The following is a 56,057-nucleotide window of genomic DNA, read 5'->3' on the forward strand; positions in this document are numbered from 1 at the left end:
GCTGCCTCGGCGGCCGGCCCCGCTCGCCAGGAGGCCGCCGCCGTGCTCGCCCGGTTCAGCTGACCGACCGCCCCGGCTGACCGCCCGGACGGGCGTCGCCTGGTCGCCGCACGGCGGCCCGGGCGACGCCCGTGGGCGCGCCTAGAATCTCCGCATGGCCCGCCGCGCTGACCCCGCCCCCTCCCCCGCCCCGGCGGAGGGGCGTCGTCGAGGGCTGTTCCGCCGCAAGCCGCGCACCGGCCCCGGGCGCATCGCGCAGATGCGCGAGGTCTACCGGATGACCGCCCGCGTCGACCCGTCCGTCAAGTGGTGGATGATCGGCGCCCTCGTCATCCCGTTCGCGGTCTTCGAGGTCATCGGCCTCCTCACGGGCCACCCGATCTACTTCGGCATCATCGGCGTGCTCTTCGCCGTGCTCGCCGCGCTGTTCGTGCTGGCGCGCCGCGCCGAGTCGGCCGCGTACAAGAGTCTGGAGGGCCAGCCCGGCGCTGCCGGTGCCGCTCTGCGCACGCTGCGCCGCGGCTGGCTGGTGGAGGAGGAGCCGGTCGCCATCGACCCGCGCACCCGAGACGTGGTCTTCCGCGTGGTCGGCCGCCCCGGCGTCATCCTCGTCTCCGACGGTCCCGCGCCCCGCGTGAACCGCCTCCTCGAGGACGAGAAGCGCCGCACGGCCCGCGTCCTGCGCGACGTGCCGCTGCACACCCTCCAGTGCGGGCGCGGCGAGGGCCAGACCCCGCTGCCCAAGCTGCCGAAGAAGGTGCAGCGCCTGGAGCGCAAGCTCACCAAGCAGGAGGTCGCCGAGGTCACCAAGCGCCTGAAGGCGCTCGGTGGGGTCCGCCCGCCCATCCCCAAGGGCATCGACCCGTTCCGCGCCCGGCCCGACCGGCGCGCGGTGAGGGGCCGCTGAGCACCGCGTCGGGGCAGCGCGTCCGCGCGCTCGTCGTCGACGTCGACGGCGTGCTGCGGCGCTGGGACCCCGCGGAGTGGGCCGGCGCCGAGGCGCGCGCCGGCGTCCCCCGGGGGTCGCTGTACCGCGCTGCCTTCGACAGGCCGGCGCTGCGCGCGGTCGTCACGGGGCGGACCACGGACGAGCAGTGGCGCGAGGGCACGGCCGAGCGCATCGCGCATGCCCACGGGGTGGGCCTGGACGCCGCGCGCGACGTCGTCGCCAGCTGGTCGGCCTCCGCGGGTGAGGTCGACCGCGGCGTGCTCGAGCTCATCCGCGAGCAGCGCCGCACGCGCCGCGTGGTGCTGCTGAGCAACGCCACCGACAGGCTCGACGCGGACCTCGCCCGCCTCGGCGTGGAGGACGAGGTGGACGGCGTCTACGCGACCTGGCGGATCGGCGTCGCCAAGCCCGACCCGGCGGTGTACCAGCACGTCGCGGACGACCTGGGCCTGCCGACCTCCGCGTGCGCCTTCGTCGACGACTCCCCCAAGCACGTGGAGGGGGCGCGGGCCGCCGGCATGGTGGCGCACCTGTTCACCGGCGCCGACGACCTGCGCGTCTTCCTCGCCTCGCTGGGCTAGGGCGTGCGGCGGCCCTCGTGGGCCGCGAGCAGCGTGAGCGCGGCGAGGGTCACCGCGTCGACCACCCTGCCGTCGCCGACCATCGCGTCGAGCTCCTCGCGCGACACCCACCGGGTGACGAGGTCGGCCTCGGTCTCCTCGAGCCGCTGCTCCCCCGCGGTGAGGTCCTCGGCGAGCCACGCGTGGCCGCGCTGGGAGGCCATGCCCGCGGCGAGGTCGAAGCTGCCGAGCGGTGTGAGCCGCTGCGCGCGCAGGCCCGTCTCCTCGGCCAGCTCGGCGCGGGCGAGGTCCTCCAGGGACCCGGTGGCGCCGGAGGGCCAGGTGCCCTGCGGGAACTCCCAGCGGCGGGCGCGCACGGGGTAGCGGTACTGCTGCACCAGCCACCAGCCGTGCCCGGGCCCGTCAGCGGGCGTGGTGCGGGGCAGCACGATGCAGAAGTCGGGCTTGTCGACCACGCCGTAGACCCCCGTGGTCCCGTCCTCGCGGCGCACCAGGTCCTCCCGGACGCTGATCCAGGGGTTGGCGTAGACGACGCGGGTCTCGACCTGCTCCACGACGACGACGCTAGCGGCGACCTGCCGGCCGGCCGCTGCCGCGCAGCAGCACCGTGCCGGCGAGCTTGTCGTGCAGCTGGCGGCCGTCACCGCCCGGCAGGAAGGCGGGCAGCACCAGCGCGACGAGCACGGCGCGCAGCAGGGCGGCGAGCGGCGGCGGGGGCGTCGTCGTCGTGACGAGCCGGTGGACCCGCAGGCCCAGCAGGGCGTGCCCGAAGCTGCCCCCCAGCGTGGCCACCAGGACCACCTGCTCGACCACGAAGAGCAGCAGGGTGGCGCCGGGGTGGTAGTCGAAGAAGGCGTAGGAGACCAGCGAGCAGGCCAGCCAGTCCACGACGATCGCGGCGACGCGCCGGCCGGGGGTGGCCAGGGAGCCGGGACCGGCCGGGGGCAGCCCGAGGCCCTGACCGGGCCAGGCGTCCGCGGGTGCCGTCACGGGCCCAGGCTACGGGCGGTCCCGGTGATCGGCGCCGGGCGGCTCCCCCGTAACCTGCCCGAAATGCCGGCGTCACAAGCCGGAGACGCGTGCTCCCTAGCGTGCGACGACGGCAGACGCACCAGCTGTGCCAGCGCGACCCCCCGAGGAGGGTGGATGTTCAAGGACGCGAACGAGGTCACCAGGTACATCACCGACAACGACGTCAAGTTCGTCGACGTCCGTTTCTGCGACCTGCCCGGCGTGATGCAGCACTTCAACGTGCCCGCCGCCACGGTCGACGAGGACTTCTTCACCGAGGGCCAGATGTTCGACGGATCCTCGATCCGCGGCTTCCAGGCCATCAACGAGTCGGACATGAAGCTGGTGCCGGACCTCGACACCGCCTACGTCGACCCGTTCCGCGTCGAGAAGACGCTGAACATCAACATGCACATCGTCGACCCCATCACGGGCGAGCCGTACAGCCGCGACCCGCGCCAGATCGCGGCGAAGGCCGAGGCCTACCTCAAGAGCACGGGCATCGCCGACACGGCGTTCTTCGCGCCGGAGGCCGAGTTCTACATCTTCGACGACGTGCGCTTCAAGACCTCCCAGCAGGAGGCCTACTACCACATCGACTCCATCGAGGCCGCGTGGAACACCGGTCGCGTGGAGGAGGGCGGCAACCGCGGGTACAAGACGCCCTACAAGGGCGGCTACTTCCCGGTGCCCCCGACGGACCACTACTCCGACCTGCGCGACCAGATGAGCCTGGCGCTCGACGCGCAGGGCCTCGGCGTGGAGCGCGCCCACCACGAGGTGGGCACCGCCGGCCAGACCGAGATCAACTACCGGTTCGACACGCTCGCCAAGTCGGCCGACAAGATCATGCTGTTCAAGTACATCATCAAGAACGTGGCCTGGCAGGCGGGCAAGACCGTCACCTTCATGCCCAAGCCGCTCTTCGGTGACAACGGCTCGGGCATGCACGTCCACCAGTCGCTGTGGAAGGACGGCTCGCCGCTCTTCTACGACGAGTCCGGCTACGGCGGCCTGTCCGACACCGCCCGCTGGTACATCGGCGGCCTGCTCCACCACGCGCCGTCGCTGCTCGCCTTCACCAACCCGACGGTGAACAGCTACCACCGCCTGGTCCCGGGCTACGAGGCCCCCGTGAACCTCGTCTACTCGGCGCGCAACCGCTCCGCCTGCGTGCGCATCCCGATCACGGGCTCCAACCCCAAGGCCAAGCGCATCGAGTTCCGCGTGCCGGACCCGTCGTGCAACCCGTACCTGGCGTTCTCCGCGATGCTGCTCGCCGGCATCAACGGCATCCAGAACCGGATCGAGCCGCCGGACCCGGTGGACAAGGACCTGTACGAGCTGCCGCCCGAGGAGCACGACGCCATCGCGCAGGTGCCGGGCTCGCTCGGCGCCGTCCTCGACGCGCTCGAGGAGGACCACACGTACCTGACCGACTCGGGGGTCTTCACCGAGGACCTCATCGAGACCTGGATCGAGTACAAGCGGAAGAACGAGATCGACCCGATCCGCTTCCGCCCGCACCCGCACGAGTTCGAGATGTACTACGACATCTGATCTGCGCGAGCGCGTGACCGCGGTGTCCTGACCGCGGGTTCGAGCCCGCACCGCCCGCCCTCGACGGGGAAGGCGGTGCGGGCTCGCCGCGTCCTCACCGGTGGGCCTCGGCCGTCCCGGGCGCCGGCCCCTCAGCCCACGCGGAAGACCGGCCACCCGATCTCCGTGCGCCACGCGGCCGGGTCGCTCGCCTCGCGCGGGCCCACCAGGTAGACCTCCCGCACCGGCCCGGCCACCGCCATCGCGTTCCGCACCACCCAGGCGCCGAGCTCCCCGTAGGTGACCTCGACGCCGTCGTGCTCCCCGGCGTGCGTGGTCACCGCCAGCTCGGCGGCGGGGAGGGTCACGGCGTGCACCCGCCCCGTGCGCGGCGGGGCGTCCGTGGGCAGGTAGAGCAGCACCCGTCCCCGCCCCTGCTCGAACAGGGCGCCGTCGTAGCTCCCCCCGGGCGGACCGGTGGCCGCGCCGCCGACGGCCGCCTCCAGCTCGGCCAGTGCCCCGGCGTACCAGGCGCCGACGTCACCGTGGCCGACCACGGCCTCCACCGCAGCGACGGTGCGAGCGGGCTCGGCCCGCAGCTGCACGGAGATCGGGGCCGGGTCGGGCTGCAGCAGGCGCCGCAGCGACACCACCGCGGCCCGGGTGCGGTCGAGCTGGTCCTCCAGGCGCTGCAGGTGGTCGGCGACCAGGGACGCGCGCACGCCGGGGTCCGGGGTCTGCACGATCCGCTGCACCTCGCCCAGGGGGACGTCGAGCTCGCGCAGCCGGTGGATGACCTGCGCGGTGGGGATCTGCTCGACCGCGTAGTAGCGGTACCCGGTGGTCCCGTCGACCACGGCAGGGTCCAGCAGGCCCGCCTCGTGGTAGCGGCGCAGCGTCCTCACGCTCAGCTGCGTCATCCGCGAGAACTCCCCGATGGTCAGCACCCGGCCAGCCTGGACCCTCTCCCGGGGAGAGGGTCCAGCGCTTGACCCTCCCGCGCCGCGAGGCCGCACGGTCGGTCCATGACGCACACCAGCGACCCCAGGGCCGACCAGCTCCCCGCCGCCGTCAGCGGCTTCCTCTCCGCCAGCACCGTGCACGACGCCGACGCGGCCGCGGCGTTCCTGGCCGACGACGTCGTCGTCGTCGACCAGGGCGAGTCCTTCCGCGGGCTGCAGGAGGTCCACGCCTTCGTGCGCGACGCCGGCGCCGAGTTCGACTACAGGACCGAGCAGGTCGGGGCCCATCGAGTGGACGACGAGCACTGGGTGGTGGTGCTGCGCCTGGAGGGCGGCTTCCCCGGAGGCGTCGCCGAGCTCGACTACCGCTTCTCGGTGCGCGACGCCCGCGTCAGCGAGCTCGTCATCGCGAACCACCTCGCCTGATGGCCGAGCGGCAGCCCGTGGACCGCGACCGCCTCGACGGTCGCCGGGCGCTGGTGACGGGCGGGACCAGGGGCACCGGGAGGGCCGTGGCCGACAGGCTGCGGGAGATGGGGGCCGACGTCTGGGTCACCGCCCGGACGGTGCCCGAGGGGTACCAGCACCCCGACCGCTTCATCGGCGCGGACACCTCCACGCTCGAGGGGACGGACGCCGTGGCCTCGCGGCTCGCCGAGGTCGCAGGCCCCCTCGACGTGCTCGTCCACGTCGTCGGCGGGTCGACGACGCCGCCCGGCGGGTACGCGGCCGTCTCCGACGAGCAGTGGCTCGCCGAGCTGGGCCTCAACCTCCTCGGCGCGGTGCGGCTCGACCGCGCCCTCCTGCCGGCGGTGGTCGCGTCGGGACGGGGCGTGGTGGTGCACGTGACGTCCATCCAGCGCCAGCTGCCGCTGCACGAGGCGACCCTGGCGTACGCCGCCGCCAAGGCCGCGCTGCGCACGTACAGCAAGGGCCTGGCCAACGAGCTCGCCCCGCACGGCGTGCGGGTCAACGCGGTCAGCCCGGGCGGCATCCAGACGGAGGGCTACCAGGTGTTCGCTGACCGGATCGCGGCGGGCAGCGGCCTCACCCGCGCCGAGGCCGAGCAGAGCATCCTCGACTCCCTCGGAGGGGTGCCGCTGGGCCGGTTCGCCACAACGCAGGAGGTCGCCGACCTGGTCGGCTTCCTCGTCTCCGACCGCGCGACGGCCGTCGTCGGCGCCGAGTACGTCATCGACGGCGGCACGGTGCCGACCGTCTGAGTGACGGCGACCACCCGCACCGCCCGGCCCGGGAAGGGCCGGGCGGTGCCCGCCGGTTGCGCTCAGAGGCAGGAGGAGGCCCTGGGTGGACCAGCGGGACGTGGACGTGGTGGTGATCGGTGCGGGGCAGGCGGGTCTGTCCGCAGCCCACCACCTGCAGCGGCGAGGGCGCTCCTTCGTCGTCCTGGACGCCGAGGACGGACCCGGCGGCGCGTGGCGCCACCGGTGGCCCTCCCTGCTCATGGCCACCGTCAACGGCATCTTCGACCTGCCCGGCCTCCCCCAGGACCCGCCCGACCCGGCCGAGCCGAGCCGCGTGGCGGTCCCGCGGTACTTCGCCGAGTACGAGCGGCTCACGGGACTGGCCGTCCGGCGCCCGGTCACCGTGACCTCGGTGGAGGCCGTCGACGAGGACCCCGCCGGCCGCCTCCTCGTGCGGACCACCGCCGGCGGCTGGAGCGCCCGCGCCGTCATCAACGCCACCGGCACCTGGAACAACCCGGTCCTGCCCACCTACCCGGGGCGGGCCACCTTCGCCGGCAGGCAGCTGCACGCCCGTGAGTACGGGAGCGCGGAGGAGTTCGCCGGCCAGCGGGTGGCGGTGGTCGGTGGCGGCATCACCGCCGTGCAGCTGCTGGAGGAGGTCTCTCGGGTGGCGACCACGCACTGGTACACCCGGCGGGAGCCGGTCTTCCGCGATGGTGGCTTCGACCCCCAGGTGGAGGGCCGGGAGATCATCGCCCGGGTCACCGCGGACGTCGAGGCCGGACGCCCCACCGGCAGCGTGGTGTCCTATACCGGCCTGTTCTGGACCCCGTACGCCGTCGCCGCCCGCGACCGCGGCGCACTGCAGCGGCGCCCGATGTTCAGCGAGGTGCGCCCCGAGGGGGTCGTCGAGGCGGACGGCACGCTGACGCCCCTGGACGCCGTGCTGTGGGCGACCGGCTTCAAGCCCTCCCTGGGACACCTGGAGCCGATGGGACTGCGGGACCCGGGCGGCGGGATGCGGATGGCCGGGACCCAGGTCGCTCGGGAGCCGCGGGTGCACCTGGTCGGTTTCGGCCCGTCGCAGTCCACCGTCGGCGCCAACCGCGCCGGGCGCGCCGCCGTGGTCGGGGTCAGCCGGCTGCTCGCAGCCGCCTGACCCGCGGCGAGGGCCTCGTGGGCTCGGCCAGCGAGCGACGGCTGCCACCAGCAGACGACCTTGACGCCGCAGACCCAAAACCCTACCGTCTGGTAACTGGTCCGCGGGGTCCGTCGTCGTCGACGGGTGCAGCCCGCCGACGGAAGGAGCCCCGTGAGCACGCCCGCCATCTCCGTGCAGCTGTACACCGTGAAGGACGCCCTCGACGCCGACCTGGAGGGCACCGCCGCCCGCCTGGCCGGGCTCGGCCTCGACACCGTGGAGGCCTTCGACTTCGTGCGCCGCCCCGCCGAGCTCAAGGCTGCGTTCGACGCCCACGGCCTGTACGCCCGCACCGGTCACGCCTTCCTCCTCAGCGAGGAGATCACCAGCCCGGACGGGACCGTCGGGAAGCTCCCGTCCCTCGAGGAGACCCTGCAGGCCGCGAAGACCCTCGGCGTGGAGGTGGTCATCGACCCGTTCACCACCGCCGACCGGTGGCAGACCCGTGAGTCGGTGGCCGCCATGGCAGCGCGCCTCAACAGCGCCGCCGAGGCCGCCGAGGCGCTGGGCCTGCGGGTGGGCTACCACAACCACGACCACGAGCTGCGGGCGCAGATCGACGGCCGGCCCGCCCTGGAGGTGTTCGCCGACCTGCTCGACCCGCGCGTGCTGCTGGAGGTGGACCTCTACTGGGCCACCGCCGCCGGCGTCGACGCCACCGCGCTGCTGGGCCGCCTCGGGAGGCGCGTCGTCGCCGTCCACGCCAAGGACGGGCCGATGCGGGAGGGCATCTCCACCGCCGACCTCCCCCGCGACCAGGTGCCCGCCGGCCAGGGCGACGTGCCGCTCGACGCCGCCCTGCGGGCCGCGAGCGCCGCGCGGTTCGCCGTCATCGAGTTCGACCACTACGAGGGCGACCTCTTCGAGGGCATCGCCGCGAGCCGCGCCTGGCTGGCCCAGACCCTCCAGGGGGTCTCCGCATGAGCCGCACCGGACGCGTCGGCGTCGGCCTCATCGGCGCCGGGATGATCTCCCAGCAGTACCTCACCCACCTGACGCGCTTCCCCGACGTCGAAGTGCTGTTCGTCTCCGACATCGACACAGCCCGGGCCGCGGCGCAGGCCGCGGCGTTCGGCGTGCCCCGCTCGGGCACCGCGGCGGAGCTGCTGGCCGACGACGACGTCGAGATCGTCCTCAACCTCACGCTGCCCGCCACGCACGTGGAGGTCTCCACCGCGGTGCTGCGCGCGGGCAAGCACGTGTGGACCGAGAAGCCCGTCGGGCTGACCCGCGAGTCCGCCGAGGGCCTGGTGGCGCTGGCCCGCGAGTCCGGGCTGCTGCTCGGCGTGGCCCCGGACACGGTGCTCGGCACGGGGTGGCAGGCGGCCAAGCGCGCCATCGAGGCCGGCGTCATCGGCACGCCGCTCACGGCGACGACCACGATGCAGTACCAGGGTCCGGACGTCTTCCACCCCAACGCGTCCTTCCTGTTCGCGCACGGCGCCGGACCGCTGTTCGACATGGGCCCGTACTACGTGACCGCCCTGGTCCACCTCCTCGGCCCGGTGGCGCAGGTGGCGGCGATGGGCACGCGGGCGCAGGAGACCCGTCGCCTCCAGGTGGGACCCGATGCCGGACGGCAGTTCCCCGTGGAGGTGCCGACGCACCTGTCGGTGCTGGCGTCGTTCGAGCAGGGCGGCCAGGCCCAGTCGCTGCTGAGCTTCGACACCCCGCTGCTGCGGCAGGGCGTCTTCGAGGTCACCGGCACCGAGGGGACGATGGTGCTGCCCGACCCGAACACCTTCGGCGGCGGTCACGCCGTGCGCGTGGCCCGGCCCTTCGCCCCGGCCGACTTCACCGGTGGTGGCCGGCCCGAGCAGGTCTGGGAGACCGTCCACGAGGCCGAGCCGGAAGCCGGTCGCGGGCTCGGGGTCCTGACGATGGCCCGCGCGATCCGCTCCGGCGGGGTGCACGTGGCCACCGGCGAGGTGGGCCTGCACGTGCTGGACGTCATGCTCGCCTCGCTGGAGTCCGCGCAGACCGGTCGCTTCGTCGAGGTGGGGTCCACGGTCGACGCCGTCCCCTCGCTCCCGGAGGACTTCGACCCCTTCGCCGCCACCGTGGAGGTCCCGGCGCCCGTCGCCTGACGAGCGAGCGCCGCACGAGCTCCGCGCCGTCGGCACCTGGGCCGCTGGGGGGTCCAGGAGCCGGCGGCGCGGCTCACCCCTGCTGACCGAGGCCGGCGACGAGGCTGACGGCCACGGCGACGACGACGGTCCCGAACAGGTACGAGAGCAGGCCGTGGCCCAGCGCCGCCTTCCGGATGGAGGGGTCGGTGATCCGCACGTCCGGCACCGAGTAGCCCATCCCCACGGCGAAGGCGACGTAGGCGAAGTCGCTGTAGGCCGGCGCCTGCTCCTGGCTGAAGTCGATCCCCCGTCGCCGCCGGAGTAGTACCAGCGCGCGTACTTGAAGGCGAACACGGTGTTCACCAGCCCCCAGGACAAGACCACCACCAGCACGCTGAGGACCACGGTGGCGACCCCCGCGGCGTCCCGCGAGCTCGATCGCAGGAGGCCCTCGACGACGGCGCCGAGGCTGACCACCGTCGCCCACAGGACGGCCGCGTCGGTGGACCGCGTCCGTCCCTCCTCCTCGGCCAGCCGCTTGGTGCCCCGCGCGTCGCGCGGCCAGCTGGCCCGCCACGCCACCAGCGGGAGCGCCGCGGCGGCGACGCTCCACCCCAGGAGGAAGGCGAGGCCGGGCTCGCCGACGAGCGCGCTCGCCGCGCCCACGAGCACGCCCAGCCCGAGGCAGGTCAGCAGGCGGCGCCACGACAGGAGCGCCTTCCGCTGGCCGGCCTCGTCGTCCCCGACGTCGTCCCCGGCTGCGGTGCCGTCCACTGCTCGCACGTCAGCTCCTCACCCGAAGGGCCGCCACCGTGCTGGAGCTCGACGCCCCCATCGAAGCGCGGCGGGGCTGCTCGGGACATCGGCAGTCCTGCCGATGCGCCAGCCGCTGCCGCGGGCGTTCGCTGGGAGCAGCGCGACGCCGAAGCGGTGACGTCGCTGCGGCTGGAGAGGAGACGAGCATGAAGGCAGTCGTCTACGAGGGCCCGCGCCAGGTGAGCGTCAAGGAGGTGCCCGACGCCCGCATCGAGCGGCCGACGGACGTGCTGGTGCGCATCACGACGACCAACATCTGCGGCTCCGACCTGCACATGTACGAGGGGCGCACGGACTTCGAGACCGGCCGGTGGTTCGGCCACGAGAACATGGGCGAGGTGGTCGAGGTCGGCGCCGGCGTCGACAAGGTGCGGGTCGGCGACCGCGTGGTGCTGCCCTTCAACGTCGCCTGCGGCCACTGCAAGAACTGCGAGCACGGCCTGACCAACTACTGCCTCACGGCGCAGCCGGAGCCGAGCATGGCCGGGGCCGCCTACGGCTTCGCCGACATGGGCCCCTGGGCCGGGGGCCAGGCCGAGCTGCTGCGCGTGCCCTGGGGCGACTTCAACTGCCTGCGGCTCGGGGAGGACGCCGACGAGAAGGCCACCGACTACGTGATGCTCGCCGACATCTGGCCGACCGGGTACCACGCCACCGAGCTGGCCGGCGTCTCCCCCGGTGACCAGACGGTCATCTACGGCGCCGGTCCGGTCGGGCTCATGGCGGCGCTGTCCGCCACCGTCCGCGGCGCCAGCAAGGTGATGGTGGTCGACCGGCACCCGGACCGGCTGCGGCTGGCCGAGTCGATCGGTGCCATCGCCATCGACGACTCGAAGGTCGACCCGGTGCAGGCGGTCCTGGACCAGACGATGGGGCTGGGCGCCGACAACGGCTGCGAGTGCGTGGGCTACCAGGCGCACGACCCCTCCGGCGAGGAGCACCCGAACGACACCATGAACAAGCTGGTCGCGTCGGTGCGGTTCACCGGCAAGATCGGATCGATCGGCGTCTTCGTCCCGCAGGACCCGGGCGCGAAGGACGAGCTGGCCAAGAAGGGGCAGATCGCGTTCGACTACGGCAGCTTCTGGTTCCGGGGCCAGCACATCGGCAGCGGCCAGGCGCCGGTCAAGAAGTACAACCGCCAGCTGCGCGACCTCATCGCCGCGGGCAAGGCGTCGCCGTCGTTCATCGTCAGCCACGAGCTGCCGCTGGACCGCGCTCCCGAGGCGTACCAGCACTTCGACGCCCGCGACGACGGCTGGACCAAGGTCGTCCTCAAGCCGGCGGGGGCCTGACGTGGCGGGGCGGGTCAGCAGCGTCCTGCACTCCGTGCGGTCGGCGCGGTCCGCCGTCCAGCGGCCGAACGGCGGCGGAGGCGGACGGTCCCGAGGGCTGTCCGGGTGGATGGCCGTGACGGTGCTCCGCCCGCCGGGCGGGGTGGACACCGACCGGCTCCCCGCACCGCTGGCCGAGCTCGGCGACCGGATCGAGGTCCGCATCCAGCCGGCGAGCCAGGACAGGGGCACGGAGCTCGCGGCGCGCCTGCAGGGCGCGTCGCGCGGCAGCCGCCTGGACCGCCTCGGTGGGAAGGACGCCGAGGCGGACCTGCGCCAGGCGCTGCGGGAGTCCAAGCAGCTGCTGGAGGTGGGTGAGGTGCTCGCGGTCGACCCCACCCCCCACGGGCAGCGCAAGAGCACGCCCGGGGGGTCGCTCATCGAGAGGTGGACGACGGCGGCACCGCGAGGGGGTGTGCGGTGAAGGCGCTCACGTGGCGGGGCGTCAACGACGTGGCGGTCGAGGACGTCGCCGAGCCGACCATCCTCAACGACCACGACGCCATCATCGAGGTGACCCTGTCCGCCACCTGCGGCTCGGACCTGCACCTGCTGGGCGGGTACATCCCGGCGATGCGCTCCGGTGACGTGCTGGGGCACGAGTTCATGGGCACGGTCGTCGAGGTCGGGCCCGGGGTCCGCGACCGCCGGGTCGGTGAGCGCGTGGTGGTGGTCTCGTTCACCAGCTGCGGGCGCTGCTGGTACTGCCAGCAGGGGCTGTTCTCGCTGTGCGACAACGGCAACCCGAACCCGGGCATCACCGAGGCGCTGTGGGGGCAGGCGATCGGAGGCTGCTACGGCTATTCGCACGCGATGGGCGGCTACGCCGGCAGCCACGCCCGCTACATCCGGGTGCCCTACGCCGACCAGGGCACCTTCGTCATCCCCGACGGCGTCTCCGACGAGCGGGCGCTCTTCGCCTCCGACGCCGCACCGACCGGCTGGACCGGGGCGGACCAGGCCGGCGTGAAGGCCGGGGACACCGTCGCGGTCTGGGGTGCCGGTGGCGTGGGGCAGATGGCGGCGCGAGCGGCGATGCTCATGGGGGCCGAGCGGGTCGTCGTCGTCGACAGGTTCACCAACCGGCTCGAGCAGGCGCGCACGCACGTCGGCGCGGAGACCCTGGACTACTCCCAGGTCGACGTGCCGGCGGCGCTGCGCGAGATGACCGGCGGGCGCGGGCCCGACGTCTGCATCGAGGCGGTGGGCATGGAGGCGCACGCGAAGGGCGTGGTGCACCTGGTCGACCAGGTGAAGCAGCAGCTGCGGCTGCAGACCGACAGGCCCGGAGCGGTGCGCGAGGCGATCTACGCCTGCCGCAAGGGCGGGACGGTGTTCACCCTCGGCGTGTTCGGCGGGTTCGTCGACTCCTTCCCGCTGGGTGCGGTGATGGACAAGGCCCTGACCCTGCGCGGCGCGCAGCAGCACGGTCACCGCTACATCCCCGCGATCCTCGAGCACATGAGCAGGGACGAGGTGAAGACCGAGCACCTGGCCACCCACGTGATGCCCCTGGAGGAGGGCCCGAAGGGGTACCGGATGTTCAAGGAGAAGGAGGACGGCTGCGTGCGGTCGGTCTTCCGCCTCGACGGGTGAGTCACCGGTGAGCCGGCGGTGGGCGTCCTGCGGACTGGCAGGACGCCCACCGCAGCGGTAGGAACGTCGTGGGAGGCGCCGGCCGGTCCAGGACGGGCGGAGGTCCGGCGCTGCAGCCCCGCTGCCCGGAGGAGCCTCGTGCTCGAGACGGCAACCCTGGAACTGACGGAGGCTGCAGCCACCACCGGGACGCTGCGGCAGAGGGCGCAGACCGTGCTCGACGTGGTGGTGCGCCACGTGCCGTGCGACGCCGCGTGGCTCGCGGGCGTGGACCCCGTCCGCGGCGGTTACGCGTCCCTGGCGAGCACGCACCTCGACCGCAGCACCGTCGCCTACCTCAGCGGGCCGAGGATGGCCCGCGACATCGAGCTCACCCGGACCGACCCTTCCAGGCCCCCGCTGAGCCCGTCGGACCTGCCCTGCTCGGCCTCGGAGCTGTCGACGTGGGCGGAGTGCCTCGTCCCCGGGGACTTCCACGAGGCGCTGGCCGTGGCGCTGGTCGACCGGCAGGACCGCCACGTCGGCTTCCTGGCCCTCCTGTCCAGCTCGCGCCGGCCACCCGCGGCCGCCACCCGCCGCGCCCTCCAGCAGCTCGTGCCGTGGGTCGCCCGGGGCGTCGACCCGCTGCGCCACGTCGCAGCAGCGGCCGACCTGCTCGACGGCGCCACCGCCGGAGCCGTGCTGTACCGACGGGGTCACCACGGCGAGCTGCCGGGCCTGGACGGCGACGACCTCCTGGCCCCGGGGTCACCGCTGACGGCGGTCGCCCGGTCCTCCTTGGAGGCGGGCCGTCCCTTCTCGACCTTCCTGTGGCCGCGCGGAAGTCGTCACGCGCCGGACGGGCACGCCAGGGCGACCGTCCTCGCCGGGCGCCAGGACCAGGCCAGCCCCGTCCTCGGCGCCGTGGTGCTGTCAGCGGCCGACGACTGCCGCGGGCTCACCCCCAGGGAGCTGGAGGTCCTCGGACTGCTGGTGGAGGGGTGCTCCAACGCAGAGATCGCCCGGACGCTGGTGCTGGCACTGCGGACCGTCGCCGCCCACCTCGAGCACGTCCTGACCAAGCTCGAGGCGCCGACGCGCACCCTGGCCGCCGTGAGGGCGGACCGGGAGGGCCTGTACGTGCCGATGACGTGCGGCGGCCCGCTCGCGCGGTGACCGGGCGAGCGGGCCGTTCGGGCTACGCCTTCCGCGAGAGGGCCACCGCGGCGATGATGATGGCCCCGCGGACCACCTGCTGCTGGGCGACGTCGAGCCCGGCCAGGATCAGGCCGTTGTTGACCAGGCCCATGAAGAGCGAGCCGAACAGCGTCCCGATGATCGCTCCCCGGCCGCCGAACAGGCTGGTGCCTCCGAGGATGACCGCCGCGATGACGGTGAGCTCGTCGCCCTGGCCCCACTGGAACCTCCCGGACGCCAGGCGGCCGGCGTAGAGCATGCCCGCCAGCGAGGCGACCACGCCGGAGGTGAGCAGCACGAGGAACTTGATGCGCGCGGTGCGGATGCCGGTGTAGGCGGCCGCGGTGGGGTTGCCGCCGGTGGCGAGCACCTGCCGGCCGTACCGGGTTCGGTTCATGACCACCCAGCCGACCGCCACGGCCAGCGCCGTCCAGACGAGCAGGCCGGGGACGGGGCCGAAGTTCCCGCCGCCGAAGACCAGGACGTAGGTGTCGTCGGTGATGGGCTGCGGCGCGGAGCCGGTGATCCACTGGGCCAGGCCGGCGGCCAGCCCCAGCATGCCGAGGGTCACGAGGAACGACGGGATCCTCAGCAGCGCGACCAGGCCGCCGTTGACGGCGCCGATGACGGCGCCGGCCGCGAGGCCCGCCAGGACTCCCGGCACCAGCCCGTGGCTGGTGATGGTCATCGCGGTGACGACCGACGACAGACCCGCCACGGAACCGACGCTCAGGTCGATCTCCGCGTTCGCGATGACGAAGGTCATCGCGACCGCCATGACCGAGATGGTGGCCGTCTGGCGGACGATGTTGACGAGGTTGCCGCCGGACAGGAACCCGCTGTCGCCCAGCGTCGTCGCGAAGAGCACGAAGACGAGCACGAACGCGAGGTAGATGATGTTGCTGCGCCAGTCCAGGCGCGCGGTGACCCTGGTGAGGGGGCTGGTCGGCGTCGTCGCCGCGGCGGTGCTCATGCTGCTTCTCCCTGGATGATGAGCTGGAGCTGCTCTTCGCTGCGCACCTCGTGGCGCTCGAGCACCCGGTGGGTCCGGCCCCCGCGCAGGACCACGATCCGGTCGGCCACGGCCAGGAGCTCGGGCAGCTCGGAGGAGATGAAGACGACGCCGCCGCCGCGGGTGGCGAAGTCGCGGACGAGCTCGAGGATCTCGGTCTTGGTGCCGATGTCGACGCCGGCGGTGGGCTCGTCCATGACGAGGACCCGCGGCTCGGTGCTCATCCACTTGGCGACGACGACCTTCTGCTGGTTGCCCCCGGAGAGGAGCTTCACCGGTGCGAAGGGGTCCGCCGCCTTGATGGAGTACCGCCCGACGAGCTGCTCGGTCAGCTCCCGCGTCCGGGCGGGGCTGACGAAGGGCCCTGCGGAGACCCTGTCGAGCACGGGCAGCACGAGGTTGTCGGAGACCGAGTGCTCCAGCACCAGGCCCTGCTCGCGCCGGTCCTCGGGGACGAGTGCGACCCCCGCCCGCTGGGCCGCGGCGGAGCTCCTGAAGGCGACCGGCTCGCCGGCGAGGCAGAGCTCACCGCCGGTCGGGGCGTCGATGCCGCTGACCACGCGGGCGAACTCGGTGCGCCCGCTGCCCATGAGGCCCGCCAGCCCGACGACCTCGCCCGCCCGCACCGTGACGCTCACGGACTCGAGCACGTCGGCGCTGGCGATGCCGGTGGCCTCGAGCAGCACGGGGGCGTCCGGGTCTCGCGGGCGCTCCCGGTAGACGAGGTCGCCGGCGAGCCGGCGCCCGATGATCGCCTCGACGATGTCGGCCGGGGTGAGGACGTCGACGCGGTCGCTGAGGGAGACGCTGCCGTCCCGCAGGACGGTGATGCGGTCGGCGATGCGCCGGATCTCGTCCATCCGGTGGGAGATGTAGACGACGGCGATGCCGCGCGCCGTCAGCCGCTCGACGAGCCCGAAGAGGTTCTCCAGCTCGTGCTTGGCCAGGCTCGCGGTGGGCTCGTCCATGACGAGCACCCGCGCGTCCTTGGCCAGGGCCTTGGCGATCTCCACGAGCTGCCAGTACGCCGTGCTCAGTCGGCCGACCTCCCGGCGCGGGTCGAGGTCCACGCCGAGGTCGGCGAAGATCCGGCGCGCCTCCGCCTCGGCGGCCCGGTCGTCCACGAGGCCCAGCCGGCCTCGCCGCTCCCTGCCCAGGGAGATGTTCTGCGCGACGCTCATGGACGGGACCAGGCTGAACTCCTGGAAGACCATGCCGATGCCGGCCCGCTCGGCGTCGGCGGTGGAGCGGATGGTCACCGGCTCGCCGCCGACCTCGATGGTCCCCGCGGTGATGGGGTGCACCCCCTGGAGCACCTTCATGAGCGTGGACTTGCCCGCGCCGTTCTCCCCGGCGAGGGCGTGCACCTCCCCCGCGTGGACGTCGAGGTCGACGGACCTCAGCACCTTCACCGGGCCGAAGTCCTTGACCACGCCCCGCATGCGGACGGCGGGCACCCGCCCGTCGGGCTCGCTCACCGGCCCTCTCGCTCGACCTGGTCGACCGCCGTCCACGCCCCGGTCCGCCCCGAGGCGAGGATCGCCTCGTCGACCAGCGCGGTCTGGTAGCCGTCGGCGAAGTCGGGACGCACCGAGCCGCCCTCGGCGATGGCCTTGAAGATCTCGTACGCCTCGATGATCTTCGTCTCGGAGTAGCCGATCCCGAGCGCCGGGATGGGCCACAGCGACTCCCCGTACGGGGTGCCCGGACCGGTGTAGACGGTGCGGAAGCCGCGGCGGTCGGCGGGGTCGGCCTTGAACGCGACCTGCAGCTCGTCGCGGCGTTCGTAGTTGAAGAAGATCGTGCCCTCGGTGCCGTGGATCTCGAAGGTGATGTAGTTGTTGCGCCCCCAGGCGTTCCGCGTGGCCTCGATGGACCCGACGGCCCCGTCGCAGAACCGCAGCATGGTGATCGACTCGTCGTCGACGTCGACGGCGCCGCGGGGCCCGTCCGAGCCGCGCGAGGCGCCGAGGGAGTCGAAGCCGCTGCTCTGCAGCGGCCGGTCGTGGATGAACCGCGACACCAGCGAGCTGACCTCGTCGACCTCCCCCACCAGGTAGCGCGCGAGGTCGACCACGTGCGAGCCGATGTCCCCCACGGCGCCGGACCCGGCGATCGCCTTCTGGAAGCGCCAGCTCAGCGGGGAGTCGAGGTCGGCGCTCCAGTCCTGCAGGTAGGTCCCCCGGAAGTTGAGGACCTCCCCGATCGCCCCCTCCTCGACGTACTTCTTCGCCAGCGCGACGGCGGGGGTGCGGCGGTAGTTGAAGGCGACGGCGTGGACCACGCCGGCCTTCTGCACCGCCTCGAGCATCCGCTGCGCGTCTGCGGCGGTGGGGGCCAGGGGCTTCTCGCAGATGACGTGCTTGCCGGCCTCGGCGGCGGCGATCGCGATGTCGGCGTGCAGGTGGTTGGGCGTGGCGATGTCGACGACGTCGACGGAGGGGTCCGCGACGACGTCCTGCCAGGAGGTCGCGTGGCGCTCCCACCCGTAGCGGTCCGCGGCGGTGCGGGCGAGGTCCTCGCTGACGTCGACGATGACCTTGCGCACGGGGCGGGCCGGGGCGGGCCAGAAGTACATGGGCATGGCGGCGTAGGCGAGCGAGTGCGCCTTGCCCATGAAGCCGCCGCCGATGAGGGCGATGTTGAGGTCTCTCACGGTGGTCCTCCGGTGGTGCTGGTGCTGGGTCGGGTGGTCGGGGGGCCGTCAGCCCTCGAAGGCGTCCGTGACGGCGGCGGGCGGGTCGGCGCTGTAGACCTGCTTCCAGGCGTCGAGGACGTTCTCGTGGTCGACGGGCAGGGAGCTCAGCGCCACGTACGGCGGCACCTGCTCGCCGAGGGCGCTGAGCGCCGCGAGGTCCACCTCGGCGACGCCCTGGCTGTAGGGCAGCTGCGCCCCCAGGCCGACGACCATCTCCCCCTTGGCCAGAGCGATGGCGACGTTGGTGCCGAGGTCCTCGGTGGCGATCTTGATGTCGGTGCGGCCCGTCTCTCGGGCGGCGGCCATGACGCCCTCGGCGGGGACGTCCCACACGGCCCAGATGCCGTCGAGGTCGGCGTTCTTGGTGAGCATGGCGTTGGCGACGCCCTGCGCGTCACCGGCGAAGTCGGGGCCGGCGATCCCCTGCTCCTGCACGACCTCGATGTCGGGGAACTCGTCCTCGATCGTCGTCGTGAAGCCCTCGTAGCGCTGCTGGGTGACGAAGAAGTCGGCCTCGTGGTGGATCACGCCGATCTTCCCCTTGCCGCCGAGGGAGCGGGCGAACAGGTAGGCGGAGGTGACGCCGTTGCCGTAGTTGTCGGCCGAGACCATGGAGACGTAGTCCTGCCCGGCGGTGAAGCCGTCCGGGACGTTGTCCATGAAGACGAGGCGCACGCCCTGCTCCGCCGCCTTGCGGTACGCACCGGCCGTCGCCACCGGGTCCGTGGGGATCGACACGATGATGTCCGGGTCCTGCGCGAGGACGGTCTCGATGTCGGAGACCTGCTTGGCCGGGTCGAAGTTCGCGTCCGTGGTGGCGATGACCCGGATCCCCAGGCGCTCGAACTCGGCGTTGAGGCCGGCGATCTGGGCGTTGGCCCAGTCGTTGCCGCCGTAGTGCATGACGATCGCCGCGGTCAGACCCATCGCGGCGACCTCGGCGGCCTGGGCGTCGGTGACCGTGGCGGCCTCCACCGGAGAGGGGTCCTCGCCGTTCGGGCCCTTGCTGAGCACCTGGCCGGTGATCTCCTGCAGGGCGGCGTCGATCTCCTGGCTGACCGCGGGGTCCACCTCCTGGGCGGCCGAGCTGGTGGCGGCGGTGCAGCCGGACAGCACCAGGCAGAGGGCGGCGGCTGGCGCCGCCAGCAACCGGAGGTGGAGGGGCGTGCGGGAGGGCAGGCCGGTGGGCATGGTCGGACTCCTCGTCGAGTGCTGACTGGGTGGGCGGGTGGACGGCGGGGTGGTGCTGGTTCAGGCGGGGAGGTCGAGCAGCTCGACGAGGTGCTCGTAGCTGGTGCGCGCGGCGTCGAGGGGGTCGCCGGGGGTCGAGTCGAGCTCGACGACGAGCCAGCTGTCGTACTCCGCCTCGCGGATCGCGCGGACGATGTCGCGGAGGTCGAGGTCGCCGAGACCGAGCGGCAGGAAGGTCTGCGTGGCCAGGTCGACGTCCTTGAGGTGCACGTGCTGGAGCCGCTCCGGGTAGCGCCGGATGAGCTCGGCCGGGTCACCGCCGCCGGCGGCCAGGTGCGCGGTGTCGGGGCAGAAGCCGATGCGGGTGCGCTCCATGAGCCGGTCGAGCTCGTCGGGGGACTCGACGATGGTGCCCAGGTGCGGGTGGTAGCTGGCGTCGAGGCCGTGGTCGGCGGCGAGGTCGGTGACCCGGTCCAGCGCGGCGGCGAGCCGGTCGTGGTCCTCCTCCTGGACGCCGGCGGCGCGGCGGGCACCACCGCCGACCACGAGGCGCCCGGCGCCGAAGCGCGCCGCCAGCTCGCAGGCGGCGCGCACCTTGGCCATCTCGTCGGGCAGCACGTCGGCGTAGATGAAGTTCGCGCCGGTGTAGACGCTGACCAGCTCCACGCCCGCCGTCTCCATCGCCCGCAGGAACGGCTCGGGCCGGTCGGCGAGGGCAGCGAGGTTGCCGTCGAAGACCTCGACGCCCGCGTACCCCGCGGCGCCGATGTCGCGCACGGCGTCCAGGACCGAGCCGTTCGACAGGTAGTGGAGGTCCTTGGCGCTGGTGACGCCGGAGGGGTGTCCGACGACACCGCCCCAGGTGATCGTGTGGTGACCGAGCCGCATGGCTCCTCCGTCAGGGCAGGGGTGTGGGCAGGGGTGTGGGCAGGGGCGTGGGCGCGGTCGACCTGCGTCGGACCGCGGAGCGGGTGGGATCGGGGCTCGAGGTCAGCCGGCGCGGTGCGCGGCGGGCGCGGGCTGGAGCAGCACGTCGATCTCCTTCGATCGATCAGGAGGTGACGGTCGAGCCCGTTCCTGGAGCACCGCCACCAGGGCGTCCCCCCAGGGGGGAGGGGGGACGCCGCGGCGTGCCATGAGTGTGAACGTTCGCCCTACCGAGAGTCAAGCGAGAGGCGAACGTTCGCCTGAGGCCGTCGCCGTGGCCCCGTGCGCCTAGGCGCGCGGCGCCGCCGTCGAGCTGCGCACCACCAGCGCCGGAGCCACCGGGCGCGTGTCGACGGGCTCCCCCTCCATGAGCGACAGGAGGATCTCCATGCACCGCCGCCCCACGGTCGAGAACGACTGCCTCACCGTGGTCAGCGGGGGGAAGACCTGCGGCGCGAACTCGTTGTCGTCGAACCCCACCACCGACAGGTCCCGAGGCACGGACACCCCGGCCTCGTGCACCGCCCGCAGGAGACCGAGCGCCATGAGGTCGGAGGCGACGAAGACGGCGCTGGGCAGCCCGGTGGACAGCATCTGACGACCGATCTCGTACCCGCTCTCCCCCGACCAGTCCCCGAACCACACCCGCCCCGGGGTGAGGCGGTGCGCCTCGAGCTCGGCGCGCCAGCCCGCCAGCCGCACCTGGCCGTCGAGCCACTCCTGGCTGCCCGCCACGTGCGCGACGTCCACGTGCCCGGCCTCCACCAGGTGGCGGACGGCCAGGCGCGCCCCGAGCTGCTGGTCCTCGAAGAAGACGGTGAGCCCCGGCTGGCTCGCCCGGCCCGGCGCGAGCATGACCACGGGGAGGTCGGCCGGCACCTCCTGCGCCACCTGGGCCATGGGCACCCGGGGTGCGATGACGACGACGCCCTCCACGCCCCGCTCGGCGAAGTCCCGGAAGGTGTCGGCGACCAGCTCGGGGTCAGGCCGGTCCATGGTCGCCACCAGGGCGGTGTAGCCCGCGCTGCGAGCCGCCGACTCCACGGCGGTCAGGGTGCTGACAGGCCCGTACCGCGGGGAGGCGTCCGCGATGACGCCGATCGTGCGCGAGCGGCTGGTCTTCAACGCCCTCGCCGCGTCGTTGCGGCGGTACCCCAGCTCCGCGATGACCTCCAGCACCCGTCGGCGCGTGTCGGAGGACACCCTGGGGCCGTCGTTGATGACGCGGGAGACCGTCTGGTAGGAGACGCCGGCCGCGCGTGCGACGTCCTTCAGCGACGGCGGCCTGGTCTCTGGCACGGCAGGTCCTCCGGGGGACGCGAGGGCGGAGGGCCGACGGTAGTGCTGACCCGCACCCGGGGTGCACCGGCCCGGCGCGAGCCCTCGCACAGGACGGGTGCAGCGCTCAGCGTCACCGGACGCTCACGCGCCACCACCGGCTCCCCGCACCGGCCCAGCCGGGCCACCGGGTGACCGGCGACGGCCCGCGATCACGGGGAGCGCTGAGTAGCGTGCCGGGGTGCCCGAACGTCCCACGGCACCGCGACGAGCTCCGGTGGTCGCCGCCCTGGCGGTGCTGCTGACCCTCCTCGCGACGGTCCTGGTGCCCGGCAAAAGCGAAGCAGCGGGGCCCACCGCGACGGTGACGGCCGCCCCCGCCGCGGCGTCCCCGACCGCGTCGCCGTCCGCGTCGCCGTCCGAGTCGCCGTCCGCGTCGCCGTCCGAGCAGGGGTCCGGGGAGGCACCCGCGACCACCGCGAGCGCAGAGGCCGCCGAGGACCAGCAGGAAGCCGTGACCGGCGAGGACGCGCGGGTGCGCACGTCGCCGACGCCCGTGGACCGGGACCGGGCGCGGGCGGTGGAGCCGGTCCTCGCGCGCTCACCGCTGACCGCCCCCGACTGAGCCCGGTCACCGCCGTCGTCCTGCGCCTCCCGCGCCCACCGCTCCGACCCAGGTGGCGGTGGCGCCCCCGCTCCACCTTCCCCGACCACGCACCGCGGTGATCGAGCCCAGGTCCCGTGCGCTGCTCCGCCCTCCGCCGCGAGCAGCCGTTGACCCGACCTGACCCGTCCCGACCCCCGAGGTGTTCCATGACCACCAGCTCCACCACCCCCACCCGCCGTTCCACCGCCACCGGCCGCGTGCTCGTCGTCCGGCGCCTGACCGAGGCCGACCTGCCGCTCACCGCCGCGCTCCAGGCCGCCGCTCCCCCGTCCAGCGCGCTCGACGTGCCCGCTGCCCTCGGCGCGGGCTTCCTGCGCCGCTGGCAGCTGGCCCAGCTCACCTCCCCGCACGCCGTGGCCCTCGTGGCGGAGCAGGTCGACGACGACGCGGGGCGCGGCGCCGACGGCCGTCGCACCAGTGGTGTGCTGCTCGCGGTGCTGGACCGCCGGGCCCACCGCGAGCACCTGCTGCACCAGCACGGCCCCCGGATCGCCAGCGCCCTGTCGAGCGCGCCGCTGCGGGCGCCCGGCGCCCTGGCGTCCTGGGCCAGGCTGCGCGGTGGTCCGCTGGCGCAGGCGGTGACGCTGCTGCCGACCCGCGGCGGAGCCGCGGCAGGCGCCCGGCGGCTCGAGGCCGGTGCTGTCCGGGTGCCACCGGTGGCGGAGCTCGACGCCCTGGTGGTCGACCCGGCGCTGCGCCGCACGGGCGTCGGGCGGCAGCTCCTCGCCGCCCTCGCGGCGCGCGCGGCGGACGCCGGGCTCGACCGCGTCGAGGCGCGCGTGCCGTGGGGCACGGGCGCGGAGGGCTTCTTCGCGGCGTGCGGGTGGGCGGCGTCCACGACGCGTCCGAGCCCGCGAGGCGGCTTCGAGACCAGGTTCCACCTGGACCTCTGAGCGCCGCCGCCGGCGCGCGGGAAACCGGTGGCGCCCCGCGGGGCGGGGCCGAGACCCTCGGGCGTGGCCCCGCCCCCTCTGCTCGCAGAGCTCGCCTGGCGCGCACCCGTCACGGACGCGGAGCTCGTCGCGCTCACGCTGGCCTACGGGGGCCGGGCCCCACCGGGTTGGTGGGGCCGGCGGCGCCCGCACTCCCTGGGCTGGGTGACGGCGCGCGACGAGGGCGGTGAGCTGGTCGGGTTCGTCAACGTGGCCTGGGACGGCGCCGACCACGCCTTCCTGATCGACACCAAGACACACCCCCGGTTCCAGCGCCGGGGGCTCGGCACCGCCGTGGTGCGCCGGGCCGCCCAGGAGGCGCGAGCCGCCGGCTGCGAGTGGCTGTTCGTGGACTTCGAGCCGCACCTGGCGGCCTTCTACCTCGACGCATGCGGGTTCAGGACCACGGCCGCCGGCCTGGTGCACCTGCCGACCCTCGACGCCGACGCCGTCCGCGCCCTAGGGTGATCGACAGAGCCCCAACTGTAGTCAGGACCCCGGCTGCGGCCCCCCGCACCCGAACCCTGGTGGAGTGGTCTCGCAGCACGTGCCGCGAGTGGGCCGATGCACCCCGTCGGCCTCGCCATGCCTGGAGACACCTGCGATGAACGCTCCTGACAGCTCCCTGCCCTCCCAGCCCTCTGCGCCGCGCCGCAGCCGCGGTGGCGCCGCCCTCGTCACGGCGCTCGTGGTCGACTCCCTCGGCAACGGCCTGTTCCTGCCGCTGTCGCTGGTCTTCTTCCTGCAGCTCACCGACGTCCCGCTCGCCCTGCTGGGGCTGCTGCTCACGCTGGCGAACGCCGTCACGCTGCCGGCGCCCGTGTGGGTCGGCACGCTCGTCGACAGGTTCGGTGCGCGTCCCCTGGTGGTGGCTGCACAGCTCCTGCAGGCGGTGGGCTTCGCGGCGTACGCCCTCGTCCACGGGCCCGTGGGGGTCTTCGCCGCCTCGGCGCTCGTCGCGGTGGGCGTGCGCGTCTTCTGGTCGTCGGTCTTCACCGCCATCGCCGAGCACGCCGAGGCTGACGAGGCAGCCCGGCCCGGACAGGCGTGGTCCAAGGACACCTGGTTCTCGGTGGCCAACGGCGCCCGCACGGCGGGGCTGGCGATCGGCGGCCTGGCCACTGGGGTCGTCATCGCGGACGGGCGCGACGGCACGTACGTGGCGGTCGCCTACGCCTCGGCGGTCTGCTTCGGCGTCGCCGCCCTGCTCATCGCCGTCGTCGTCCCCAGCCGCCACCGCACCCGGCCGGAGGACACCGCCGGCCAGCCGGCAGCGGCCGAGGACGAGCCGACCGGCTACCGGGCGCTGCTGCGCGACAGGCCGTTCGCCGTGCTCACCGCGCTCAACACCGTGTACGCGCTGACCAGCATGATGCTGGGACTGGCCCTGCCGACCGTCGTGCTCACCGTGCTGGAGGCGCCGGCGTGGCTGACCGCGGCCGTGCTGGCCGGCAACGCCGCCCTCATCGCCGTGCTGTCGGCGCCCGTGGGCCTGCGCACGCCGCGGTACCGCAGGACGCGCGTGCTCGCCGTGGCGGCGGGGCTGTGGACGGCCTGGGCCGCGGGGATGGCGCTGCTGGCGCCGGGACGGTTGGGGGTCGTCGTCGTCGTGGTGGTCTCGGTGACGCTGCTCTTCACCGCGGCCGAGCTGCTCCACGCCCCCGCCTCGACCGCCCTGGCCGCCGCGGCCGCTCCCGACGGCGCGCGCGGTCGCTACCTGGCGGTCTTCCAGTACTCCTTCACCGCGGCGTCGATCGTCGCTCCTGCCTTCTTCACCACGCTGGCGTCGGTGACCAGCGCCCTGCCGTGGCTGGCGCTGGCCGCGCTGAACGCGGTGAGCGTCGTGGTGCTGCTGCGGCTGGAGCAGCGGCTGCCAGCGGCAGCGCTGCGCGAGGGGCCGGCGGTCGGGCCGGCCTGACTGGTGAGAGGTCGACCTCGCGGTCTCCGCGGTAGGTTCATCGGCTGCCCAGACCCCGGAGGAACCCGTGGACGACGTCCAGCACCGCCGCGACCGCGCCGACGCGCTGCAGGCCGAGGCCGGCGAGGTGGTCGACGAGCTCGACCTCGACGCCCTGCTGAGCACCGCGGGCCAGCCGCACCGCGTGGGCAGTTCGCGCCTGGGGCTCATGGTGTGGCGCGACGTGGACATCACCGTGGTGTGCGAGCGCCTCGACGTCGTCGTCGTGAGCGGTCTGGCCGGGCAGCTGCTGCAGCGCGGGGACGTGCGCGAGGTGACCGTGCGCTCGGAGGTGGGGCGGCTCAACACCGACCCCGCCACCTACCCGGACGGCGTGTACCTGCAGGTCCGGTACGCCCCTGCCCACCGCGAGGAGTGGAAGCTGGACGTCTGGTTCGTCGACGAGCCGGACCGCCAGCCCGACCTGCGCCACGTCACCACGCTGCCGGCGCTGCTCGACGAGCCGGCCCGTGACGCCGTGCTCGCGGTGAAGGAGCACTGGGCTGCTCGGCCGGAGTACGGCTCCGCGGTCACCAGCGCTGACGTCTACCGCGCGGTGCTGGAGGACGGCGTCCGCGACGTCGCCGACTTCGACACGTGGCTCGCCGAGCGGGCCGCTCGACGTCGGTGATCCAGTGCCTCCCGACGTGGTCCTCACGGCAGGAGGGCGGCCAGCTCGGCCCACCACTCCAGGCGGGCCGGGCGCCCGTCGTAGCTGGCGCGCCGGTTGGCTCCCGAGGCGCTCGGAAGCACGAACACCCGGCTGCCCGCCACGGTCCACGGCGCCTCCCCCAGGCCCGGTGGGCGGTGGCCCTCGAAGCGGGCGTACGAGGCGGCCGCGGCCTTGCCGTGGAAGGCCACCCACGTCGGCGCGCACCGCTCCACCGCGCTGCGGAACCGCTCCAGGTCGTGCGGCGCGGGCCGCCCGCCCGCGCGCGACGGGTCCCGCAAGAGGTCGGTGAGCCCGACCCCCGCGCTCGGCAGGTCGGCGTCCTCCTCGGGCGCGAACCTGCGCGCGGTGATGCCGGACTCGTGCAGCAGGCGCCAGAAGTCGTCCCCGGGACCGGCGTGGTGGTGCCCGCGGGCCGCGGCGCACGCGGTCACGGCCGGCCCCACGAGCACGACGCGCAGGCCCGGTGCCAGGTGCTCGGCCAGTGCTGCTCCGCTCACCCGGCCATCGTGCGTCAGCCCAGGGGCGGCGTGCGCGGCGGAGCGACCCGCCGCGACCCCGTCGCCTCGAAGGCGGCGGCCAGGCGCAGCAGACGGGTGTCGTCGTAGGCCCGACCGGCCAGCGTCAGCCCCACGGGCATCCCGGTGTCCTCCACGACGCCCATCGGCACGGTCACGGTGGGGATGCCCAGGTGCCGGATCGCGAGGTTGCCGTTGGCCACCCAGACGCCGTTGCGCCAGGCCGCCTCCTGGGCGGCCTCGTCGACGTCCGCCGTGGCCGGGCCGACGTCGGCCACGGCGGGGAAGACGACGGCGGCCAGGCCGAGGGCGTCCATCCAGTCCTCGAGGTCGGCCTTCCGCGTCGCCTCCAGCCCGCGCATCCCCTCGGCGATCCCGGGGACGTCCGCGTAGGAGGCGCCCGGGTGGTCGCGGACCCACTGCGGGTAGGTGGGCAGGTCGTCGTCGAAGCCGGTGTACCGGTCCGGCAGGGCGCCCTCGGGATGGGGGAAGATCCGCGCGCCGTCGACGTCGACCAGGGTGTCCAGCGCCGGGTCGCCGTTGGCGTCCAAGAAGTCCTCGAAGGCCCAGGCGGCCAGGTCCGTCACCTCGCGGCGCAGGAAGCCGGCGGGCACCAGGCCGCGGGTGGCGATGGTGGGGGCGCCCGCGCGGTCGCCCTCGTAGTTCGTCACCGCGGGGAAGTCGACCTCGACCACCTCGGTGCCCGCCGCCTCGAGGTCGGCGCGGGCGGCCTCCCACAGGGCGATGACGCTGGCGCGGGTCTCGATCCGCTGGCCGGTGGGGCCGCCGATGCCGGTGCCCGTGCCCGCGTCCGGGTCGGCGTTCACGTACATCCGCGGCACGCCCACGCGCAGGCCGCCCAGCACCTCTCTGGCGGTGGCGTCGTCGTCGACGGCGAGGGCCGGGTAGGACTCCGGGCGCACCGCTGACGCCGCGGGGAGCTGGACCCAGGGCTGGCTGCGCCACAGGTCACCGCGGGTCTGCGGGTCGTCGGCGACGACGACGTCGAGCACCTCCAGCAGGTCCGCCACGGAGCGGGTGTGGGGCACGACGACGTCCATGGTCGGCACCAGCGGCCAGTTGCCCCGCGTGGAGATGACGCCGCGGGAGGGCGTGTAGGCGACCAGCCCGTTGTTGCTGGCGGGGCCGCGGCCGCTGGACCAGGTCTCCTCCCCCAGGCCGAAGGCGGCGAAGCTGGCGGCGGTCGCCGTCCCCGAGCCGTTGGACGAGCCGGACGCGAACGGCGCGGTGAGCCAGTCGGCGCTGTAGGGGCTCTCGGCGCGGCCGTAGACGCCGCGCTGCATGCCGCCGTTGGCCATCGGCGGCATGTTGGTCAGGCCGAGGCAGATGGCGCCCGCGGCGCGCAGGCGCTCGATGGTGAAGGCGTCGCGCTGGGCGACGAGGTCGGCGAAGGCGGGGCTGCCCGCCGCTGCCGTCAGGCCGCGCACGAGGTAGCTGTCCTTGGCGGTGTAGGGGATGCCGTCGAGGGGGCCCCGCACCTCGCCCCTGGCCCGGCGCTCGTCGGAGGCCCGCGCCTCCTCGTGCGCGGCCGGGTTGAGGACGACGACGGCGTTCAGGGCCGTCGCGGTGCCCGGCGCGTCGTAGGCGGCGATGCGGGCGAGGTGCGCCTCCACCAGCGACACCGCGGTGGCGCGCCCGTCGGCCAGGGCGGCGCGCAGGTCGGCGATGGACGCCTCGACCACGTCGACGTCCTGACCGTGCGTCTGGGGGGCCATGCGCGTCACCTCTCCGCGGGGGCTGACTAACCGACAGGCTTTCGGTTACTGTCCACGCATCGTGGGGCAAGGACGGCACCGTCCGCAAGGGCCCCGGCCGAGAGGCAGGAGCAGCTGTGCCGACGACGAAGACAGCGACGACGACGATGCCCGCCGAGTGGGAGCGGCACGCCCGCACCTGGATGGCCTTCCCGCCGCCCAACGCCACCTTCGGCGAGGTGGGAGGCGCCGACCTGCACCGCGCGCGGGTCGCCTGGAGCCGGGTGGCGAACACCGTGGTGGCCTTCGAGCCGGTGCGCATGCTCGTGCGGCCCGACGACGTCGGCGCCGCCCGCGAGCTGCTCGACCCGCGGGTGCAGCTGGACGAGGTGGGCCTCGACGACTCCTGGCTGCGCGACTCCGGGCCGACCTTCGTGCGGGGAGCCTCCGGGGTCGAGGCGGTGGACTGGACCTTCAACGGCTGGGGCGCGCAGAGCTGGGCCGCGTGGGAGCAGGACGCGCAGGTCGCGCGCCACGTGGCGGGGCTGGCCGGGGTCCCGGTGGCGTCGTCGTCGCTGGTGACCGAGGGCGGCGGCTTCCACGTCGACGGCGAGGGCACCGTGCTGCTCACCGACACCGTGCAGCTGGACCCGGACCGCAACCCCGGCTGGACCCGGGAGCAGGTGGAGGCCGAGGTGCACGGCCACCTGGGCACGTCGAAGGCCATCTGGCTGCCGCGCGGGCTCACCGCCGACTACGGGGAGTTCGGCACCCGCGGGCACGTCGACATCGTCGCCGCGTTCACCGCGCCGGGTGAGGTGCTCGTGCACACCCAGCCCGACCCCGGCCACCCCGACCACGAGGTCTCCGCGGAGGTGCTCGAGCTGCTGCGCACCGCGACCGACGCCCGCGGGCGCCGCCTGCGGGTCACCGAGCTGCTCGCCCCGAGGACCACCGAGGTGGACGGCGAGCTGGTCGACTTCTCCTACGTCAACCACTACGTGGCCAACGGCGCCGTGGTGCTGTGCTCCTTCGCCGACGAGCGCGACGAGGCCGCGGCGGCCGTGCTGGCCGCCGCCCACCCCGGCCGGGAGGTGGTGCTGGTCGACGCGCGGGACGTCTTCGCGTTCGGCGGCGGCATCCACTGCACCACCCAGCAGCAGCCGGCCTGAGGCGCGCCAGGTGGCCCGCCCGACCTCGCCGCTGCTCTCCCGCGGCGGGATCCTCACCGCCGCGCTCGACCTCGTGGACGCCGACGGCGACTTCACCATGCCGCGCCTCGCCCGCGCGCTCGGCGTGAGCACGTCCTCGCTGTACCACCACGTGCCGGGCGGGCGCTCCGACGTCGTCGAGGGTCTGCGGGGGCTGGTGTGCGACGGGCGGATGCCCACCGAGCGCACCGACGGCGAGGGCTGGCGCGCGTTCGCCGACCGCTGGGCTCGGGGCTACCGCGGAGCGATGGCCGCGCACCCGCACGTCGTCCCCCTGCTCACCGCGCAGACCGTCAGCGACCCCGGGGTGCTGGCCAGCTACGAGGCCCTGGTCGACGTGCTCGCGCAGGACGGCTTCGACGACGCGGCCGCGCTGCACGTGGTGGCCGTGCTCGACTGCTTCGTGCTCGGCTCCGCCCTCGACGCCGGGGCACCCGCGCAGGTGTGGGACGACGACGCCGAGCGCCGCCCGCGCCTGTCCCGCGCCGTCAGCGCCGCGCGGTCGCAGCCCGGGGACCGCTCGGGCGCGACGTTCGAGCTGGGCCTGACCAGCCTGCTGACCGGCCTGGAGGCGGTGCGCGAGCGCGCCGGCGGCTGAGCTCTGCACCGGGCCCTGCGCGGTGCCGGGCCGAGGCGCACCGTCAGGCTGCGGAGGCCGGACAGGCCGCGTGGGCGTGGCCCTCGTCGTCGGGGGTGAGCAGGTCGTGGTCCCGCAGCACGCGCACCAGGCGGCTGCTGCTGCCACCGCGGGAGCAGGCCTCGGCGAAGCCGTCGGCGCCGAGCTCGTCGGTGTACTCGACGTCGAGCACCACCGGGTACTGGTCGGTGTAGGCGGTGCACTCGTCGTAGACCTCGCAGGACTCGGCCACGGCGAAGTCGTACCCCGCCGCCCGCAGCCGACCTGCGAGCTCGGCGGTGTTCTTCTGCGCGACCGCCAGCCCCGCGCCGTGGGCGACCCGGGCGTACTCGACGGCGAGTGCGGCGTTGTCGTCAGCCGTCAGGTGGCCCTGCGAGCGGGTCCAGCTGTCGAGGTTGTCCACCTCCACCGCGTCGAACCCGGACGCGGCGCACCCGCGGATCCACGGGCCCACCACGTCGAGCAGCGCTGACCGCTTCGCCGCGGTGGAGGTGTCGAGGAGCAGCTCGTCGGGCCAGCCCGGGTCGGCCAGCGGCCCGTCGTCGGTCTGCACCACGAGGTCCGGGTGAGCGGCGGCGAACGCCCCCGACTCCGCCGGCTGGGTCTGGAACCCGTTGACGTAGCAGATGTCGTAGCCCAGGCCCGCGGGCTGCGCGGTCCTGTCGCGCGCCACCACGGTCACGCCCGCAGCCGGCTCGTAGGCACCACCCAGCTGGTAGTCGAACGCCGCGCCGGTCGGCGGCGGTGACCAGGTGTGCGGGGCCGGCTCGGGCCCGCCGGCCGAGCACCCCGCCAGCACCAGCGCGACGACGCCGGCGCAGGCGGCGGCACCGGCAGCGGCACGGCTGACGAGCACCCGGCCACGCTAGCGAGCGGTGGCTGGGATGCTGCCGGCATGGCCGTCCACCACGCCGCGACGATCGTCCCGACCAAGGCCGAGCTGCTGGCCGCGTGGGTGCCCACGCAGTCCTGGGCCGCCGGCGCCGACACCTCCGAGCTCACCAGGCTCGGCTCGTACCGGTTCGACGACCCCGACGGCGAGGTCGGCGTGGAGACCCACGTGCTGGCCACCGCCGACGGGCAGGTGCTCCACGTGCCGCTGACCTACCGCGGAGCACCGCACGACGGCGCGGAGTCCTCGCTCGTCACGACGATGACCCACACCACCCTCGGTGACCGCTGGGTCTACGACGCCCGCCACGACCCGGTCTACGCCGCCGTGCTGGCCGCGGCCGTCGCCACCGGCGGCCGCGAGGCGGACCTGTTCCTCGCCACCGCGGACGGCCTGGAACCGCAGCCCGCCTCCGCGCGCGTGCGCGGCAGCGGCTCGGCACCCACCGCGCCGACCGCCTCCTGGGCCGGCCCGCGGGTCGCCGTCGAGGGCACCACGTCGCGGATCGAGGGCGACGGCGCTGCGCTCGTCGTGCTCCACGTGCTGAGCACGACGACGACCGCGGGCGCCGCGGCGGACGACCCCGTGCTCACCGGGACCTGGCCCGGACAGGACGAGCCCGTGCTGCTCGCGGTGCTCGAGACCGTCGCGGTGGGCTGACCCTCACCCCTTCGGCTGGCGCGGCGAGGAGCTCGTCTGCGGGAGGCTGCAGGCGGGACGAGCCATCCCGGGTGGTGCCCGCTCGCGACGTGCTGAGGACGCTCCGGCGTCACGCCGCGGCGGGCACCGCCGCCCTCAGTGCCCAGTCAGACCGGCCAGACCGCTCAGACCGGGCGCACCTCGGCGAGGCGCCGGCGGGAGTGGTCGTCGTCCCAGCAGACGGCCGCCTCCCAGGCCGCGGACGCCTGCGCGGCCACGTCGTAGGCGGCCGGTCCGAGGTCGGCGGCGTCGTGCGGCAGCGCCAGGTCCAGCTCGGGGATGTCCACCCGGGACTCGTCCCAGTCGATGAGCCCGACCCCGCCCGCGGTGAGGCGGACGTTGCCCGGGTTGAGGTCCCCGTGGACGACGCAGCTCGGCCGACCGGCCAGACGCGCCCACGCGGCGCGGCAGCGCGCGACGCCCTCGGGCGGCATCGCGGTGAGGTCGACCCTGGTGCCCCGCTCCTCGTGCAGCAGGTCGGTGGAGGCGCGCCAGCCGGGGCGCTGCGGCCAGCCGCTCGTGGCCCCGTGGACCTGCCGCACGGCGGCTGCCACGCGGCGCCAGTCGGCCTCCGTCTGCGGCGGCTCGCCGTCGACGCGCGCCATCACCACCAGCCCGCGGGTGAACAGCCTCCCGTCGCTGGTGGGCAGCGGCACGGGGACGACGACGCCCAGGGGCCGGAGCTGGCGGTCGAGGTGCTGCACCAGTGCGGTCTCCCACGCCAGGTCGGCGTCGGACCGGGTGCCCAGGCGGGCCACCGCCGGGCGGCCCCCCACGCGCACGCTCCTGACCTGGTTGGCCGCTCCCCCGGTCAGCGGGTCGAGCAGCTCGACGTCGTCGCCCCAGTCCGCCAGCGCCTCCCACCCCACGCCCGGCATCCTGCACCGCCACCCCCACCGCCGGCGCTCCGGGCGACGATGGCCCCGTGGCGACGCTGCACCTCATGGTCGGGCTGCCCGGCGCGGGGAAGACGACGACGGCGAGGGCGCTGGCCGAGCAGCACCGCGCGCTGCGCCTCACCCCCGACGAGTGGATGATCCCGCTGTTCGACGACAACGACGCCGGCGGCATGCGCGACGTGCTCGAGGGGCGGTTCGTCACCACGGCGCTGCAGCTGCTGCGCCTCGGCGTCGACGTCGTCCTCGACTTCGGGCTGTGGAGCCGCGACGAGCGCGCCGCGCTGCACCACCTCGCCGCCGGTGCCGGTGCGGGCTGCCGGTCGGTCTACCTGCCGGTCGGCGCCGAGGAGCAGTGGCGGCGCGTGCAGGGGCGGGCGGGCACCGTGGGCAGCTCGACGTTCGCCATGACCCGCGCCGACCTCGACGAGTGGCGGCTGCGCTTCGAGCCGCCGGACGAGGCGGAGCTGGCCGGCGGGGCCCCGGCGCGGCCGCTGCCGCAGGGGTGCGCGTCGTGGGAGGCGTGGGCGACGGCGCGGTGGCCGTCGCTGGTGGTCTCCGGGCCCTGAGCGCTGGGACGATCAGCGGTGTGACGGACAGCGCTGCGACGGACGGCGCCTGGCCGGCCGACGACCACGTGCACTCGCAGTTCTCCTGGGACGCGGGGGCCGGCGACATGGAGGCGACCTGCGCGCGGGCCGTCCAGCTGGGACTGCCGGCGGTCTCCTTCACCGAGCACCTTGACGTGGGCGCCTGGCAGGCCCCGCCGGGCGGCTGGGCGTGGAGGGGGACGGTCCGGGGCCGCACCGACGAGCACGGGCGGTTCATGTCCGAGCCGCTGGAGGTGCAGGCGTACCTCGAGGAGGTCGAGCGGTGCCGGCACCTGTTCCCCGACCTGCGGATCCGCTGGGGCGTCGAGCTCAGCGAGGGGCACCGCCACCCCGCGGCCTCGGCCGAGGTGGTGCGCTGGGGCTTCGAGCGGGTGGTCGGGTCGCTGCACGCGCTCGCCGACCTCGACCACCCCGGTGAGGTGGTGGAGATGCGCGGCGCCGTGGCGCAGCGGGGCGCGCTCGGCACGGTCCTCGCCTACCTCGACGAGGCCGCGGAGATGGCGGCCAGCGACGCGCCGTTCGAGCTGCTCGGGCACCTCGACTACCCGCTGCGCTACTGGCCCGCCGACGCCGGCCCGCTGCCCTGGGGCGAGCTGGAGGAGCGCGTGCGCCACGTCCTGTCCGTGCTCTCGGGCTCCGGCCGGGCGCTGGAGGTCAACACCTCGCGCCCGCTGGAGCTGGTCGTGGTGCGGTGGTGGCGGGAGGCCGGCGGGCAGGCGGTCTCGTTCGGCAGCGACGCGCACCGGCCCGAGGACCTGGCGGTGCGCTGGCGGGAGGTCGCCGACGCGGTCCGGGCCGCCGGGTTCCGACCGACCGCCGATCCCACCGCGCTGTCGGGGCGCTCCTGAGGGCTCGCGCACGCGCCCGAGGCCGGATCAGACGAGGAAGTCGTCGACCTGCAGGTCGTGGGCGACGAAGGGGCGCAGGCTGGCAGCCAGCTCCAGGACGACGTCCCGCACCGAGGCCGCGGCCTCCGGGACGAAGGTCAGCAGCGCCGAGGTCTCGGTGGTGTCGCTGCGCGGCGGCCCCGCCCAGGTGCTGTCGGGCAGGGCCGCGGCGATGCGCTCGATGCAGTCGTCGAGCACGAGCCCCGGCTCAGCGGGGTGCTCCTCCAGCGCGGCGAGCTGGGCCTCGACAGCGCCTGGCCAACCCTCGGGCTCGTCGGGGGCCAGGAACAGCAGGACGTCGTACGACACGCGGGCCTCCTCACTCGTGCGCCGGTGGCCCCCGCACCCCGAGGGCTCACCGCGCGGGACGCGTCATTCTCGTCGCGGCGCACCTCGGGCAGAACCCCACGCACCAGCTGCTCTGGTGCTGCACCGCTCCACCGCGCCTCGCCGCCGCTGCACCGCAGGTGACCTCGGTCGGTTCCGGGACTGACCGAGGTCACCGGGGGGGCGGTGCGGTCCTAGGGGACGAGGTGCTCGGCGCGGTAGCGGTCCACCAGCGCCAGCAGCGCCCGCTCCGTGCTGACGTAGCCGGTCCACCCGAGCAGGCGGCTGCGCGTCATGTCGGCGAAGACCTCCACCTCCCGGCCCAGGTCGGCGTCGGTGTGCCACCAGGAGGCCACCCGCGCGAGGTCGGGCTCGACCAGGCCGTGCTCGGCCACGAGCCGGGCCCACACCGGGCCCGCGCCGGCCATCTGCTGCTCCAGGGGCTGGGGCTCCTCCGACGGGCCCTGCGGCTCGACGCCCAGGTGCTCGGCCAGCCGCGGCCAGAGCCGGCGCCAGCGCACCAGGTCTCCGTCGACCACGTTGAAGGCGGTGTCCGCCGCCGCGGGCGTCGTCGCCGCCCACAGCTGGTGGTCGGCGAGGAGGTCCGCGTCGGTCAGGTCCACGACGCCGTCCCACTGGGCCAGCGACCCGGGGAAGGTGAAGGGACGCCCGAGGTGGCGCTGCACACCGGCGTAGGCGGCCAGCGTCGAGGCCATGTTCATGGCGTTGCCGACCGCGTGGCCGATGACCGTGTGGGAGCGGTGCACGCTCCAGGTGAAGCCGTGGGAGGACGCCGCGGCGAAGAGCTCGTCCTCCTGGGCGTAGTAGAAGTTGTCGACCGGGAGGCGCTCGGCGTCTTCCAGGAACGGGGTGTCGGGCAGGTCGCCCTGGCCGTAGGACTCGAAGGGGCCGAGGTAGTGCTTCAGCCCGGTCACCAGCGCCACGTGCCGGAGCGTGCCCTGCGGTCCCAGGACGGCGAGCAGGTCGCGGACCATGCCGGCGTTGACGCGGATGTTCTCCGCCTCGGTCTCCTGCCGCGACCAGGCCGCGATGAAGACGTGCGTCGGGCCGAGGTCTCCCAGTCCCTCCCGCAGCGAGTCCAGCGAGCGCAGGTCCGCGGCCACGTGCTCGGCGGGCGAGCCGGGCACCGGCGACCGCGACAGACCGGTGACCCGCCAGCCCGCACCGGCGAGCTGGCGCACCAGTGCGGACCCGGTGATGCCGCTGGCGCCGACGACGAGGGCGTGGGCCCCCTCGGGAGCGGTGCGCACCGGAGTGGGCGCGCGGTCGGGGAGGGCGACGGCCAGCGGGCGGGGCGTGCTGTTCACCCCGGGTGCAGCCGCGCCCGGTCCCCTCCTGTTCCCCGGCGCGCTCGCCCGGTCGTCCCGCGCGCTGGGGGTGCTCCCTGGAGGCCGGGGTCAGCGCTCGACCAGCTCGACCAGCTCCACCAGCTCCACCAGGCGTCGCAGCAGCGGGTCGGCGCCGGCGTGGTCGTCGGCGACGACGGTCACCACGGCGTCGCCGAGGAACAGCAGCACCTGGCCGTGGGCGCCGTGCAGGCGCCACGCCCCGCCGGGCCCGCCCCAGCCGGCGAGCGCGTGGTGGGTGTACCCCGGACCGGCACCGTCGCGGACGGTCCAGTCCGCGTGCATCGCGTCGACCCACCGCGGCGAGACCAGCTGCCGCCCGCGCCAGGCGCCGCGGTCGCGCAGCAGCCGCCCGAGGCGGGCCAGCTCGCCGCTGCGCAGGTGGAGGCCCTCGGCGGCCCTGACGTGGCCGAGGGGGCAGCGGTCCCAGACCGGGGCGTCGATGCCGAGCGGCTCGAAGAGCCGTGACGCCGTCCAGGCGTGCACGTCGCCGACCACGGCGGCCAGGGCGCGCGCGGCCGTGTACGTGCTGGCGGGCGCGTACTGGAACACCCGCCCGCGGGAGGGGCCGGCGAGGAAGGCGGCGGCCACGTCGGGGACGTCGGTGGTCCACGTCGGCGACCACGGCGCGTCGATGCCGCTGACCATGCCGAGCAGGTGGCGCGTCGTCACGCGCCCGACGCCGTCGCCGGTCGCGAGGTCCGGCAGGTAGCGGGCGACCGGCGCGTCGACGTCGAACAGCCCCTCGTCGCCGGCAGCGCCGGCGGCGAGCACGCACACGCCCTTGGCCACCGAGTGGACGTCGCGGGGGACGTCCTCGCTCCAGCGGTGGACCGCGGCGTCGTCCCCGACCAGCACGTGCACGGCATGCGCGGCGAACCCCTGCTCGGTGACGACGTCGACGACGCGGGCCAGCACGGTCTCGGCACGGCCCACGCCGCCACCCTGCCAGTCGGCCGGTCGGCCGGTGAGCCCGGCTCAGCCGGGCAGCAGCCGCAGCGCGAACGGGTCCAGGGTGCCCGGCAGCGGCCGGTCGGCCCGCAGGCGCGGCACCGCGGGCCGCCACGCCTGGTGGGCGAGGGCGGCGAGCAGCGTGCTCGTGGTCAGCAGCACCACGCCCCGTCCGGGACACATCCCCGGGCCCGCGCTGAACGGGACCAGCGGCCAGTCGACGGCGCCGCGCGGGTCCTCCTGGCCGTCGGCGTCGAGCCACAGCTCCGGGGCCAGGCGGTGGGCCTGCGGCAGTCGGGACTCGTCGCGGTGGAAGAAGGGGGCGAAGACGAGGACGCCCGTGCGCTCGGGCAGGTCGCCGGTGCGCCAGCTCGTCGTCGTCGTGGTCTGGCGCAGGACGGCGGGCGTGGTGGGCCACAGGCGCAGCGACTCCAGGACCACCGACCGCAGCACCGGCCGCCGCGCGACGGGCGCAGCCGGGTCCACCGACGGCGGCGGCGCCTCCTCGCGCACGCGGCGGGCGACGTCGGGGTGGGCGGCCAGGAGCTCCAGCGCCCGTGACGAGGCCCAGGCGGCGGCGTCGAAGGCGAACAGCCACTGCGGCACCTGCTCGTGGGGCACCACGCCGGGTCCCGCGGGCGTGCCGGCCACGAGCGCCGCGAGACTGCCCGGCTCGGCGGCCTCCACGTACTCCCGCACCCGGCCCAGGAACCGCTCGCGGCGGCGGTGGTCCACGGGCGCCAGACCCGACCAGTTGGCGCGCCGGCGCAGGGCGAGGAGGTCGTCGGTGACCTGCTCGTCGTCGCGCGCGGACTCGCCGAGGGTCACCCGGCGCACGGCCCGCCACCAGGTGCGCGAGAGCAGCGGCCAGGTCAGCGCACCGGCGGACCGCGCCTCGTCGGCCAGCTGCGCCGCCTCCTGCGCGACCACCGCCGCGAAGGGACCGGCGAGGTGGTGCAGCGGCTGGCCCGCGTCGAGCACGGACTCGTTGAAGGGGCGCCGCTCCCGCCGCTGCGCCGGGGAGCTGATGAGCACCCCGCGCGGCTGGAAGTGCGCCAGGGCGCCGCGCTTCTCCGGAGACGCCGGCGAGAAGGGTTCCGGGGCGCCCTCGAGGACGCGGCGGACGTCGCCGGGCTCCACGGGGACGACGAAGGACCTGCCCAGCAGGCGCACGTGCACCGGGTCGGGGCCGTGGCGCTCGCGCAGGCGGCGCACGGTCCGCACCGCGCGGGAGTCGAGGTCCAGCCGGGCTGCCACCGCGACCGCACGGGGACGCCGCGCGATGGCCCCGCGGGCGGCGACGGGCAGCAGCACGCCACCCGCCAGACGCGCGGCGTCCAGCAGGGAGGCGGTCGGGACGCGTCCGCGCCGGCCGGGTCGTGTGGGGTGCTCGCTGGGTGTCACCTCCCCCACGGTGTGCCCGCCGGACCCCGCCCGCGAGACGATCGTGGTGCCCTCCGGCCGCCCGCTCAGGGCCGGCCGAAGCCGAAGGGGATGGGGATCGGCCCGCAGCAGCACACCCCCTGCACCCGCTGCTGCGCGCTGAGCAGCGCCACCGCCTGGTAGCAGGCCGCGAACCGGAGCACCACGGGCAGCACCGACCGCGAGACGCCGCGCTCGGCCACGGTGCGGCGCACCGCGCCGGAGCACGAGTCGCCCCCGTGGGCGAGCCGGTGGGCGCACGCGTACCCCTTCCGCGGTGACAGCCGCACCTGGTACCAGGCGATGGCCCGGTCCACGGCGCGCGCTGCTGGGGTGGGACGGCTCCTGCGCTGCTCCATCCGACGATGCTGCTCCCGCTCCGCGGATCACACGCGTCGACCTTGCAACCGCGCACCGGCGTGCCAGCCTCGAGGGGTGGAGAGCTTCACCCGGGCCGGACTGCACTTCGACGTCACCGACGTCGGCCCCGACCTCCCCGGCGCGCCGACCGTCCTGTGCCTGCACGGCTTCCCGCAGGACCGCTCGGCCTTCGACGACGTCGCTCACCGCCTGGCCGGGCGCGGCGTGCGCGTGCTGGCGCCCGACCAGCGCGGGTACTCCCCCGGCGCCCGTCCACGAGGACGGCGCGCGTACGCGCTCACCGAGCTCGTGGCCGACGCCGTCGCCCTCCTCGACGCGGCGGGGGCCCAGCGCGCGCACGTGGTGGGGCACGACTGGGGCGGGGTGGTGGCCTGGGCGCTCGCCGCCTGGCACCCCGACCGGGTGGCCTCGCTGACGGCCCTCTCCCAGGCGCACCCGGCGGCCATGGACGCGGCGGTCCGGCGCTCGACCCAGGGGCTGCGGTCCTGGTACGTGGCGGCGTTCCAGGTGCCGCTGCTGCCCGAGCTGGTGCTGTCCCGGCCGGGCGCCCTGGAGCGGCTGCTGGTGCGCTCGGAGCTGCCCGAGCACCTCGCCCGGCGCTACGCCGAGCGCGCGGTGCACGGCGGCGTGCGGGACGGGCGGCTGGCGGCGGGCATCGGCTGGTACCGGGCCCTGCCCCTCGCCGGCCGGCCCGTCGGGCGGGTCACGGTCCCCGTCACCTACCTGCACGGCTGGCGCGACCCCTTCTACGCGCCCGCCTCCGTGCTCGGCACCTCCGACCGCGTGGACGGGCCCTTCGAGCGGCGCACGCTGGACACCGGGCACTGGGTCCCCGAGCAGGAGCCGGGCGCCGTGGTGGAGGCCGTGCTGGACCACGTCGCCGCCGGCGCCTCAGGTGGCGCTGAGCACTGAGACGCCCCCCGCCCGGAGCTCCTCCAGGACCTCGCCGGGCGACGCGTCGGTGATCACGCCCGCCACCCGCTCCAGCGGGAGCACCTGGAACGGCGAGGCGGCCCCGATCTTCTCGACGCTGGCCAGCACGTAGGTCTCGGCGGCGCGATCGGCCAGGGCGCGCTTCATGGCCGCCTCCTCGGGATCGCCGGTGGTGAGCCCCACCGCGGGGTGCACCCCGGTGACGCCGAGGAAGAACAGGTCGGCCGAGACCGCCTGGGCGGCCTCGACGGCGGCGGCGCCGCACGTCACGGCGGAGTGCTTGAACAACCGCCCACCCAGGACGAAGACCTCTGCGCTGGGGTGGTCGACCAGGGCTGCGGCCACCGTCGGGCTGTGCGTGACCACCGTGCAGGCGAGCCCGGGCGGGAGCGCCCGCGCGAGCGCCAGCGTCGTCGTCCCCCCGTCCAGGAGCACCGTGCTGCCGGGTGCGACCAGCTCGACCGCCCGCGCCGCCACCCGCTGCTTGCTGGCCACGGAGACCGCGGTGCGCGTCGCGTAGTCGGCCGTCGCCGGCGAGACGGGCAGGGCTCCGCCGTACACGCGCTGGCAGAGCCCGGCCGCGGCCAGCTCGCGCAGGTCTCGCCGGACGCTGTCCTCCGAGAGGCCGAGCTCAGCGGCGACGTCCTTGGCCACGACCTTGCCGTCGGCGGCCAGGCGCGCCAGGAGGAGGTCCTTCCGCTCAGCAGCCAGCACGCGTGCTCCTCAGTGTTCTTTCACGTTTCTGCATGTTTGTGTACGGTACCGGCATGAGCGCAGACGCCGCCACCCCCGGCACCCCCGCACCCCCTCGGCCGATGATGGTCCTCATCGCCGGTCCCTACCGCTCCGGCACGGGCGACGACCCCGCGCTCATGGCCGCCAACCTCGAGCGCCTCGAGGAGGCCGCCTGGCCCGTCTTCGCCGCCGGGCACGTGCCGGTGATCGGAGAGAGGGTGGCGCTGCCCGTGCTGCGATCCGCCGGCTCCACGGTCTTCGACCCGCTCGCCGAGCAGGTCCTCTACCCGACCGCGGAGCGGCTGCTGCAGCACTGCGACGCGGTGCTCCGCCTGCCGGGTGCCTCCCGGGGCGCCGACCAGGACGTCGCCATCGTCCGCGAGCGCGGGCTGCCCGTCTACCACCACGTCGACGAGCTCCCGGTGCGGGGGTCCACCATGGCCGGATGAGCGACCTGCCCGTCTTCACCGCCGCCGACGTCGCGGCGCAGCCCGTGCTCGACCTGGAGTCGTTCTCCCAGGACGACGCCGTCGACCTGGGCGTGCTCGCGCTGGAGGTGGTCCGCGAGCGCCGGGCGAACCTCGCGGTGCGGGTGGAGCTGCACGGCCAGACGGTGTTCCTGGCGAAGACCGGCACCACGGACTCCGGCAACGAGCACTGGCTGGCGGGCAAGGCGCGGGTGGTGCACCGCTTCGGAGAGCCGTCCCTGCTGGTGCGCCGGCGCCACGAGGAGGCCGGGACCCCCTTCGACCAGCGCGACGACGTCGACCACGACCAGTTGAAGGCGCACGGCGGCTCGGTGCCGCTGCGCGTGGCGGGCCAGGTGGTCGGCACGCTGACCACCTCGGGCGAGCCCGACGTGGTCGACCACGCGGTCTCCGCGGAGGCGGTGCGCCGCTTCCTCGCACGCCGGACGTGATCGCCAGCCGCTAGCGTCGCGCGGGTGACGACCCCCGCCGTCCCCGCTCCCGCCCCCGACGTGGTCCTCGAGGCGGAGCGCCGCTCCGTCGGGCGCTCCTTCTCCCAGTCCTGCGCCACCCCCACCGGGCCCCTGCTCGCGGTGCTCGCCGCCGCGGTGCGGCCCGGTGGCCGGGTGCTGGAGCTGGGCACGGGCGTCGGGGTGGGGACGGCGTGGATCGTCGCCGGGCTCGCGGGCCGGGACGACGTGGAGGTGGTCACCGTCGAGCTGGACGAGGAGCTGGCCGACCTCGTGCGCGGCACGGACCTGCCCGTGACGGTGCTGCACGGGGACGCGGTGGCGCTGCTGCCCGGGCTCGGCGCGTTCGACCTGGTGTTCGCCGACGCGCTGGGCGGGAAGTGGACGGGGCTGGACCTCACGATCGCCGCCGTCGCCCCGGGCGGCGTGCTCGTCGTGGACGACATGGACCTGGCGCGCTACCACTCCCCCGAGGACCGCGCCGCCGTGACGGCCGTGCGCGAGACCCTGCTGGGCCACCCGGACCTGGTGAGCGCCGAGCTCGCCGCGGGCACCGGCCACATCCTCAGCACGCGCCGCCCCGCCTGACCCGCCGCCCCGGAGGCGGGGAGGCTGGTGCGCCCGGTCGAGCTGCGGGAGGGTCGAGCCGTGCGCCGTGTCGTCATCTACCAGCTGCTGTCGCTCGACGGGGTCGCGGAGTCCCCTGACCGCTTCTTCGACTGGGACGACGTCCTCGACGCGAACCTCGCCGACGTCATCTCCTCCCAGGACGCCGTGCTGCTGGGCCGCCGCTCGTACGACGAGTGGGCGCCGTACTGGCCCACCAGCGACCTCGAGCCCTTCGCGACCTTCATCAACGGCGTGACCAAGCACGTGGTCACGTCCTCACCCCTCGAGCCGGCGTGGTCCGGCGCCTCGGCCGTCGAGGGCGATCCGGTCGCCTTCGTGCGCACCCTGAAGGAGACCGACGGGGGCGACATCGGCGTGCACGCCAGCACCACCCTGGCGCGGGCGCTGCTGGCGGCAGGCGTCGTCGACGTCCTGAGGCTCGTGGTGGCGCCGGCGGTGGCGGGCAGCGGCGCGCGGCTGCTGGACGGCGTCGCGACGGTCCGCCTGGAGCTGGTGCGCAGCGAGGCCTCCCCCAGCGGGCACCTCGTCCTCGACTACCGCGTCCTGGCCGGCTGAGGGCGCGCGGCGCGCGGACGCGTCACAGGAACGACCCACGACCGGAACGCTCGCGAAACACCGCCGAGACGCGGGGCGCCTACGGTCTCGGTCGCGCTTGACAGCGGCTCCGACCAGCGGGGCCGCGCCCACCTCGAGGAGAACGCATGAGCGGCAGCGCCGCCCGCCTGGACGCCATCAACGCCGTCAAGTCCTACGTGCCGCCGGCGCCGTCGTTCGCCGCGCACGAGGCTCCCGGTGAGATCTTCGGGCAGAACGTCTTCTCCCGCGACGTCATGCAGGCCCGCCTGCCCAAGGCCGTGTTCCGCTCGGTGATGGCCACCATCGAGTCCGGCGCCAAGCTCGACCCGAGCGTCGCCGACGCCGTGGCCTCGGCCATGAAGGACTGGGCGATGGACCGGGGCGCCACGCACTACGCCCACGTCTTCTACCCGCTGACCAACCGCTCGGCCGAGAAGCACGACAGCTTCCTGGAGCCGGACGGCGTGGGCTCCTCGATCGCGGAGTTCGCCGGCAAGACCCTGGTGCAGGGCGAGCCCGACGCGTCCAGCTTCCCCAACGGCGGCCTGCGCTCCACCTACGAGGCTCGCGGCTACACCGCCTGGGACATCACCAGCCCGGCCTACATCCTCGAGAACGCCAACGGCAACACGCTCTGCATCCCCACGGTCTTCGTCTCCTTCACCGGCGAGGCGCTCGACCTCAAGGCCCCGCTGCTGCGCTCCCAGCGCGCCATGGCCGACCAGGCCAAGCGCGTGCTGGCCCTGTTCGGCCACATCGAGCCCGGCAACATCGTCAGCTTCGCCGGTCCCGAGCAGGAGTACTTCCTGATCGACCGCAGCTTCTCGCTGTCCCGCCCGGACCTGCTGAACTGCGGCCGCACCCTCTTCGGCGCCAAGCCCCCCAAGGGCCAGGAGTTCGACGACCACTACTTCGGGTCCATCCCCGACCGCGTCCTGGCGTTCATGCTCGACGCCGAGCGCGAGCTGTTCAAGCTGGGCATCCCCGCCAAGACCCGTCACAACGAGGTCGCACCCGGGCAGTTCGAGATCGCCCCGATGTTCGAGCAGGCCAACCTCGCTGCTGACCACCAGCAGCTGCTGATGGTCACCATGCGCAAGGTGGCCCAGCGCCACGGCATGGAAGTGCTCTTCCACGAGAAGCCCTTCGCCGGCGTCAACGGCTCCGGCAAGCACGTGAACTTCTCCTTCGGCGGCGGCAGCGTCGGCAACCTGCTGCTCCCGGGCGACACCCCGCACGACAACGCCCAGTTCCTCGTGTTCTGCGCCGCCGTCATCCGCGCGGTGCACCTGCACGGCGGCCTGCTGCGCGCGTCGGTGGCCTCCTCCACCAACGACCACCGCCTGGGCGCCAACGAGGCCCCGCCGGCCATCATCTCGATCTTCCTCGGGGACCAGCTGGCGGACGTCTTCGACCAGGTCGCCAAGGGCGGTGCCACCTCCTCCAAGGAGAAGGGCACCCTGATGATCGGCGTCGACACCCTGCCGGTGCTGCCGACCGACCCGGGCGACCGCAACCGGACCAGCCCCTTCGCCTTCACCGGCAACCGCTTCGAGTTCCGCGCGCCTGGCTCCCTGCAGTCGATCGCCCCGCCGATGATCACCATCAACACGATCGTCGCCGAGTCGCTCGACCACGTGGCCACCGAGCTGGAGGCCAAGCTGGCCGGCGGTGAGGACTTCAACACCGCGGTGCAGAAGGTGCTGGAGCAGATCGTCTCCGACCACGGCGCTGTGATCTTCAACGGCGACGGCTACTCCGACGAGTGGCAGGTGGAGGCCGCTGCCCGCGGCCTGAAGAACCTCAAGACGACGCTCGACGCGCTGCCGGAGCTCATCACGCCCGAGGCGCTGGAGCTCTTCTCCAAGTACGGCGTGCTGTCCGAGCAGGAGTCGCACAGCCGCTTCGAGGTGGCCCTGGAGCAGTACGCGCTCTCCGTGGGGGTCGAGGCGAAGCTGTCCCTGGAGATCGGCTCGACGCTGGTCCTCCCGGCGGCCGTGCGCTACCAGACCGAGCTGGCCCAGAACGTGGCCGCGCTCAAGGCCGCCGGCGTGGAGGCGGACACCTCACTGCTCACGGCGGTGTCGGAGCCGCTGGCGGCGCTGCGCTCCGCCGTCGCCGAGCTGCGCACCGCGGTGGCGCACCACCCCGACGGCGGATCGGCCGGTCACGCCCTGTACTCGCGGGACACCCTCCTGCCGGCGATGGCGGCGGTCCGCGCCGCCGCCGACGAGCTGGAGACCGTGGTGGCCGACGACCTGTGGCCGCTGCCGACCTACCAGGAGATGCTCTTCATCCTCTGACGGGCGGACCGGTGCTCGCACCCGCAGGCTGGCGGGTGTGAGCACCCACACCCCCGCACCCGCACCCGCACCCGCACCCGGCGCAGTCCCCGTCGAGCTCGCCGAGACCGCCGCGTCCGACCTGTCCGCACCGCCGTCCGAGCGCGGCGTGGCGGTGGTCACCGGCGGCTCGGCGGGAATCGGCCGCGCCGTGGTGCGGGAGCTCGCCGCGCGCGGCTGGGACGTCGCGGTGCTCGCGCGCGGGCGCGACGGCCTGGCCGGTGCCGTGGCCGACGTCGCCGGAGCAGGACGACGCGGGCTCGGGCTGGTGTGCGACGTCGCGCACCGCGAGCAGGTCGAGGCCGCAGCCACCCGCGTGGAGGCCGAGCTGGGCCCCGTCGAGGTCTGGGTCAACAACGCCATGGCGAGCGTCTTCGCCCCCTTCTCCGACACCGACCCCGACGACTTCGAGCGCGCCACCGCCGTCACCTACTTCGGCCAGGTGCACGGCACCCGCGCCGCACTGGAGCGGATGCGCCCCCGCGACCGCGGCCACGTGGTCCAGATCGGCTCGGCGCTGGCCTTCCGCGGCATCCCCCTGCAGGCGGCCTACTGCGGCGCCAAGCACGCCGTCGTCGGCTTCACCGAGTCGGTCATCACCGAGCTGCGCCACGAGGGCAGCCGCGTGCAGGTGTCGATGGTCCACATGCCGGGCATGAACACCACGCAGTTCGGGTGGGTGCGGACCACCGAGCCGAAGCACCCCCAGCCGGTGGCCCCGATCTGGCAGCCGGAGGCCTGCGCCAAGGTGGTGGCCGAGGTGGTCGACCACCCGCGCCGCCGGACGTGGGTGGGCGAGTCGACCGTCTACACGATCCTCGGCAGCTGGGTCGCCCCGTGGTTCGTCGACAGGTACCTGGCGCGGACCGGTGTGGACGGGCAGCTCACCGACCAGCCCCGGTCCACCATGCGGGGCGACTACCTGGACGCCCCCGTCCCCGGGGACGCCGGGGCGCGCGGCGAGTTCGACGACCAGTCGTGGAGCTGGAGCCCGCAGGTGTGGCTGCAGCAGCGCCGGCACGCCGTCGACGTGGTCGGCACCGCCGCGCTCGCCCTCGGGGCCGTCACCGCAGCGGCCGCCGCCTCAGCGTCCGTCAGGCGCCGGCGCGGCACCCCCGCCGCCCGCGTCCAGCGGTGGCTGGGGCGGTGAGCGCACCGCGCACGCACCCCGCCGGGGAGCTGCTGCAGGGCGCCCGGGCCACCTGGGGCACCGCGCTGCTCGTGGCCCCCGGGCCCGTGCTCCGCCTGGTCGGCGAGGCCGAGCCGGACCCGCGCTCGCGCGCCGTCGTGCGCGTCCTGGGGGCCCGGCACCTGGCGCAGGCGGCCTTCTCCGGACGCGCGCCGGGCAGGGCGACGCTCGCCGACGGCGCCTGGGTCGACGTCGTCCACGCCGTCACGTCCCTGGCGCTGGCCGCGGGCGACCGGCCCCGGGCGCGGCTGGCGCTCCTGGACGCCCTCGTCGCGCTGACCTGGGGCACGGCCACCGCCCGGGCGGCCCGCCGGGTGCCCCTGGTCAGCGGCGAGCCGGCGTCGCGGCGCGAGCGGCTCGCCCGCGCCGTGCACCCGCTGCTGCCAGGGGCACCCGCCCTCTGAGGTCAGCCCTCGGTCTTCTCCAGCGCGGCGTAGGCGTACTGGAGCGCGTCGGCGGCAGCCACCACCGTCATGCCGGTGGCCACCCAGCGCGTGGCGCGCGGCGCCGCGGCGTAGGAGACCACCGCCGCCGTCGCCACCCACTGCCCCAGGCAGAACGGGCACGTGATGAGCTCGCCGACGGCGTGCTTCACCGCGCCGCTGCGCGGCTGCTCCAGCACCTCGCCCGGCCCCGCCGGCTCGGAGAAGACCGTGAACGGCGCCCTCAGGGGTGAGAGCACGGCGTCCTTGGACAGGGTGCGGGTGGTCCGGAAGACCGCCACCGACATCAGCGCGAGGTCACCCGCGCTCGGGAGCGCCGCGTCGCGGCGCCGCCTGGCCAGCAGACCGGCGGCGGTGACCGTGCTGAGGAGGTAGCCGCTCATGAGCAGCGCGTAGCCGGTGAGCGGGCGCTCGTCGCGCTGCTCGGGGTCGGTGCCCAGCTCCTCGTACTCGCGGCGGGTCCGCAGCCACCAGCGCGCCGCTCCGGCGAGCGGTCCGCTGTGGGTGTGGGCCGCCTGCGCGAGGCGGCCGTCGACGTCGTCCTGGTGCTCCACGACCGACCCCTACCCCGTCGCGCCCGAGACGATCGCGCGCAGCACGTCCTGGTGCCTCCCCGGTCCGGGGCATAGCGTCGACGGGTGCCCGGGGGAACGTCCGTCCCGCGCGCGCTCGTCGACGGCGTCGTCGTCGGGCTCGCGCTCATGGCCGTGTTCACCACCGCGTGGAGCGCCAACACCCTCGGCACCTGGCCCGGGCCGCTGGGCACGGCGGTCACGGCGGTGGGCGTGCTGGCCAGCGCGTGGTTCGTCGTGAGCGCCGTGCGCCTCGCGCGCGTCCGCGGGCGCGCCAGCACCGCGATGACGCCCCAGGAGCAGCGCTGGCAGAGGCGCAGCGGGACGGCCTTCGGGTGGGTCTTCACAGCCGAGGCGGTGCTCGTCGTGGTCGCGGCGAACGTGCTCGGCCGGATCGGCCGGCCCGACCTCGTGCTGCCGGCCATCGCCCTGGTCGTGGGGCTGCACTTCTACCCGATGGCGCGGATCTTCCAGCGCAGCATCGACACGTGGCTCGCCACGGCGCTGAGCGCCGTCGGGCTGGCGGGGCTGCTCGCGCTGCTGCTCACCTCCGCCGACCGCGACCTGGTGTGGGGCCTGGTCGCCGTGGGCGCCGCCCTGACCACCGGCGCGTACGGGGTGTGCTTCACGCGGATGGCCACCGCGCTGCGCACCCGCGCGACCGGCTCGCGAGCGGTACCGGGCTCCTCGGCATGACTGCTGGGCACACCGGCGCGGAGGCCGTCTACGCGCGCTACCTGCTGGTGCTGGACGAGCGCCGGTGGGAGGACCTGGGCGCCGTCGTCCACGACGAGGTCACGCACGACGGCCGGCTGATGACGCGCGAGCAGTTCGCCGACCTGCTGCGCGAGGACGTGGCCACCATCCCCGACCTGCGCTACGAGCTGCGCGCGCTGGTGGTCGACGGCGACCACCTCGCGGCACGGCTGTGGTTCGACTGCACGCCCGTGCGTCCCTTCCGCGGGGTCGACACCCGCGGGCAGCGGGTCGCCTTCGCCGAGCACGCCTTCTACGAGCTGGTCGACGGCCGCATCAGGAGCATCGAGTCGGTGGTCGACGTCGACGCCGTGCGCCGCCAGGTGCAGGGCGGCTGAGCCGCCGCCGACCAGCAGTGGTCAGCGGCGCAGCGCCCGGGCCACGCGCCCGACGAGCACCTCGGCGGCCGCGCGCCCCGGTGCGGTGGGGAGCATCGGGTAGGCGTGCAGCTGGCCGCGGGCCTCGTGGAGCTCGGCCTCGACACCCGCGGCGCGGGCCTTCTCCACCAGCAGGTGGGCGTCGGGGTTGAGCACGTCGCGGGTGCCGGTGAAGACCGTCAGCGGCCCCAGGCCGGCGAGGTCGCCGGAGAGGGGGCTGACGGCGGGGTCGGTGAGCGGCAGGTCGCCGCGCCACGCGTCGGCCAGCACGCGGCCGCCGGGGGTGGCCAGCCACGGGTCGGTGGGCTGCACCTCGGGGATGCGCGGGTTGCTCCACGTGAGGTCCAGGGCCGGGGAGACCAGCAGGGTCAGCGGCAGCCGGACGTCCTCGTCGCGCAGCGAGAGCGCCGCGGACAGCACGATCTGCCCGCCGGCGGAGTCACCGAGGACGCCGGTGGGCCCGTGCCGCTCGGTGCTGGCGCGGACCAGCTCGACCACCCGGTCCCGCACCGGTCCCGCGGTGCCGTGCGGGACCAACGGGTAGATCGGAACGGTGACGACGACGCCCGCCTCCGCCGCGACGGTGGCCGCGAGGTGCCACTGCTGCCGGACGATCTCGTTGACCCAGCCGCCACCGTGGACGTAGACGACCCCGCCGACGGGGCGCTCGACCGCCGTCGGCGTGAGCGTGTAGACGGGCCAGCCGCGGTCGTGGACGACGTCGACGCGCACGTCCCGCCGCAGCCTGCGGGGCGGGCCGTACGCGGCGGGGCGCAGGGTCGCCTCGCGGATCCTGTCGTGCGCGCCCTGCTCGGTGGCGAAGGTGCGGTTGAAGTGCAGCACCCGCATGAGCGGTGGCAGGACCCGGCTGGCGACGTCGGTGGAGGTCATCACCACCACCGTAAGCACGCCGGCGACGGGCCCCGAGGTGGCCCTCGTCCGCGGTGACGACGGGCGGCTACCGCCGTGCAGCTGCGGCGCCCCTGCGGCTCGACCTGGCGGCGGGCACGGGCGTGCTGGAGGAGCCGGGGGTCTGGGTGCGCCACCGCTGAGCGGGCGCGGGGAAGGGACGCCGACCTACGCTCCGGGGATGGCCCCTCGCCGCAACCCCCTCGACGGCCTGCGCGAGAAGGCGGGCCAGCTGGGCGAGCGGCTGCAGGACCGCCTGCCAGGTCCCGCTCTGCGGGGCGTCGAGGAGCTGTTCGGGCAGACCCCGCCGGCGCGCCCGCTGGCGCTGGTGATGGCGGACCTCGACGCCCTGGTCGGCCTCGAGGACGTCAAGGAGCAGGTGCGGGCGCTGCTGGCGTTCCTGCAGGTGCAGGCGCGGCGCAAGGAGCACGGCCTGCCGGAGGTCGCGACCTCCCAGCACCTGGTCTTCCTCGGCAACCCCGGCACCGGCAAGACCACCGTGGCGCGGCTGCTCGCCGAGATGTACCGGGCCGTGGGGCTGCTGGGCCGGGGTCACCTCGTGGAGGTCGACAGGGCGGGCCTGGTAGGGCAGTACGTCGGTGCGACGGCCATCAAGACCGACCGCGTGATCCGCTCCGCGCTGGACGGGGTGCTCTTCATCGACGAGGCCTACTCCCTCGCACCCGAGGGCGAGGGACGCCTCGACTTCGGCCCCGAGGCCATCGAGGTGCTGCTCAAGCGCATGGAGGACCACCGCCACCGGCTGGTGGTCGTCGTCGCCGGGTACCCGGCGCTCATGGACGCGTTCCTGCGGTCCAACCCGGGGCTCCGCTCGCGCTTCGCCCGCGAGATCACCTTCCCCGACTACTCCGTGGCCGAGCTGGAGCAGATCTTCTCCCTGGTCGTGGCCGAGCACGAGTACGCGATGGCGCCGGGTGCCGCCGAAGCGCTGCGGAGCGTGCTGGGCGGTCTGCGGTCCGGGCAGGACTCGGGCAACGCCCGCTTCGCCCGCACGCTGTTCGAGCAGGCGCTCAACCGCCAGGCGCTGCGCCTGACGCGCTCGGCGAAGGACGACGTCGACGTGCTCGAGCGCGACGAGGTGATGGCGCTGTGGGCGCAGGACATCACCGAGGCCGCGCAGGCGCTGGGACAGGACCCCTCCGCTGGGCAGTCGCCCCGACGTCGTCGCTGGCTCGGCTGACCCGCCCGCTCCCCGTGATCACGGGCTTCCCGAGCACCTTCCGAGCGTGATGACTGCAGCCGTGAGCCTCCGGAGACCGCGGACGACGGCGTCGAGCGCTCTCGGACGCGCACGACGTCCATGATCACGCCTGGCATGTGCTCCGGACGTCCATGATCACGGAGGGGTGCGTGGGGTCGGTACGCTGGACCCCGTCCTCGACCAGGACTCCCTGTGGCGCTCCTCCGCTGACCACCCCCGCGGGCGGTGGGGTGCCGGTCCTCTGACTCGTGGAGCTCCTGCCGTGGCTGACACGTCCTCCCTCCCCCTCGCCCAGCGCCTGCGCGGCGTGGCCAGCTCGCCCGTGCGCGACCTGCTGGCCCTCGCGGCCCGGCCCGAGGTGGTCTCCTTCGCCGGCGGCCTGCCCGCCCCCGAGCTGTTCGACGTCGACGGCGTGCGCGCCGCCTTCGACGCCGTGCTCTCGGGGCCGGGGGCGCGCACCGCGCTGCAGTACGCCCCCACCGAGGGGAACGCCGACCTCCGCGCGCTCCTCGCCGCCCGCACGAGCGGCCGCGGACTGGCCACCACCGCCGACGACGTGCTCGTCACCACGGGCTCGCAGCAGGCGCTCGCGCTGCTGAGCACCGCCCTGCTGGACCCGGGCGCCGTCGTCGCCGTGGAGGAGCCGACGTACCTGGCCGCCCTGCAGAGCTTCGCGCTCGCCGGCGCGCGGGTGGTCCCCGTGGCCAGCGACGACGACGGCGTGGTGCCCGCGTCGCTGGAGCGCGTCCTCGACGAGCACGCCCCCGCGCTGGTCTACCTCGTGCCGACCTTCGCCAACCCGACCGGTCGCACGCTGACCGCCGCCCGGCGGGCGGCGGTGGCCGCGCTCCTGGCCGACCGCCCGACGTGGGTGGTGGAGGACGACCCCTACGGCGAGCTCCGCTACCGCGGCGAGGCGCTGGCGCCGCTGGCCTCCCAGCCCGCGCTGGAGGGTCGCGCCATCTACCTGGGCAGCCTGTCCAAGGTCTTCGCCCCGGGCCTTCGCCTGGGGTGGCTGCGGGCGCCGCGGGAGCTGCGGGCGAGGCTGGCGGTGGCCAAGCAGGCCGCTGACCTGCACACCTCCACGATCGACCAGGCCGCCGCAGCGGCGTACCTGACCGCCACCGATCTCGACGCCCACGTCGCCGCGCTGTGCGCCGCCTACGGCGCTCGCCGGGACGCCGTGCTGGAGTCGCTGCCGTCGGTGCTGCCGCCGGGGTCGAGGTGGACCGACCCGGACGGCGGCATGTTCGTCTGGGCGCGCCTGCCCGGTGGCGTCGACACGGCGACCCTGCTGCCCGCGGCACTGGAGCATGACGTCGCCTTCGTGCCCGGGGCGCCGTTCTACGCCGGGACGCCGGACCGCTCGACGCTGCGGCTGTCGTTCACCACGCACTCCCCCGGGCGCACCCGCGAGGGCCTGTCACGTCTGGGACGGGCCCTGGGCCGCTGACGCCCGGGAGCGGTGCTCGCGCTCGGCGTCCTCCATCGCCGCGCTGAACTCCAGGAGGAAGCGGTGCACCGCTGACAGCTCGTCCTGGCTGAAGGTCGCCATCACCGCGTCGGTCCGACGGCCGAGCGGCCCGAAGAAGGCGCCGGCCACGGCCATCGCACTCGGAGTGATGCGCAGGTGCACGCGCCGCCGGTCGGTCTCGGCGCGCTCGCGCTGCACGTGACCGGCGCGCTCAAGCCTGTCGACCACGCTGGTGGTGGCAGCCGTGCTCAGGCCCAGGGCCTCGGCCAGCCCACCGGCCGTCAGCGGGTCACCCCCGTCCTCGGCCTGCATGACGTGGACCATCGCCTCGAGGTCGGTGGGGTGCATCGCCTGGTGCTCGGCGAAGGCGTGCGCCAGGTGCTGCGTCCGGTAGGTCAGCGTCCGGACGTCGTCGACGAGGACGCGCTGCAGCCGGGCGCGCTCGCCGTCGTGCCCCTCCCGCCTGTGCGCCACGCCCACCATCCTCCCTCCGTCTTGCGCTGGTCCTCCGCGCGCTCCATCATCTCGCTCATCGAAAGGTTCGACCACCGAGAGGTTTTCATGAGACGCGTCGTGACCGCACCCGTCGGACGGAGCAGCGCCTGGCTCACCGTGGTGCTCGGCCTGCTGGTGGCCCTCGGCCTGACGGTCCTCGCCCCTTCCCCCGACCGCGGCACGGGCGTCAGCGCCGGGCTGCCCTCGTCTGCGGAGTCCGTGCGGGTGGCCGAGCTCGAGCGGCAGCTGCCGGGTGCTGACGCGACGTCGGCGCTCGTCGTCGTCCGCCGCGACGGCGGCCTGCAGGCCGCCGACACCGCAGCGCTCCAGCAGCTCTCCGGGCAGCTGGCCGCGATCGCCGAGGGCGGGCGGGTCGCCCCGCCGGTGACCTCGCCGGACGGGACGACGGCACTGGTCGCCGTACCGCTGAGCAGCGCCGGCGGCACCGAGGCGCTGGCAGAGACCGTCGGGGCGATCCGCGCCGACGTGCGCTCCACGACCGCCGACCTGCCCTCCGGGCTGACCGCCGAGGTCACGGGCGGGGCGGCGTTCTCCACCGACATCGCCGCGCAGTTCGAGGGCGCCAACCTCACGCTGCTGCTCACCACGGTGCTCGTGGTGGCTGCACTGCTGCTCGTCACCTACCGCAGCCCCGTGCTGTGGCTGGTGCCGCTGGCCGTGGTGGGCGCGTCGGCGGCGGCGGCCACGGCGCTGTTCGCCGTGGTCTCCCGCACCTTCGACGTGGTGCTCGACCCCTCCACGGGAGGCATCGCCGACGTGCTCGTCTTCGGCGCCGGCACCAACTACGCCCTGCTGCTCATCGCCCGCTACCGCGAGGAGCTCCGCCGCGAGGCGGACCGCCGCCTCGCCATGCGGCGCGCGTGGCGCGGCGCAGCCCCCGCCATCGCGGCCAGCGCGGGCACGGTTGTGCTCTCGCTGCTCGCGCTGTCGTTCGCGGTGCTCGGGTCCAACCGGAGCGTCGGGCAGTTCGGGGCGCTCGGCATCGCGGTGGCGGCCCTCTTCGCGCTGCTCGTGCTCCCGGCGGCGCTGGTGCTGTGCGGGCGCGGGGTCTTCTGGCCGTTCGTCCCCAGGGTCGGCTCGGCGGAGACGTCGCTGAGCGGACCGTGGTCCCGCATCGGCCGGGCCGTGGTGCAGCGGCCGTGGCGCGTGGTGGCGGTCGCCGTCGCCGTCCTCGCGGTGATGGCGGCGGGGATCTCGGGTGCGCGGCTGGGCCTCAGCCAGACCGAGCAGTTCCGCGTCGAGGCGGAGGCGGTGACCGGCGTGGAGACCCTGGCGAAGGCCTTCCCGGCAGGCGCGGCGGACCCGGCGCGGATCGTCGTCAGGAGCACGGACCAGACTGTGGTGGCCGCCGTGGTGGACACCGCGACCGCGACCGAGGGCGTGGCGTCGGCCACCGCCGGGCGCCAGGGGGCGGGACTCACCGAGGTGACCGCGGTGCTCGACGCAGACCCGGGCAGCCCCGCCGCGCAGGCGACCGTGGAGCGGCTGCGGACGGCGCTCGACGCGGTGCCCGGCACCGACGGCGAGGTTCTGGTGGGCGGGAGCACCGCGAGCGACCTGGACGTCAGGACCGCCACCGAGCGCGACCTGCGCGTGGTCGCGCCGCTCGTCCTGCTGATCGTGCTGCTGGTGCTCGTCGTGCTGCTGCGGGCGGTGGTCGGGCCGCTGGTGCTGGTGGCCACCGTGGTGGCGAGCTTCTTCGCAGCGCTGGGCGCGGGCAACTGGCTCGCCACGGACGTGCTGGGCTACCCCGGCCTGGACACGGGCGTGCCGCTGCTGGCGTTCCTCTTCCTGGTCGCGCTGGGCGTCGACTACAACATCTTCCTCGTCACGCGGGTGCGCGAGGAGGTGCCTGCCCGCGGGACGCACGAGGCCGTGGTGGTGGGCGTCTCGGTGACGGGCGCTGTGATCACGAGCGCCGGCGTGCTGCTGGCGGCGGTGTTCACGGTGCTCGGCGTGCTGCCGCTCATCACGCTCACCGAGCTGGGGATCATCGTGGGGATCGGCGTGCTGCTCGACACCCTGCTGGTGCGCACGCTGCTGGTCCCGGCGCTGTTCACGCTGCTGGACCGGTGGGCCTGGTGGCCGGGCGCCCTGTCCCGCCCGAGCCGCCACCGGGACGACGGGGCTCACGGCGACGGCAGCTCCGCCGGCGCGCCGGCCCCGGAGCTCTCAGCCCGCTGACCACCGGGTCGCACCGGCGGGGGCCCATGATCGCGGCGGGCTGGTCAGAGGAGGGTGCCGGTGGCAACCTAGAACCCCGTGAGCGTGAAGGACGAGTCAGCCACGGCCACCGCAGACCGCGGGTTCCTGGGCCAGCCCCGGGCACTGGCGCACCTGTTCGGCGTGGAGATGTGGGAGCGGTTCAGCTTCTACGGGATGCAGGCGATCCTCGCCTACTACCTCTACTACTCCGTCGCCGACGGCGGGCTCGGCGTGCCGCAGGCGACCGCCACGAGCATCGTCGGCGCCTACGGCGGCCTGGTGTACCTGTCCACGATCGTCGGCGGCTGGGTCTCGGACCGCCTCGCCGGCCGCGAGCGCGTCCTGTTCGGCAGCGCGTGCGTGGTGATGCTCGGGCACATCGCCCTCGCGGTGCTGCCGGGCCTCGCCGGGGTGGGCGCGGGCCTCGTGCTCGTTGCGCTGGGCAGCGGAGGGGTCAAGGCGACGGCGACCGCCCTGGTCGGCACCCTCTACGCCGAGGGCGACACCCGCCGCGACGCCGGGTTCTCGCTGTTCTACCTGGGCATCAACGTCGGCGCGCTCATCGGCCCGCTGCTCACCGGTCTGGCGCAGAGCGCGGTCGGGTTCCACCTCGGGTTCGGGCTGGCGGCCATCGGCATGGCCCTCGGACTGACCCAGTACGCGGTCGGCCGCGAGGGCCTGCGCGGCGGGGAGGCCTCGCGCGTGCCGGACCCGCTGCCGGCCGCGCAGCGGCTGCGGTGGGCGCTGGTGGCCGTCGCCGTCGTCGTCGTCATCGCGGTGGCGGGGTTCCTCGGCCTGCTGCCGCTGGCCGGCCTGGCGACCATCGTCGCGGTGACCTGCGCCGTCGCGTCGGCGGCGTACTTCGCCTTCCTCCTGAGCAGCTCCCGCCTCGACGCGGTCGAGCGGCGCCGGGTGCTGGCGTTCATCCCCATGTTCGTCGCCTCGGTGGCGTTCTGGTCGCTGTACCAGCAGCAGTCGACGGTGGTCGCGCTGTTCGCCGACTCCCAGCTGGACAGGTCGCTGTTCGGCTGGACCGTGCCGGCCTCCTGGGTGCAGTCGATCAACCCGGTCTTCATCATCGTGCTGTCCGGCGTCTTCGCCGCCCTGTGGACGCGGCTCGGCTCGCGCCAGCCGTCCACCCCGGTGAAGTTCGCCGCTGGCGTGGGCGTCATGGGCGTGGCGTTCCTGCTGTTCCTGCCCATGTCCGACCCCGCGCCGCACAGCGCGCCGCTGCTCGGGCTGGTCGGGGTGCTGCTGGCGTTCACCGTGGCGGAGCTGCTGCTCTCCCCCGTGGGGCTGTCGCTGTCCACCAAGCTCGCGCCCAAGGCGTTCCCCACCCAGATGGTGGCGCTGTGGTTCCTGTCCACCGCGCTCGGCTCGGCGCTCGCCGGGGTCTTCGCAGGGAACTGGACGCCCGAGGGGCAGGCCGGCTACTTCAGCGCGCTGGGCCTCGTGGCGATCGGCCTCGCCGTCGTCCTGGCGCTGGTGGCCAGGCCGATCCACCGGCTCATGAGCGGCGTCGACTGACCGACCGCCACGGGGCCGCGGTCACGCCGCAGGGATCGCCCGCTCGACCCACTCCCAGCTGGCCCGCGCGGAGGCGTCGGGGGCCATGCTCGCCTTGTCGACCTCGATGATGACCCAGCCGCCGAAGCCCTCCGGCAGCGCGGCCAGCACGCCGTCCAGGTCGACCTGACCGAGCCCCGGCTCCAGGAAGATGCCGCTGTCGGCGGCCTTGCGGTAGGGCGTCGGGGTGGCGCGGCTGGCTGCCGCGACGCCCAGGTCGAGGTCCTTGAGGTGCAGGTCGAGCAGCCTGTCGGCGTGCCGGCGCAGCATCGCGGCGGCGTCGATGCCCGCCCATCCCAGGTGCCCCACGTCGAACGACGCCCCCAGGAGGCTCGCCGGGACCGCCGCCAGCACCTGCTCGATCTCGTCCTCGGTCTCCACCCAGGT

59 protein-coding genes and 1 pseudogene (1 of these 60 running past the window's edge) are annotated in these 56,057 nt (G+C 74.8%); 36 read left to right on the forward strand and 24 right to left on the reverse strand.

Annotation, left to right across the window (positions count from 1 at the left end):
* Positions 1–154 precede the first annotated feature (154 nt).
* Together FHN55_RS11010 and FHN55_RS11015 are read left to right on the forward strand one after the other, a co-directional pair.
* Positions 155–907: a DUF4191 domain-containing protein gene (locus tag FHN55_RS11010; RefSeq protein ID WP_139712369.1), complete on the forward strand. Its 753-nt coding sequence runs from the start codon at positions 155–157 to the stop codon at positions 905–907.
* Positions 904–1,530, forward strand: coding sequence for an HAD-IA family hydrolase (locus tag FHN55_RS11015; RefSeq protein WP_373995728.1), 627 nt, complete (start codon positions 904–906; stop codon positions 1,528–1,530). Before FHN55_RS11010 ends, FHN55_RS11015 begins: the two co-directional genes overlap by 4 nt.
* On the opposite strand, the gene FHN55_RS11020 is transcribed toward FHN55_RS11015, so the two are convergent.
* Together FHN55_RS11020 and FHN55_RS11025 are read right to left on the reverse strand one after the other, a co-directional pair.
* Entirely contained in the window at positions 1,527–2,084 is a 558-nt protein-coding gene (locus FHN55_RS11020) for an NUDIX hydrolase (protein WP_139712371.1), read from the reverse strand. The genes FHN55_RS11015 and FHN55_RS11020 overlap by 4 nt on opposite strands.
* A gap of 10 nt (positions 2,085–2,094) precedes the next feature.
* A complete protein-coding gene (locus FHN55_RS11025; protein WP_139712372.1) occupies positions 2,095–2,520 on the reverse strand; it encodes an RDD family protein in 426 nt (141 codons plus the stop codon).
* Between the two features lie 156 nt (positions 2,521–2,676).
* Here FHN55_RS11025 and glnA point away from each other — a divergent pair, with 156 nt between their 5' ends.
* Entirely contained in the window at positions 2,677–4,101 is a 1,425-nt protein-coding gene (gene glnA, locus FHN55_RS11030; RefSeq protein WP_139712373.1) for a type I glutamate--ammonia ligase, read from the forward strand.
* A gap of 131 nt (positions 4,102–4,232) precedes the next feature.
* Here the strand turns inward: glnA and FHN55_RS11035 are convergent, their stop codons facing one another.
* Positions 4,233–5,027, reverse strand: a complete 795-nt coding sequence (locus tag FHN55_RS11035) for a MerR family transcriptional regulator (protein WP_139712374.1) — start codon at positions 5,025–5,027, stop codon at positions 4,233–4,235.
* A 78-nt stretch (positions 5,028–5,105) separates the two neighbouring features.
* Between FHN55_RS11035 and FHN55_RS11040 the strand changes: the two genes are divergently transcribed.
* The 5 genes from FHN55_RS11040 to FHN55_RS11060 all read left to right on the forward strand — a co-directional run bounded on the left by FHN55_RS11040 (position 5,106) and on the right by FHN55_RS11060 (position 9,538).
* Entirely contained in the window at positions 5,106–5,468 is a 363-nt protein-coding gene (locus FHN55_RS11040; RefSeq protein ID WP_139712375.1) for a nuclear transport factor 2 family protein, read from the forward strand.
* Positions 5,468–6,265 (forward strand): SDR family oxidoreductase, encoded by a 798-nt coding sequence (locus tag FHN55_RS11045; protein WP_139712376.1) that lies wholly within the window; start codon positions 5,468–5,470, stop codon positions 6,263–6,265. The genes FHN55_RS11040 and FHN55_RS11045 overlap by 1 nt, the downstream gene beginning before the upstream one ends.
* 85 nt (positions 6,266–6,350) lie before the next feature.
* Positions 6,351–7,409 carry an FAD-dependent oxidoreductase gene (locus FHN55_RS11050; RefSeq protein WP_218974572.1) on the forward strand — a complete coding sequence of 353 codons (1,059 nt, stop codon included), beginning with the start codon at positions 6,351–6,353 and terminating at the stop codon, positions 7,407–7,409.
* Positions 7,410–7,562: 153 nt separating this feature from the next.
* Entirely contained in the window at positions 7,563–8,375 is an 813-nt protein-coding gene (locus FHN55_RS11055; RefSeq protein WP_139712377.1) for a sugar phosphate isomerase/epimerase, read from the forward strand.
* Positions 8,372–9,538 (forward strand): Gfo/Idh/MocA family protein, encoded by a 1,167-nt coding sequence (locus FHN55_RS11060; RefSeq protein ID WP_139712378.1) that lies wholly within the window; start codon positions 8,372–8,374, stop codon positions 9,536–9,538. Before FHN55_RS11055 ends, FHN55_RS11060 begins: the two co-directional genes overlap by 4 nt.
* A 73-nt stretch (positions 9,539–9,611) precedes the next feature.
* On the opposite strand, the pseudogene FHN55_RS24130 reads toward FHN55_RS11060, so the two are convergent.
* A pseudogene (locus FHN55_RS24130) lies at positions 9,612–10,303 on the reverse strand (DUF1345 domain-containing protein).
* Between the two features lie 179 nt (positions 10,304–10,482).
* On the opposite strand from FHN55_RS24130, the gene FHN55_RS11070 reads away from it, so the two are divergent.
* The 4 genes from FHN55_RS11070 (at position 10,483) to FHN55_RS11085 (ending at position 14,421) form a co-directional block, all read left to right on the forward strand.
* On the forward strand, positions 10,483–11,631 hold the full coding sequence (locus FHN55_RS11070) for a glutathione-independent formaldehyde dehydrogenase (protein WP_139712379.1): 1,149 nt from the start codon (positions 10,483–10,485) through the stop codon (positions 11,629–11,631).
* Positions 11,632–11,746: 115 nt separating this feature from the next.
* On the forward strand, positions 11,747–12,094 hold the full coding sequence (locus tag FHN55_RS11075) for a hypothetical protein (protein ID WP_139712380.1): 348 nt from the start codon (positions 11,747–11,749) through the stop codon (positions 12,092–12,094).
* Positions 12,091–13,266: a zinc-dependent alcohol dehydrogenase gene (locus tag FHN55_RS11080; RefSeq protein ID WP_139712381.1), complete on the forward strand. Its 1,176-nt coding sequence runs from the start codon at positions 12,091–12,093 to the stop codon at positions 13,264–13,266. Before FHN55_RS11075 ends, FHN55_RS11080 begins: the two co-directional genes overlap by 4 nt.
* Before the next feature lie 138 nt (positions 13,267–13,404).
* The gene (locus tag FHN55_RS11085; RefSeq protein WP_139712382.1) at positions 13,405–14,421 is read left to right on the forward strand and encodes a LuxR C-terminal-related transcriptional regulator; all 1,017 of its coding nucleotides are present in this window, start codon (positions 13,405–13,407) and stop codon (positions 14,419–14,421) included.
* A gap of 22 nt (positions 14,422–14,443) precedes the next feature.
* On the opposite strand, the gene FHN55_RS11090 is transcribed toward FHN55_RS11085, so the two are convergent.
* The 6 genes from FHN55_RS11090 to FHN55_RS11115 form a co-directional block, all read right to left on the reverse strand.
* Entirely contained in the window at positions 14,444–15,415 is a 972-nt protein-coding gene (locus FHN55_RS11090; RefSeq protein ID WP_139712383.1) for an ABC transporter permease, read from the reverse strand.
* Positions 15,412–16,932 (reverse strand): sugar ABC transporter ATP-binding protein, encoded by a 1,521-nt coding sequence (locus tag FHN55_RS11095; protein WP_218974574.1) that lies wholly within the window; start codon positions 16,930–16,932, stop codon positions 15,412–15,414. Before FHN55_RS11095 ends, FHN55_RS11090 begins: the two co-directional genes overlap by 4 nt.
* Entirely contained in the window at positions 16,929–18,110 is a 1,182-nt protein-coding gene (locus FHN55_RS11100; protein ID WP_139712384.1) for a Gfo/Idh/MocA family protein, read from the reverse strand. The genes FHN55_RS11095 and FHN55_RS11100 overlap by 4 nt, the downstream gene beginning before the upstream one ends.
* Positions 18,111–18,158: 48 nt before the next feature.
* Complete coding sequence (locus FHN55_RS11105; RefSeq protein ID WP_139712385.1) at positions 18,159–19,343, reverse strand: substrate-binding domain-containing protein; 1,185 nt, start codon at positions 19,341–19,343, stop codon at positions 18,159–18,161.
* Positions 19,344–19,403: 60 nt separating this feature from the next.
* A complete protein-coding gene (locus tag FHN55_RS11110) occupies positions 19,404–20,231 on the reverse strand; it encodes a sugar phosphate isomerase/epimerase (protein ID WP_139712386.1) in 828 nt (275 codons plus the stop codon).
* Positions 20,232–20,558: 327 nt separating this feature from the next.
* A complete protein-coding gene (locus tag FHN55_RS11115) occupies positions 20,559–21,569 on the reverse strand; it encodes a LacI family DNA-binding transcriptional regulator (protein WP_139712387.1) in 1,011 nt (336 codons plus the stop codon).
* Between the two features lie 220 nt (positions 21,570–21,789).
* Between FHN55_RS11115 and FHN55_RS11120 the strand changes: the two genes are divergently transcribed.
* The 5 genes from FHN55_RS11120 to FHN55_RS11140 all read left to right on the forward strand — a co-directional run bounded on the left by FHN55_RS11120 (position 21,790) and on the right by FHN55_RS11140 (position 25,735).
* Positions 21,790–22,173, forward strand: a complete 384-nt coding sequence (locus FHN55_RS11120) for a hypothetical protein (RefSeq protein WP_139712388.1) — start codon at positions 21,790–21,792, stop codon at positions 22,171–22,173.
* A 188-nt stretch (positions 22,174–22,361) separates the two neighbouring features.
* Positions 22,362–23,108, forward strand: coding sequence for a GNAT family N-acetyltransferase (locus FHN55_RS11125; RefSeq protein WP_139712389.1), 747 nt, complete (start codon positions 22,362–22,364; stop codon positions 23,106–23,108).
* 63 nt (positions 23,109–23,171) lie between these two features.
* Positions 23,172–23,615, forward strand: coding sequence for a GNAT family N-acetyltransferase (locus tag FHN55_RS11130; protein WP_257570879.1), 444 nt, complete (start codon positions 23,172–23,174; stop codon positions 23,613–23,615).
* 136 nt (positions 23,616–23,751) lie between these two features.
* Complete coding sequence (locus FHN55_RS11135; protein ID WP_139712390.1) at positions 23,752–25,065, forward strand: MFS transporter; 1,314 nt, start codon at positions 23,752–23,754, stop codon at positions 25,063–25,065.
* 67 nt (positions 25,066–25,132) lie between these two features.
* Positions 25,133–25,735: a hypothetical protein gene (locus FHN55_RS11140; protein ID WP_139712391.1), complete on the forward strand. Its 603-nt coding sequence runs from the start codon at positions 25,133–25,135 to the stop codon at positions 25,733–25,735.
* Positions 25,736–25,758: 23 nt separating this feature from the next.
* On the opposite strand, the gene FHN55_RS22685 is transcribed toward FHN55_RS11140, so the two are convergent.
* Positions 25,759–26,274, reverse strand: coding sequence for a mismatch-specific DNA-glycosylase (locus FHN55_RS22685; protein WP_180357782.1), 516 nt, complete (start codon positions 26,272–26,274; stop codon positions 25,759–25,761).
* 14 nt (positions 26,275–26,288) lie between these two features.
* Positions 26,289–28,028, reverse strand: coding sequence for an amidase (locus FHN55_RS11150; RefSeq protein ID WP_139712393.1), 1,740 nt, complete (start codon positions 28,026–28,028; stop codon positions 26,289–26,291).
* A gap of 116 nt (positions 28,029–28,144) precedes the next feature.
* Here FHN55_RS11150 and FHN55_RS11155 point away from each other — a divergent pair, with 116 nt between their 5' ends.
* Complete coding sequence (locus FHN55_RS11155; RefSeq protein ID WP_373995724.1) at positions 28,145–29,179, forward strand: agmatine/peptidylarginine deiminase; 1,035 nt, start codon at positions 28,145–28,147, stop codon at positions 29,177–29,179.
* Between the two features lie 10 nt (positions 29,180–29,189).
* A complete protein-coding gene (locus FHN55_RS11160) occupies positions 29,190–29,816 on the forward strand; it encodes a TetR/AcrR family transcriptional regulator (RefSeq protein ID WP_139712394.1) in 627 nt (208 codons plus the stop codon).
* Between the two features lie 43 nt (positions 29,817–29,859).
* Here FHN55_RS11160 and FHN55_RS11165 read toward each other — a convergent pair whose 3' ends face one another.
* Positions 29,860–30,711, reverse strand: a complete 852-nt coding sequence (locus FHN55_RS11165; RefSeq protein WP_139712395.1) for an endo alpha-1,4 polygalactosaminidase — start codon at positions 30,709–30,711, stop codon at positions 29,860–29,862.
* A gap of 39 nt (positions 30,712–30,750) precedes the next feature.
* Between FHN55_RS11165 and FHN55_RS11170 the strand changes: the two genes are divergently transcribed.
* Complete coding sequence (locus FHN55_RS11170; protein WP_139712396.1) at positions 30,751–31,407, forward strand: CG0192-related protein; 657 nt, start codon at positions 30,751–30,753, stop codon at positions 31,405–31,407.
* Between the two features lie 164 nt (positions 31,408–31,571).
* On the opposite strand, the gene FHN55_RS11175 is transcribed toward FHN55_RS11170, so the two are convergent.
* A complete protein-coding gene (locus FHN55_RS11175; protein WP_139712397.1) occupies positions 31,572–32,315 on the reverse strand; it encodes a phosphotransferase enzyme family protein in 744 nt (247 codons plus the stop codon).
* 56 nt (positions 32,316–32,371) lie between these two features.
* On the opposite strand from FHN55_RS11175, the gene FHN55_RS11180 reads away from it, so the two are divergent.
* A complete protein-coding gene (locus FHN55_RS11180) occupies positions 32,372–32,911 on the forward strand; it encodes an ATP-binding protein (protein ID WP_139712398.1) in 540 nt (179 codons plus the stop codon).
* 20 nt (positions 32,912–32,931) lie between these two features.
* Positions 32,932–33,801, forward strand: a complete 870-nt coding sequence (locus FHN55_RS11185; RefSeq protein ID WP_218974575.1) for a PHP domain-containing protein — start codon at positions 32,932–32,934, stop codon at positions 33,799–33,801.
* Positions 33,802–33,828: 27 nt separating this feature from the next.
* Here the strand turns inward: FHN55_RS11185 and FHN55_RS11190 are convergent, their stop codons facing one another.
* From FHN55_RS11190 to yidD, 5 genes are all read right to left on the reverse strand, one after another.
* Positions 33,829–34,149: a hypothetical protein gene (locus FHN55_RS11190; protein ID WP_139712399.1), complete on the reverse strand. Its 321-nt coding sequence runs from the start codon at positions 34,147–34,149 to the stop codon at positions 33,829–33,831.
* A 212-nt stretch (positions 34,150–34,361) separates the two neighbouring features.
* Positions 34,362–35,495 carry an SDR family oxidoreductase gene (locus tag FHN55_RS11195; protein ID WP_218974576.1) on the reverse strand — a complete coding sequence of 378 codons (1,134 nt, stop codon included), beginning with the start codon at positions 35,493–35,495 and terminating at the stop codon, positions 34,362–34,364.
* Positions 35,496–35,585: 90 nt separating this feature from the next.
* A complete protein-coding gene (locus FHN55_RS11200; RefSeq protein ID WP_139712400.1) occupies positions 35,586–36,470 on the reverse strand; it encodes a serine hydrolase in 885 nt (294 codons plus the stop codon).
* Between the two features lie 42 nt (positions 36,471–36,512).
* A complete protein-coding gene (locus tag FHN55_RS11205) occupies positions 36,513–37,889 on the reverse strand; it encodes a cytochrome P450 (RefSeq protein WP_139712401.1) in 1,377 nt (458 codons plus the stop codon).
* Positions 37,890–37,954: 65 nt separating this feature from the next.
* Positions 37,955–38,266, reverse strand: a complete 312-nt coding sequence (gene yidD / locus FHN55_RS11210; protein WP_139712402.1) for a membrane protein insertion efficiency factor YidD — start codon at positions 38,264–38,266, stop codon at positions 37,955–37,957.
* A gap of 76 nt (positions 38,267–38,342) precedes the next feature.
* Here yidD and FHN55_RS11215 point away from each other — a divergent pair, with 76 nt between their 5' ends.
* Positions 38,343–39,200: an alpha/beta fold hydrolase gene (locus tag FHN55_RS11215; RefSeq protein ID WP_180357783.1), complete on the forward strand. Its 858-nt coding sequence runs from the start codon at positions 38,343–38,345 to the stop codon at positions 39,198–39,200.
* Here FHN55_RS11215 and FHN55_RS11220 read toward each other — a convergent pair.
* Positions 39,180–39,935 (reverse strand): DeoR/GlpR family DNA-binding transcription regulator, encoded by a 756-nt coding sequence (locus FHN55_RS11220; protein ID WP_139712404.1) that lies wholly within the window; start codon positions 39,933–39,935, stop codon positions 39,180–39,182. The genes FHN55_RS11215 and FHN55_RS11220 overlap by 21 nt on opposite strands.
* A gap of 53 nt (positions 39,936–39,988) precedes the next feature.
* Here FHN55_RS11220 and FHN55_RS11225 point away from each other — a divergent pair, with 53 nt between their 5' ends.
* From FHN55_RS11225 to FHN55_RS11255, 7 genes are all read left to right on the forward strand, one after another.
* Positions 39,989–40,405, forward strand: a complete 417-nt coding sequence (locus FHN55_RS11225) for a DUF4406 domain-containing protein (RefSeq protein ID WP_373995725.1) — start codon at positions 39,989–39,991, stop codon at positions 40,403–40,405.
* Positions 40,402–40,875, forward strand: a complete 474-nt coding sequence (locus FHN55_RS11230; protein WP_139712405.1) for a heme-binding protein — start codon at positions 40,402–40,404, stop codon at positions 40,873–40,875. Before FHN55_RS11225 ends, FHN55_RS11230 begins: the two co-directional genes overlap by 4 nt.
* 24 nt (positions 40,876–40,899) lie before the next feature.
* Entirely contained in the window at positions 40,900–41,481 is a 582-nt protein-coding gene (locus tag FHN55_RS11235) for an O-methyltransferase (protein ID WP_139712406.1), read from the forward strand.
* A 60-nt stretch (positions 41,482–41,541) separates the two neighbouring features.
* Positions 41,542–42,078: a dihydrofolate reductase family protein gene (locus FHN55_RS11240; protein ID WP_139712407.1), complete on the forward strand. Its 537-nt coding sequence runs from the start codon at positions 41,542–41,544 to the stop codon at positions 42,076–42,078.
* A gap of 146 nt (positions 42,079–42,224) precedes the next feature.
* The gene (locus FHN55_RS11245; RefSeq protein WP_139712408.1) at positions 42,225–44,402 is read left to right on the forward strand and encodes a glutamine synthetase III; all 2,178 of its coding nucleotides are present in this window, start codon (positions 42,225–42,227) and stop codon (positions 44,400–44,402) included.
* Positions 44,403–44,439: 37 nt separating this feature from the next.
* Complete coding sequence (locus FHN55_RS11250; protein WP_257570880.1) at positions 44,440–45,591, forward strand: SDR family oxidoreductase; 1,152 nt, start codon at positions 44,440–44,442, stop codon at positions 45,589–45,591.
* Complete coding sequence (locus tag FHN55_RS11255) at positions 45,588–46,034, forward strand: hypothetical protein (protein WP_139712409.1); 447 nt, start codon at positions 45,588–45,590, stop codon at positions 46,032–46,034. The genes FHN55_RS11250 and FHN55_RS11255 overlap by 4 nt, the downstream gene beginning before the upstream one ends.
* 2 nt (positions 46,035–46,036) lie before the next feature.
* Here the strand turns inward: FHN55_RS11255 and FHN55_RS11260 are convergent, their stop codons facing one another.
* Positions 46,037–46,627 (reverse strand): DUF1360 domain-containing protein, encoded by a 591-nt coding sequence (locus FHN55_RS11260; protein WP_218974577.1) that lies wholly within the window; start codon positions 46,625–46,627, stop codon positions 46,037–46,039.
* Between the two features lie 84 nt (positions 46,628–46,711).
* Here FHN55_RS11260 and FHN55_RS11265 point away from each other — a divergent pair, with 84 nt between their 5' ends.
* Complete coding sequence (locus FHN55_RS11265; RefSeq protein WP_139712410.1) at positions 46,712–47,341, forward strand: hypothetical protein; 630 nt, start codon at positions 46,712–46,714, stop codon at positions 47,339–47,341.
* Complete coding sequence (locus tag FHN55_RS11270) at positions 47,338–47,739, forward strand: ester cyclase (RefSeq protein ID WP_139712411.1); 402 nt, start codon at positions 47,338–47,340, stop codon at positions 47,737–47,739. Before FHN55_RS11265 ends, FHN55_RS11270 begins: the two co-directional genes overlap by 4 nt.
* 21 nt (positions 47,740–47,760) lie before the next feature.
* Here FHN55_RS11270 and FHN55_RS11275 read toward each other — a convergent pair whose 3' ends face one another.
* The gene (locus FHN55_RS11275; protein WP_139712412.1) at positions 47,761–48,669 is read right to left on the reverse strand and encodes an alpha/beta hydrolase; all 909 of its coding nucleotides are present in this window, start codon (positions 48,667–48,669) and stop codon (positions 47,761–47,763) included.
* Positions 48,670–48,868: 199 nt separating this feature from the next.
* On the opposite strand from FHN55_RS11275, the gene FHN55_RS11280 reads away from it, so the two are divergent.
* On the forward strand, positions 48,869–49,888 hold the full coding sequence (locus tag FHN55_RS11280) for an AAA family ATPase (RefSeq protein ID WP_139712413.1): 1,020 nt from the start codon (positions 48,869–48,871) through the stop codon (positions 49,886–49,888).
* Between the two features lie 262 nt (positions 49,889–50,150).
* Positions 50,151–51,362, forward strand: a complete 1,212-nt coding sequence (locus FHN55_RS11285) for a PLP-dependent aminotransferase family protein (RefSeq protein WP_218974598.1) — start codon at positions 50,151–50,153, stop codon at positions 51,360–51,362.
* Here the strand turns inward: FHN55_RS11285 and FHN55_RS11290 are convergent.
* Positions 51,333–51,857 (reverse strand): MarR family winged helix-turn-helix transcriptional regulator, encoded by a 525-nt coding sequence (locus tag FHN55_RS11290; RefSeq protein WP_218974578.1) that lies wholly within the window; start codon positions 51,855–51,857, stop codon positions 51,333–51,335. The two genes, FHN55_RS11285 and FHN55_RS11290, sit on opposite strands and share 30 nt — an antisense overlap.
* A 99-nt stretch (positions 51,858–51,956) precedes the next feature.
* On the opposite strand from FHN55_RS11290, the gene FHN55_RS11295 reads away from it, so the two are divergent.
* Positions 51,957–54,083, forward strand: a complete 2,127-nt coding sequence (locus tag FHN55_RS11295; RefSeq protein ID WP_218974579.1) for an MMPL family transporter — start codon at positions 51,957–51,959, stop codon at positions 54,081–54,083.
* A 78-nt stretch (positions 54,084–54,161) separates the two neighbouring features.
* Entirely contained in the window at positions 54,162–55,631 is a 1,470-nt protein-coding gene (locus FHN55_RS11300; RefSeq protein WP_139712416.1) for a peptide MFS transporter, read from the forward strand.
* Between the two features lie 21 nt (positions 55,632–55,652).
* Here FHN55_RS11300 and FHN55_RS11305 read toward each other — a convergent pair whose 3' ends face one another.
* Positions 55,653–56,057 carry the 3' portion of a sugar phosphate isomerase/epimerase gene (locus tag FHN55_RS11305; protein WP_139712417.1) on the reverse strand. The gene runs 573 nt beyond the window's last position, so only the last 405 of its 978 coding nucleotides appear in the window; its start codon lies beyond the right edge, outside the window; the stop codon is at positions 55,653–55,655.

Origin of the sequence: Streptomyces sp. NP160 (assembly GCF_006335115.1) — a bacterium.
Classification (GTDB): Bacteria; Actinomycetota; Actinomycetes; order Actinomycetales; family Quadrisphaeraceae; genus Quadrisphaera.

Excerpts from the sequence above, each read along its gene's own strand:
- FHN55_RS11135 (WP_139712390.1), top strand. The coding sequence starts at position 23,752 with ATGAACGCTCCTGACAGCTCCCTGCCCTCCCAGCCCTCTGCGCCGCGC.
- FHN55_RS11125 (WP_139712389.1), top strand. The coding sequence starts at position 22,362 with ATGACCACCAGCTCCACCACCCCCACCCGCCGTTCCACCGCCACCGGC.
- FHN55_RS11275 (WP_139712412.1), bottom strand. The coding sequence starts at position 48,669 with ATGACCTCCACCGACGTCGCCAGCCGGGTCCTGCCACCGCTCATGCGG.
- FHN55_RS11150 (WP_139712393.1), bottom strand. The coding sequence starts at position 28,028 with ATGGCCCCCCAGACGCACGGTCAGGACGTCGACGTGGTCGAGGCGTCC.
- FHN55_RS11245 (WP_139712408.1), top strand. The coding sequence starts at position 42,225 with ATGAGCGGCAGCGCCGCCCGCCTGGACGCCATCAACGCCGTCAAGTCC.
- FHN55_RS11090 (WP_139712383.1), bottom strand. The coding sequence starts at position 15,415 with ATGAGCACCGCCGCGGCGACGACGCCGACCAGCCCCCTCACCAGGGTC.
- FHN55_RS11280 (WP_139712413.1), top strand. The coding sequence starts at position 48,869 with ATGGCCCCTCGCCGCAACCCCCTCGACGGCCTGCGCGAGAAGGCGGGC.
- FHN55_RS11010 (WP_139712369.1), top strand. The coding sequence starts at position 155 with ATGGCCCGCCGCGCTGACCCCGCCCCCTCCCCCGCCCCGGCGGAGGGG.
- glnA (WP_139712373.1), top strand. The coding sequence starts at position 2,677 with ATGTTCAAGGACGCGAACGAGGTCACCAGGTACATCACCGACAACGAC.
- yidD (WP_139712402.1), bottom strand. The coding sequence starts at position 38,266 with ATGGAGCAGCGCAGGAGCCGTCCCACCCCAGCAGCGCGCGCCGTGGAC.
- FHN55_RS11045 (WP_139712376.1), top strand. The coding sequence starts at position 5,468 with ATGGCCGAGCGGCAGCCCGTGGACCGCGACCGCCTCGACGGTCGCCGG.
- FHN55_RS11225 (WP_373995725.1), top strand. The coding sequence starts at position 39,989 with ATGAGCGCAGACGCCGCCACCCCCGGCACCCCCGCACCCCCTCGGCCG.
- FHN55_RS11170 (WP_139712396.1), top strand. The coding sequence starts at position 30,751 with ATGGCCGTCCACCACGCCGCGACGATCGTCCCGACCAAGGCCGAGCTG.
- FHN55_RS11040 (WP_139712375.1), top strand. The coding sequence starts at position 5,106 with ATGACGCACACCAGCGACCCCAGGGCCGACCAGCTCCCCGCCGCCGTC.
- FHN55_RS11105 (WP_139712385.1), bottom strand. The coding sequence starts at position 19,343 with ATGCCCACCGGCCTGCCCTCCCGCACGCCCCTCCACCTCCGGTTGCTG.
- FHN55_RS11270 (WP_139712411.1), top strand. The coding sequence starts at position 47,338 with ATGACTGCTGGGCACACCGGCGCGGAGGCCGTCTACGCGCGCTACCTG.
- FHN55_RS11070 (WP_139712379.1), top strand. The coding sequence starts at position 10,483 with ATGAAGGCAGTCGTCTACGAGGGCCCGCGCCAGGTGAGCGTCAAGGAG.
- FHN55_RS11110 (WP_139712386.1), bottom strand. The coding sequence starts at position 20,231 with ATGCGGCTCGGTCACCACACGATCACCTGGGGCGGTGTCGTCGGACAC.
- FHN55_RS11060 (WP_139712378.1), top strand. The coding sequence starts at position 8,372 with ATGAGCCGCACCGGACGCGTCGGCGTCGGCCTCATCGGCGCCGGGATG.
- FHN55_RS11230 (WP_139712405.1), top strand. The coding sequence starts at position 40,402 with ATGAGCGACCTGCCCGTCTTCACCGCCGCCGACGTCGCGGCGCAGCCC.